The sequence below is a fragment of the Aeromonas sp. Y318-3 genome, from assembly GCF_027706185.1.
Taxonomy (GTDB): domain Bacteria; phylum Pseudomonadota; class Gammaproteobacteria; order Enterobacterales; family Aeromonadaceae; genus Aeromonas; species Aeromonas veronii.
Genome location: NZ_JAPDCN010000016.1, coordinates 56,393 through 105,998, shown reverse-complemented (window position 1 = coordinate 105,998; position 49,606 = coordinate 56,393). Strand labels below are relative to the sequence as shown.

General features: G+C 59.8%; 50 protein-coding genes (1 of these 50 only partly in view). 17 read left to right on the top strand and 33 right to left on the bottom strand.

From position 1 onward, the window contains the following. Positions 1-50: 50 nt before the first annotated feature. From OKB77_RS19330 to OKB77_RS19285, 10 genes are all read right to left on the bottom strand, one after another. On the bottom strand, positions 51-1,265 hold the full coding sequence (locus OKB77_RS19330) for a hypothetical protein (protein ID WP_270818170.1): 1,215 nt from the start codon (positions 1,263-1,265) through the stop codon (positions 51-53). Positions 1,266-1,859: 594 nt separating this feature from the next. After that, on the bottom strand, positions 1,860-3,497 hold the full coding sequence (locus OKB77_RS19325; RefSeq protein WP_123172372.1) for a methyl-accepting chemotaxis protein: 1,638 nt from the start codon (positions 3,495-3,497) through the stop codon (positions 1,860-1,862). A 275-nt stretch (positions 3,498-3,772) separates the two neighbouring features. Continuing rightward, positions 3,773-4,633 carry a TIGR03899 family protein gene (locus tag OKB77_RS19320; RefSeq protein WP_047439578.1) on the bottom strand — a complete coding sequence of 287 codons (861 nt, stop codon included), beginning with the start codon at positions 4,631-4,633 and terminating at the stop codon, positions 3,773-3,775. Positions 4,634-4,737: 104 nt separating this feature from the next. Further along, positions 4,738-5,211 (bottom strand): DUF3299 domain-containing protein, encoded by a 474-nt coding sequence (locus OKB77_RS19315; protein ID WP_026034852.1) that lies wholly within the window; start codon positions 5,209-5,211, stop codon positions 4,738-4,740. Positions 5,212-5,243: 32 nt separating this feature from the next. After that, entirely contained in the window at positions 5,244-6,491 is a 1,248-nt protein-coding gene (locus tag OKB77_RS19310) for an ABC transporter permease (RefSeq protein WP_123172373.1), read from the bottom strand. 76 nt (positions 6,492-6,567) lie between these two features. Next, positions 6,568-7,257: an ABC transporter ATP-binding protein gene (locus tag OKB77_RS19305; RefSeq protein WP_005335686.1), complete on the bottom strand. Its 690-nt coding sequence runs from the start codon at positions 7,255-7,257 to the stop codon at positions 6,568-6,570. A gap of 4 nt (positions 7,258-7,261) precedes the next feature. Then, positions 7,262-7,873 (bottom strand): DUF2796 domain-containing protein, encoded by a 612-nt coding sequence (locus tag OKB77_RS19300; RefSeq protein WP_270818166.1) that lies wholly within the window; start codon positions 7,871-7,873, stop codon positions 7,262-7,264. Positions 7,874-7,905: 32 nt separating this feature from the next. After that, positions 7,906-8,205: a DUF2607 family protein gene (locus tag OKB77_RS19295; RefSeq protein ID WP_123172375.1), complete on the bottom strand. Its 300-nt coding sequence runs from the start codon at positions 8,203-8,205 to the stop codon at positions 7,906-7,908. 44 nt (positions 8,206-8,249) lie between these two features. Then, entirely contained in the window at positions 8,250-8,792 is a 543-nt protein-coding gene (locus tag OKB77_RS19290) for a YtfJ family protein (protein WP_005335681.1), read from the bottom strand. Between the two features lie 220 nt (positions 8,793-9,012). Then, entirely contained in the window at positions 9,013-9,903 is an 891-nt protein-coding gene (locus OKB77_RS19285; RefSeq protein ID WP_123172376.1) for a hypothetical protein, read from the bottom strand. A 139-nt stretch (positions 9,904-10,042) separates the two neighbouring features. Here OKB77_RS19285 and OKB77_RS19280 point away from each other — a divergent pair, with 139 nt between their 5' ends. Beyond that, positions 10,043-10,390 (top strand): hypothetical protein, encoded by a 348-nt coding sequence (locus OKB77_RS19280; RefSeq protein WP_106844390.1) that lies wholly within the window; start codon positions 10,043-10,045, stop codon positions 10,388-10,390. Positions 10,391-10,418: 28 nt separating this feature from the next. Here the strand turns inward: OKB77_RS19280 and ppa are convergent, their stop codons facing one another. The 3 genes from ppa to OKB77_RS19265 all read right to left on the bottom strand — a co-directional run bounded on the left by ppa (position 10,419) and on the right by OKB77_RS19265 (position 13,737). Further along, on the bottom strand, positions 10,419-10,949 hold the full coding sequence (gene ppa, locus OKB77_RS19275; RefSeq protein ID WP_123172377.1) for an inorganic diphosphatase: 531 nt from the start codon (positions 10,947-10,949) through the stop codon (positions 10,419-10,421). Positions 10,950-11,165: 216 nt separating this feature from the next. Next, complete coding sequence (locus tag OKB77_RS19270) at positions 11,166-12,746, bottom strand: DUF3369 domain-containing protein (RefSeq protein WP_064335474.1); 1,581 nt, start codon at positions 12,744-12,746, stop codon at positions 11,166-11,168. 109 nt (positions 12,747-12,855) lie between these two features. After that, entirely contained in the window at positions 12,856-13,737 is an 882-nt protein-coding gene (locus tag OKB77_RS19265; RefSeq protein WP_021229560.1) for a LysR family transcriptional regulator, read from the bottom strand. Between the two features lie 158 nt (positions 13,738-13,895). On the opposite strand from OKB77_RS19265, the gene OKB77_RS19260 reads away from it, so the two are divergent. Next, the gene (locus tag OKB77_RS19260; protein WP_005335660.1) at positions 13,896-14,282 is read left to right on the top strand and encodes a DMT family transporter; all 387 of its coding nucleotides are present in this window, start codon (positions 13,896-13,898) and stop codon (positions 14,280-14,282) included. Beyond that, positions 14,279-14,599: an SMR family transporter gene (locus OKB77_RS19255; RefSeq protein ID WP_005335659.1), complete on the top strand. Its 321-nt coding sequence runs from the start codon at positions 14,279-14,281 to the stop codon at positions 14,597-14,599. Before OKB77_RS19260 ends, OKB77_RS19255 begins: the two co-directional genes overlap by 4 nt. 78 nt (positions 14,600-14,677) lie before the next feature. On the opposite strand, the gene gloA2 is transcribed toward OKB77_RS19255, so the two are convergent. The 3 genes from gloA2 to hrpB all read right to left on the bottom strand — a co-directional run bounded on the left by gloA2 (position 14,678) and on the right by hrpB (position 19,977). Further along, entirely contained in the window at positions 14,678-15,079 is a 402-nt protein-coding gene (gene gloA2 / locus OKB77_RS19250; protein ID WP_005362902.1) for an SMU1112c/YaeR family gloxylase I-like metalloprotein, read from the bottom strand. A 58-nt stretch (positions 15,080-15,137) separates the two neighbouring features. After that, positions 15,138-17,456 carry a penicillin-binding protein 1B gene (gene mrcB, locus OKB77_RS19245; RefSeq protein ID WP_100652841.1) on the bottom strand — a complete coding sequence of 773 codons (2,319 nt, stop codon included), beginning with the start codon at positions 17,454-17,456 and terminating at the stop codon, positions 15,138-15,140. 73 nt (positions 17,457-17,529) lie between these two features. After that, the gene (gene hrpB, locus OKB77_RS19240) at positions 17,530-19,977 is read right to left on the bottom strand and encodes an ATP-dependent helicase HrpB (protein ID WP_199427622.1); all 2,448 of its coding nucleotides are present in this window, start codon (positions 19,975-19,977) and stop codon (positions 17,530-17,532) included. A gap of 178 nt (positions 19,978-20,155) precedes the next feature. Here hrpB and thpR point away from each other — a divergent pair, with 178 nt between their 5' ends. From thpR to OKB77_RS19190, 10 genes are all read left to right on the top strand, one after another. Further along, positions 20,156-20,698 carry an RNA 2',3'-cyclic phosphodiesterase gene (thpR, locus tag OKB77_RS19235; protein WP_123172379.1) on the top strand — a complete coding sequence of 181 codons (543 nt, stop codon included), beginning with the start codon at positions 20,156-20,158 and terminating at the stop codon, positions 20,696-20,698. Continuing rightward, positions 20,695-21,438 carry a DNA/RNA nuclease SfsA gene (gene sfsA / locus OKB77_RS19230; RefSeq protein ID WP_123172380.1) on the top strand — a complete coding sequence of 248 codons (744 nt, stop codon included), beginning with the start codon at positions 20,695-20,697 and terminating at the stop codon, positions 21,436-21,438. The genes thpR and sfsA overlap by 4 nt, the downstream gene beginning before the upstream one ends. Before the next feature lie 119 nt (positions 21,439-21,557). Then, on the top strand, positions 21,558-22,007 hold the full coding sequence (gene dksA, locus OKB77_RS19225) for an RNA polymerase-binding protein DksA (protein WP_005335644.1): 450 nt from the start codon (positions 21,558-21,560) through the stop codon (positions 22,005-22,007). Positions 22,008-22,118: 111 nt separating this feature from the next. Then, on the top strand, positions 22,119-23,027 hold the full coding sequence (gene gluQRS / locus OKB77_RS19220) for a tRNA glutamyl-Q(34) synthetase GluQRS (RefSeq protein WP_123172381.1): 909 nt from the start codon (positions 22,119-22,121) through the stop codon (positions 23,025-23,027). 168 nt (positions 23,028-23,195) lie between these two features. Then, the gene (pcnB, locus tag OKB77_RS19215; RefSeq protein WP_005335642.1) at positions 23,196-24,662 is read left to right on the top strand and encodes a polynucleotide adenylyltransferase PcnB; all 1,467 of its coding nucleotides are present in this window, start codon (positions 23,196-23,198) and stop codon (positions 24,660-24,662) included. A gap of 11 nt (positions 24,663-24,673) precedes the next feature. After that, positions 24,674-25,183 carry a 2-amino-4-hydroxy-6-hydroxymethyldihydropteridine diphosphokinase gene (gene folK / locus OKB77_RS19210; RefSeq protein WP_123172382.1) on the top strand — a complete coding sequence of 170 codons (510 nt, stop codon included), beginning with the start codon at positions 24,674-24,676 and terminating at the stop codon, positions 25,181-25,183. Further along, positions 25,180-25,974, top strand: coding sequence for a 3-methyl-2-oxobutanoate hydroxymethyltransferase (gene panB, locus OKB77_RS19205; protein ID WP_042063124.1), 795 nt, complete (start codon positions 25,180-25,182; stop codon positions 25,972-25,974). The genes folK and panB overlap by 4 nt, the downstream gene beginning before the upstream one ends. Before the next feature lie 201 nt (positions 25,975-26,175). Then, positions 26,176-27,033, top strand: a complete 858-nt coding sequence (panC, locus tag OKB77_RS19200) for a pantoate--beta-alanine ligase (protein WP_270818157.1) — start codon at positions 26,176-26,178, stop codon at positions 27,031-27,033. A gap of 24 nt (positions 27,034-27,057) precedes the next feature. Beyond that, on the top strand, positions 27,058-27,408 hold the full coding sequence (locus OKB77_RS19195; RefSeq protein WP_005354654.1) for a putative quinol monooxygenase: 351 nt from the start codon (positions 27,058-27,060) through the stop codon (positions 27,406-27,408). A 149-nt stretch (positions 27,409-27,557) separates the two neighbouring features. Then, a complete protein-coding gene (locus OKB77_RS19190; protein WP_270818155.1) occupies positions 27,558-28,925 on the top strand; it encodes a cation:dicarboxylate symporter family transporter in 1,368 nt (455 codons plus the stop codon). A gap of 83 nt (positions 28,926-29,008) precedes the next feature. Here OKB77_RS19190 and OKB77_RS19185 read toward each other — a convergent pair whose 3' ends face one another. The 8 genes from OKB77_RS19185 to hpt all read right to left on the bottom strand — a co-directional run bounded on the left by OKB77_RS19185 (position 29,009) and on the right by hpt (position 34,779). Continuing rightward, positions 29,009-29,536, bottom strand: coding sequence for a rhodanese-like domain-containing protein (locus tag OKB77_RS19185; RefSeq protein ID WP_270818154.1), 528 nt, complete (start codon positions 29,534-29,536; stop codon positions 29,009-29,011). 4 nt (positions 29,537-29,540) lie between these two features. Further along, positions 29,541-29,960, bottom strand: a complete 420-nt coding sequence (locus tag OKB77_RS19180) for a MauE/DoxX family redox-associated membrane protein (protein WP_064341707.1) — start codon at positions 29,958-29,960, stop codon at positions 29,541-29,543. 14 nt (positions 29,961-29,974) lie between these two features. Then, positions 29,975-30,283, bottom strand: coding sequence for a DUF3343 domain-containing protein (locus tag OKB77_RS19175; RefSeq protein WP_064341708.1), 309 nt, complete (start codon positions 30,281-30,283; stop codon positions 29,975-29,977). Then, positions 30,280-31,062: an acyl-CoA dehydratase activase gene (locus OKB77_RS19170; RefSeq protein ID WP_064341709.1), complete on the bottom strand. Its 783-nt coding sequence runs from the start codon at positions 31,060-31,062 to the stop codon at positions 30,280-30,282. The genes OKB77_RS19175 and OKB77_RS19170 overlap by 4 nt, the downstream gene beginning before the upstream one ends. A 9-nt stretch (positions 31,063-31,071) precedes the next feature. Then, positions 31,072-32,223 (bottom strand): double-cubane-cluster-containing anaerobic reductase, encoded by a 1,152-nt coding sequence (locus tag OKB77_RS19165; RefSeq protein ID WP_123172385.1) that lies wholly within the window; start codon positions 32,221-32,223, stop codon positions 31,072-31,074. Positions 32,224-32,449: 226 nt separating this feature from the next. Further along, positions 32,450-33,223, bottom strand: a complete 774-nt coding sequence (locus OKB77_RS19160) for an ABC transporter permease (protein ID WP_123172386.1) — start codon at positions 33,221-33,223, stop codon at positions 32,450-32,452. Continuing rightward, entirely contained in the window at positions 33,220-34,137 is a 918-nt protein-coding gene (locus OKB77_RS19155; protein WP_123172387.1) for an ABC transporter ATP-binding protein, read from the bottom strand. The genes OKB77_RS19160 and OKB77_RS19155 overlap by 4 nt, the downstream gene beginning before the upstream one ends. A 111-nt stretch (positions 34,138-34,248) precedes the next feature. Next, the gene (gene hpt / locus OKB77_RS19150; protein ID WP_005335618.1) at positions 34,249-34,779 is read right to left on the bottom strand and encodes a hypoxanthine phosphoribosyltransferase; all 531 of its coding nucleotides are present in this window, start codon (positions 34,777-34,779) and stop codon (positions 34,249-34,251) included. A 201-nt stretch (positions 34,780-34,980) separates the two neighbouring features. On the opposite strand from hpt, the gene OKB77_RS19145 reads away from it, so the two are divergent. Further along, entirely contained in the window at positions 34,981-35,595 is a 615-nt protein-coding gene (locus tag OKB77_RS19145; protein WP_064341712.1) for a TetR/AcrR family transcriptional regulator, read from the top strand. Positions 35,596-35,667: 72 nt separating this feature from the next. Here the strand turns inward: OKB77_RS19145 and OKB77_RS19140 are convergent, their stop codons facing one another. Both OKB77_RS19140 and mpl read right to left on the bottom strand, forming a co-directional pair. After that, positions 35,668-36,279: a flavin prenyltransferase UbiX gene (locus OKB77_RS19140; protein WP_069529846.1), complete on the bottom strand. Its 612-nt coding sequence runs from the start codon at positions 36,277-36,279 to the stop codon at positions 35,668-35,670. After that, positions 36,276-37,646: a UDP-N-acetylmuramate:L-alanyl-gamma-D-glutamyl-meso-diaminopimelate ligase gene (gene mpl, locus OKB77_RS19135; RefSeq protein ID WP_270818153.1), complete on the bottom strand. Its 1,371-nt coding sequence runs from the start codon at positions 37,644-37,646 to the stop codon at positions 36,276-36,278. The genes OKB77_RS19140 and mpl overlap by 4 nt, the downstream gene beginning before the upstream one ends. A gap of 258 nt (positions 37,647-37,904) precedes the next feature. Between mpl and OKB77_RS19130 the strand changes: the two genes are divergently transcribed. After that, entirely contained in the window at positions 37,905-38,606 is a 702-nt protein-coding gene (locus tag OKB77_RS19130; protein WP_123172389.1) for a phosphatase PAP2 family protein, read from the top strand. Between the two features lie 69 nt (positions 38,607-38,675). Here the strand turns inward: OKB77_RS19130 and galE are convergent, their stop codons facing one another. From galE to barA, 7 genes are all read right to left on the bottom strand, one after another. Next, positions 38,676-39,689 (bottom strand): UDP-glucose 4-epimerase GalE, encoded by a 1,014-nt coding sequence (gene galE, locus OKB77_RS19125; protein WP_005335608.1) that lies wholly within the window; start codon positions 39,687-39,689, stop codon positions 38,676-38,678. Between the two features lie 116 nt (positions 39,690-39,805). Continuing rightward, positions 39,806-40,795 carry a hybrid-cluster NAD(P)-dependent oxidoreductase gene (locus OKB77_RS19120; RefSeq protein WP_123172390.1) on the bottom strand — a complete coding sequence of 330 codons (990 nt, stop codon included), beginning with the start codon at positions 40,793-40,795 and terminating at the stop codon, positions 39,806-39,808. A gap of 111 nt (positions 40,796-40,906) precedes the next feature. Beyond that, a complete protein-coding gene (hcp, locus tag OKB77_RS19115) occupies positions 40,907-42,556 on the bottom strand; it encodes a hydroxylamine reductase (protein ID WP_123172391.1) in 1,650 nt (549 codons plus the stop codon). A 289-nt stretch (positions 42,557-42,845) separates the two neighbouring features. Further along, positions 42,846-43,313, bottom strand: a complete 468-nt coding sequence (locus OKB77_RS19110; RefSeq protein ID WP_005362843.1) for a Dps family protein — start codon at positions 43,311-43,313, stop codon at positions 42,846-42,848. A gap of 155 nt (positions 43,314-43,468) precedes the next feature. Then, the gene (locus OKB77_RS19105) at positions 43,469-44,356 is read right to left on the bottom strand and encodes an N-acetylmuramoyl-L-alanine amidase (RefSeq protein WP_123172392.1); all 888 of its coding nucleotides are present in this window, start codon (positions 44,354-44,356) and stop codon (positions 43,469-43,471) included. A gap of 34 nt (positions 44,357-44,390) precedes the next feature. Continuing rightward, a complete protein-coding gene (locus OKB77_RS19100) occupies positions 44,391-44,870 on the bottom strand; it encodes a DUF1456 family protein (protein ID WP_005335594.1) in 480 nt (159 codons plus the stop codon). An 89-nt stretch (positions 44,871-44,959) separates the two neighbouring features. Then, complete coding sequence (gene barA, locus OKB77_RS19095) at positions 44,960-47,677, bottom strand: two-component sensor histidine kinase BarA (protein WP_123172393.1); 2,718 nt, start codon at positions 47,675-47,677, stop codon at positions 44,960-44,962. A 153-nt stretch (positions 47,678-47,830) separates the two neighbouring features. Here barA and rlmD point away from each other — a divergent pair, with 153 nt between their 5' ends. Then, positions 47,831-49,153 carry a 23S rRNA (uracil(1939)-C(5))-methyltransferase RlmD gene (gene rlmD / locus OKB77_RS19090; protein WP_123172394.1) on the top strand — a complete coding sequence of 441 codons (1,323 nt, stop codon included), beginning with the start codon at positions 47,831-47,833 and terminating at the stop codon, positions 49,151-49,153. A 231-nt stretch (positions 49,154-49,384) separates the two neighbouring features. Continuing rightward, positions 49,385-49,606: the start of a GTP diphosphokinase gene (relA, locus tag OKB77_RS19085; RefSeq protein WP_005335588.1), read on the top strand. The gene runs 1,992 nt beyond the window's last position; only the first 222 of its 2,214 coding nucleotides appear in the window; it begins with the start codon at positions 49,385-49,387; its stop codon lies beyond the right edge, outside the window.

Genomic DNA, 49,606 nt, shown 5'->3' with positions numbered 1-49,606 from the left:
ATTCATGCTGAACCTTATCCCTGATGCCAAGTGGGGCTCATGATCTCACATCAGGGACTTGTTCGCACCTTCCCTAAACCTCTGTATATTATAGAGGAGATATTTGGTTGATTGTTTTTTTCTGAGATCATGAGATTTAGTTTAACTAGGCGAGCAAGCTCTTCTTGATAAAGAAAAAATGTACGCAGATGTGTATCAATTACTTCAGCATCACCTGATTTACTTACCGATAAAATTTCATCAACTAATCTATTCAATCTGGAGCGAGAGTTGATAGTCTCATTCATAACATCTAACCAACTATCATGCGAACCTGAAAGCAAGTTCAAAAAATATAATGTTCTACTCTTGTTGTAATTAATGAAGCTAGGCCACATTATATCTTCCTTTGATATATCAAGGGCTCTATCAAACTGTTTGCATGCGGAGGTTAAATACATGACTACCTCTTCCAAAATTTGTGGTGAGAGAGTATTTGTTTTTGATTGAATACTGTTCAGACCGTCAATTGAAAGAATGTCTTTCGATCCTATAGCAAGGGATTGTCTAAGTAAGTGCATACCTTTCTTATTGTAATATAAGCCAAGGTAGTTGTGATAGATAGTTTTAGTGACTGGGTTACGAAGAATAGGTCCACGAACATGAAGAAGATCAGCGTGAATATTAAAATTGCCATCTGCAACTAAATTTTGATAAGAAACTACAGCTTTAAACAGTTTTATGGATTCAGTGATTTGAATGGAGTTTCCTTTACTAATGGAATACAGAATCTCACGCCGCTCATCTATGCTTTTTAGGATTCTGTTCATACGCTGCTTGTAACTTCCCCTGTCAGTTTCGGAAGCGTTAAAGACAGCAGGGAATATAACTATTAGATCGATCATATACTGTAATGTGTCAGCAAAGAGTACTGCTGTATGAGATTCTTTTTTTAACTTGTACTCGATAGAGTCAAATATGGTTCTATCTAAATCTTTTTCACCTTGAGACTTAAACTGACTAATTATCTCTGGCAGTGATGTGACATAGTTTTCATTATCTAGGATGTTACCATCCATCTTGCTTATATTATTTACACTGTCTATTGATGTATAGGTGCGGACAGCAATAAACAAGGCTAACAATGCAATGCAAAATCCTACAATTGATATTGTAAAATTTAGTAAATCTTTGCCTTCATTTAGATAATGAATCCATATGGCAAAACAGAAAGACAATAAAACAAGTATAAAGACCGTCGCATAAAAAATATTTGTTCTTTTCATTTACTTTCCTAACATACGGGGTTTGAGTGTATTGAATAGTTAATTTTTAAAATGAAAGCTATTTTTATGGAGTGTAAATTATTGAGTGCCATTTCGTATGTTAGGCTAAAAATCGTAGGTGGTGCTGAACGAATTGAAGCCCAACGTTTACCGCGAAATGTATCTGAAAATGTGCTTTACCGATCGGCCCGCTCCATGTTTATCCCGCTCTGCTTGGTCTGACCGTCTTCGTCTATTGGGCTTGTCTCCTGCCTGCAAAAACCACGCTACCGCCCCTGAATCCCAGCCTCCAGTTTGCTGCTTTTAACCGGCGATTTGGAACTGGCTTGGCTCATGGCTGACTCCGACAAGGGTTGCCAAGCGGATATGTTACCGAACGGGACTTAGTAGGGAATAGGGAGGTGGTAACTTTCTGAGCAGGATCAATAAATTAATAAACATCGGATGGTGATGGTGGCGCTCAACAGCAGCGGTCAATCAGCGCAGGGGGAAATCGGAAGGGGAAAGCGGGAGTGTCGCCAGCTTGTCGACAGACATTAAAAAACCACATGGGCCCAAGGGCCCATGTGGTTTTTCTGCGGTGATTGCTTGTCTTTATCTGGCTTGGCGAACCGGCACGGCGCGGGTGGTGGCCACTTCGTAGCGGCTCTGGCTTGTCGGAGCCCCCTTCTGGAACTGGCGTACCAGCCGGTCGAGATCGCTCAACTGGTTGACCAGCTGGGTGATGCCGTGCACGGCGTGCTGGCTGCCAACGCTGGAGTCATCGGCCAGGGTCTTGATGCTGAGCACGTTGCGGTTGATCTCGGCGGTGACGTGGAACTGCTCCTGCACCGCCTGGGCAATCTGGCCGCTGCCGGAGGCCACCTGCTGCAGCATATCGTTGATCTGCTGGAGAATGGTGCCGGTCGCCGAGGCTTTTTGCTGGCAGCTTTCGGAGAGTTGGCAGCCCTTCTCCATCGCCTGCTCTGCATCCCCGGCGCTGGTTTGCAGCTCGGTGATCATCTTCTGGATCTCGCTGGTCGAGGATTGGGTCTTGATGGCGAGGGTGCGGATCTCGTCTGCGACCACTGAGAAGCCGCGGCCCGCTTCGCCAGCCCGGGCCGCTTCAATGGCGGCGTTGAGGGCCAGCAGGTTGGTCTGGTTGGCGATGTTGTTGATCACATCGAGGATGCCGTCGATATCGCGGCAGTGGCCGACCAGCGCACTGATCACGCTCTTGGAGGTGGTCAGCTCGCTGTTCATGCCTGCCACGGCAGCCACGGTTTCGGCCACGCTACTGTTGCCGCTCTTGAACAGCACGGCCGTTTCATCCAGCAGGCTGGAGGAGTCAGTCGAGCTTTGTGACACCTCGCGAATGGATTCCGACATCTCGGTCACGGCAGTCGCTACCTGATTGGTTTCGGCCTGCTGCTGTTGCAGGTTGTCGGTGATGGATTCGGCGTTGCGCAGATCCCCTTCGGCGGCCTGCAGGATCTTGCTGCAGGTCTGTTGGGTGCGGGCCAGCACGGCGTTGAACTCGGCCTGATTCATTACCATCGAGAGTTCGATGGCGGCGATGTTGTCCACCTTGTTGGTGTAGAGCAGTTGCATCAGCGGGTTGTCAAAGCGGCTGCGGGCCATCTTGTTGAGCTTGCCGAGGCGGCGGGAGAGGGCATTCAGGGTGATGGCCGCTATCGCCAGCGGCAGGGCGACCAGCGCCAGTTGCCAGTTCATGTCGTGGCTGTAGCCCAGGGCAAACATGGCGAGCAGGCTCAGCAGCAGACAGAGGTTGATGGTCAGGGTATGGGAGAAGGTGGGCAGCTTGAGCGCCAGCGGCAGCTTGTTGTTGCGAAGGTCGGCATAGACCTTCTCGGCCCGCTGTTTGATCTCCTCGCTCGGGGCGGTGCGCACTGACTGATACTCCACCACCCGGCCGCTGGCATCCTTGATGGGGGTGACAAAGGCGCTGACCCAGTAGTGATCGCCACTCTTGCAGCGGTTCTTCACCGGCCCCATCCAGCTCTTGCCTTCGCGGATATGGTTCCACAGATCGGCAAAGGCCTGTTTCGGCATGTCAGGATGACGTACCAGATTGTGGTGTTCCCCCACTAGCTCGTCGAGCTGGAAGCCTGCTATCTCGCAGAACTCATCGTTGGCGTAGGTGATGCGGCTCTCCAGATCCGTGGTGGAGATGAGGCTCTGGTGGTCTGGATAGAGACGTTCTCTTTGGGTAACCGGTTGATTGATTCTCATGGCCTTGCTCCCGAGCTGTGATGGTTAGATTTTGATCTACATCAAGACATCTGCAAGGGGTGGGCCAGATGGCAAAAGCTAATGATTGATATGTTATTAGTGCCGTTTTGGCAGGAAAAGAACGTTGCTGTTTGCAATATGCAATGGAGCAGACGGGTGTGCCTCTGCGGCATCTGCAATTTGCAACCTATTCTGGTCAAGCCCATAAGCTTGGAGCCAGCAGCTGGATGCGAAGGAACCACGAACCGACGGGGCATCCGCTGCCCCGCCAGAGATCAGGGGAGAGGGTCGGGAGCGGGTGAGGAGGGGGCGCTGACGAGCTGCATCACTTCAATCTGGATCCCCTGCACCAGCACGGTTTTCAGATCCTGCAGGTACTCCTCCAGCGGTGACTCTTGCAGCAGCTGGGCAAGCTCGTTGCCCACCGGGGTGAGGCGGTAGTAGAGCAGGGTGATGTTGTTCTGCTTGCATTGCAGCCGCCAGCGCTGGTTGCCGAACTCCAGCTCGACCCCATCGGCGGGCAGAGGGCCGGATTCCAGCTCGGCGCGATGCAGCAGCCCGAGCTCAAACAGTTGCAGCAGGGCGTTGTAGGGGAGGCGATATTTGCCAAGGCCAAGGCGGGTTGCCTTGGCGCGACTCAGCAGGGTGGCCCCCTTGTGCAGCCCCAGCAGCAGTCGCTGCTCGTCGCTGCCGGTGTAGTGGCAGGTCAGTGAACAGATGCGCTGGAACAGCTGGGCCTCGCGCTGGGTCATCTCTTTGAGGGTGGCGAGCGCCCGAATGGAGAAGCGGCCCGGCGTGGCGACTTCCAGCGCGAAGATCCGCCCCCACAGCTGCTGCATCGGCACCATGCTGATATCTTCCGCCAGTTGCAGGAAGCGGGTCAGCCAGTCGCTGTCCATCTCGCCGCCGGCCGCGGTCTCTTCGCAGTGGCGGGAGGCCATCACCATGATGGCTTCCAGATTGCGCTGGCGGGCGGCCTGATCCGCCAGATGGCGAAAGGTGGCGCGCTGTTCGAAGGTGCTGTCTGTGTTGCGGGTGAGCATGCCGTCGATGCCGCGACTGCGGGCCAGACGCAGGGTCTGCTCCTGGCTGCTCAGGATCGAACTCTCTTTTTTCGGGGGGGGGAGGTCTGCCATGCTGACTCCATTCGCACAGGTTCTGGAGCTGAATGTTACTCCAACCGGGATGCCAAGATAACAAAGCGGCCTCCGTGGAGGCCGCTTTTTTTGCAACGGGAGGATTACTCCTCGTAGACGCTCACCTCGACCGCTTCCATCGAATAGGAGGCGGTGGCCATCTCGTGGCTGGAGCTGACCGTGCGCATCTTGCCTTTCACCCAGATGGCATCCCACAGGTCATCCACCGGCGCACCCTTGGGGTAGCTCACATAGATCACCTGATTGGTGGGGGGCGGCGGCACATGGATGCAGGCGCCGAAGTAGGGCACCAGCAGGAAGGCGGTGATCTTCTTGGCATCCCCTTCCAGCGGCACCACGAAGCCCGGAATGCGCACATCCTGGTTGTCCAGCTTCTTGTTTACCCCGCCCACCGGTTGCGGAACCGACATGGGATCTTCGTGATTGACCTGGGGCGGTGGCAGCAGTTTCTCCCCTTCCGGGATGAGTACATCCCAGTCGATGGTCTTGTAATCGGCGGCCAGGGCGGGCAGCACCAGCAGGCTGGCGAGCAGCGCCACAATTTTCCACTTCATCATCTGTCCTTCTGTTTCGATTTTTGGGCGTCTCGCTAGACGCGAATGCTCATACCATCGCTCAGGCTGTAGCGGTAAGCGCGTGCAGCAGGGAGCAGGCCGATCACCATGCCTGCCAGCCACACGACCCCCAGCAACAGCCACTCGTAGGTGCTCGGCAGCCCCAGACTCAGTTGCAGGCCATAGTGGCTGAGCAGCCAGGGCGAGGCAAGCCCCTGCCCCAGATAGAGCACGGCGACACCGAGGGCGATGCCGACCGTGGTCAGCGCCATGGCCTCCAGCGCCAGCAGCAGGAACAGGTGGGCAGGGCCTGCACCGAGGGATCGCAAGATGGCGAGCTCCCGGCGCCGCTCGTTAAGCCCTGCCAGCAGGGTAGTCAGCATGCCGATCAGGCCCGCGACTACCACAAAACCGGCGATGACCGACAGGGCGGTTTCCGCCACGCTCATCAGGCTCCACAGCTCCTGCAGGGCGGCTCCCGGCAGGATCGCCATCAGCGGCTCCTTGGGATAGGTGTTGACGCTGCGCTGCAGCTGGAACGCCAGGATCCGGTTGCTCAGCCCCACCATAAAGGCGGTGATGGTTTTCGGGGTGAGATCCTGCGCCAGTGCCTGCTCCGGTGTCACGTTCTTGCTGTGGCGACCGGTATCCCAACCGAGATGGATCGCCTCGATCCCCGCCAGCGGCACATGGATGGTGCGATCGATGGGCGTGCCGGTCGGTGCCAGAATACCCACCACCTTGAATGGCAGATTGTCGTGCTGGCTGAACGAGGTGTTGCCAGCACCGTGGGCGATAACGATGGATTGGTCAAGGTGATAGCCGAGCTTCTCGGCTACCTGGGCGCCGAGCACTGCTTCAAACGGCGTGTCGAATGGCCGCCCCTCGCGCAGTTGCAGCGACTGTTGCTGACCGTACTTCAGGTGAGTGAAGTAGTCGCCATTGGTGCCGAGCACCCGAAATCCCTTGTGGGAGTCACCAAGGGAAAGCGGGATGGTCCAGGCAACGCCCGGTTTCTGCTTGATGGCCTGATAGGAGTCCCACCCCACGTTGTTGGTGGGGTTGCCGATGCGAAACACCGAGTAGAGCAGCAGATTCACCTGACCAGAGCGGGCACCGACGATGAGATCGGTCCCCGAGACGGTGTTGGAGAAACTTTCACGGGCCTGGGTGCGCACCCGCTCCACCCCGAGCAGCAGGGTGACGCTGATGGCGACGGCCAGCAGGGTGAGCCCGGCGGTAAGGCGGCGGGCCCAGAGACTTTGCAGGGCGAGCTTTAGCACGTGACCCTCCGGTTTTGTTGTCGTACCGCGTGGGTACGCATGGCATTCATCAGGGAGACGCAGTGTTGAACGGTGCTCAGCATGATGCCCTCCGGTTGAGCTGTTGCAGGTTTTCGACCCGCGGGAACAGGGGTTCGAGATAAGGGTCGTGGCTGACGAAGATCAGGGTCGAGCCCTGCTTGTCGCACTCCTCGAACAACAGCTTGATAAAGGCCGCCCGGTTGTCGGTGTCGAGGGCCGAGGTGGGCTCGTCGGCGATCACCAGCGGTGGCGAGCCGATCAGCGCCCGTGCGGCGGCAACTCGTTGCTGCTGGCCGATGCTGAGGGCATGGACGGGGCGATGCAGCGCGTCATCCGGCAGTTGCAGCTCCGCCAGCAGACGGCGCGCCTCCTGCTCCGGACTCCCTTGCAGGCGAGCCCGTTTGGCGGGCGAAAAGGTGAGGGCAGCGGTCACGTTGTCCTGCACCGAGAGAAAGGGCAGCAGATTGAACTGCTGGAAGATATAACCCAGATTGGCCGCCCGGAAGTGGTCACGGGCACGGCCAGAGAGCCGGGCCAATGGTTGGCCCAGCACCTCCAGGGTGCCGTGGTTGGCGGTCTGGATCCCGGCCAGCAACCCGAGCAGGGTCGATTTGCCAGAGCCCGATGGACCCTTGATAAAGACCCGCTCACCCTCGCGGATGGTGAGGGCGGGCAGATCGAGTACAGCGTCGCCACCTGGCCAGGCAAAGGCCAGATCGCGGATCTCAACCACGGCTTTTTTCATGGCGTTACCAGCTCAGCTTGTTGGCGGACGGGGTCAGCTCGCCCGCGGTCTGGCCGGTAGGCAGAATGCCCTGCACGCTCAGCTTCTCAAGGCTCGGATAGACGCTGAACAGGGTCGCCTCAAGGCCGGTCAGTTTGGCCGGGGTGGCGCAGGTGTAGATGTACATGGCTCCGAGATCAGCGTGGCCGGTGTCGGCGTGACCCGCTTCGTCATGATCATGGTGGTCTTCATGTTTGTCGCTGGCAGCCTTGTCATGGTCATGGTCATGGTCATGGTCATGGTCGTGATCATGCTCTGCTTTGGTAGCTTGCAGCTCCTGCTGGGTCAGTTTGCAGCCAGCGGCCGGGTCGAAGCGGAACAGGGCGTCAGGTTGCTGGAGGCGGGCGACCGCTTTGGCATACTGCACCTTCTCTTCATCGCTCTTGGCGGCGTGCTCGAAGCCCACCAGATCGGCTGCGGGTGCCTGCAGCTCGATCATCAATTGGTCGCCATCGACCACCAGATTGAGGTGGCCGTGGCCATGCTCGTGGGCGCCGTGGCTGTGGCTCTCGTGTTCGTCGTGATTTGCGTGTGCGCCAAAGGCCGCTGCGGCCAGCAACAGAGTAACTGCTTTCATCTTTAATCCTTTTTTCAAAACAAATAGCGAAATTAAACAAAGGGATAGAGAAAAACAGAGGCGGGCGGCGCACGGATGGCATAGCTGTGAAGCGTGGCGGTATCCGCCGAGCGTTGCATGATTGCAACTGCGGGCAGAACAGAGGTCGAACCGGGGAAACAATAGGGGGTGGCGGTGATGACCTGCTTGCCATCCAGATGGAGGGCGCAAACCAGGCAGTGATGGTCGTCGTGGCCGGGCAGGGCAGATTCAAACTGGTGCTGGGCAAGGGCAGGCTGCAGCCATAACCAGCCCAGCAGCAAGATCCAGATTTTCAGCTTGATACGACCCATAGACCCTTATGGAAAGGGCGCCATCAGCGCCCTTTCTCTCTGACTTAGAGATGGGACTTGATGAGCCCCATCACGGTAGCAATGTTGTTGGCATCGAGCTGGCCATCTTTGGCAAACAGCACCTTGCCCTCTTTATCCAGCAGGATGATCGCCGAGCTTTCCGGCGTCAGATCCCAGGCGTTGCGCGCCATGCCCTTGGCATCCAGCACCATGGCGGACCAGGGGAACTCTTTCTTGCTGTCCTCGGCACTGCTCTTTACGAAGCCGGAGGTGCCCCAGATAGCGTCATTGCTGTTGATGACGGTAACGGTCTGGTACTTGTCTTGCGGCAGCTTGGCGGCCTTTATCGCCTCGATCATCGGGGCGTTCAGCTCCTTGGCACTGGAGCGACCGGCAATATGCTGGATCAGGAACACCTTGCCGGTGAGCGAGGTGCTCTGCCACGGCTGGTAGCCGATCTCCTTGCCGTTCAGTACCAGCTCACCCTTGTCACTGACATTGACCAGCGGCACCGGGTTGCCATCCTTGAAGTTGTGAGCAAAGACCAGAGATGGCAGCAGCGCCAAAGTAAGTACGAGATGTTTCATCCTGATGACACTCCATTTGTTATGTTATAACGAGTTTCGGATTGAGGGAATGGGCGAGCTTCATCCTAAACTGATCGGATCTGTTTAAAAAGTGTTAAATAAGATCGCAATTCAGAAGCGTCGGCGCCCCGCCAGTCAGGTGGTTGGCTGGCAAGGGCGGCTAGGATGGCATGACATCGATAAAAATCAATGAATTGGCAGCTGGTCTGAGCTGTCTGCGTCAGTAGAGCGACTCGCTGATGAGGGGGATCTTGGCCATGGTCATCTGCTGGGCCAGCAGGGACGAGCCGGTCAACAGCACATGGCGCTGATTGTTGATCACCACCACATCACCGGGTACGCCACTGTCTGCCGTAATGGCCAGCCAGGCAGGGGAGACGCTGCCGATGCTGATATCCGGATAGATGATGCTGAGCACATATTGCGGCGCCAGCTCCGCCAGCAGACTGGCCATCAGCAGCGCCTTCTCGTCGCTGTCGGCCTTGTTATCCTGCAACGCTTGCAGCGGCGGCGCGAAGTGATCCAGCTGCTCCGGCTGGGTCGGGATGGCGTTTAGCCACTCTTGCATCAGGCTGACGCTGGTGGCGAGATCCTTGGCGGCAAACTGCTGCGCCAGTGGCTTGAGGTGCCCTTTGAAGTGGTAGAAGAGCTGGGAGTAATCGGGGCGTACGCAAGGCAGTTTGCGATTGGCAGGATGGACGCAGGGGATCACCCTCATCTGGTAGAAGGCATCCTCCTGATACTGTTGGTAGGCTTGCCAGAACAGCAGCGACTCCATGCTGTCGTCCCGCAGGGTGAAGGCCTGCTCCAGATTGCGAAATTTGGTAGCGGTCTCCGGGCTGCTCTGGTTGATCAGGTTGATGCTGTTGTAGAGCCGTGGGCTGATATAGGCGTAAAGGGTCTCCAGCGGATTGGTGAGAGAGGCCTTCAGCAGGCTCATCTCGTGGCGACTGGCGGCCATCACCTGATCGTCGGTGGTCAGCTGGAAGTACTTGCGCTGGCCATCGGTGGATTGCCACTGCCAGCTCATGTTGATTTCGCTAGCGTTGCTTGTAGCACCAAGAGTGGTGCAGAGAGTGAGGCTGAGCAACAGCGCGGGGGTCAGCTTCATGGTGGTGCTTCCTGCCGTGGACGATAATTAACAACTAGGTGAGCCGGAACCACTTTGGTGATGTTTCGTTTTGTGATCTGGATAACAGATTGATGTGACTTTTAATTTAATTGTGAAATTAAGTCACTCTGGAGGGGTTATGAAGCCTTGGATCATAGTGCTGTTTGGGCTGCTCAGCCTGCCAGCCATGGCGGGTCAGGTGATCGTCAACAAGGGGATGTCCGTTGCTGATACCTTTGCCCTGCGTGACCAGCTGGCGCGCGAACACGAATGGCAGGAGTGGTTGCGCTACCAGCAGGCCATCAAGTGGCTGGAGGTGTTGCCGGTCAACTGCGAGCTGATGAGCCAGCCGGGCGGTGGCTATCGCTGTGGCGGTGATTACTATCGTCCCTACCAGAAAGATGGTCGTGAAATATACATTCAGGGCAATCCTGCCGAAGATGCGGCCGGTCAGCTGCCGCACACACCGACAAAAAAGGCGCCATAAGGCGCCTTTTTTACAAGCGAAGTGACGCTTACTTGGTAGCGTAACGCTCGGCAGAGGTTTTGATCTCGGCTTCGGCAGCGGCCTTGTCGCCCCAACCTTCCACCTTGACCCATTTGCCCGCTTCCAGCTCTTTGTAGCGCTCGAAGAAGTGCTGGATCTGGGCTTTCAGCAGTTCCGGCAGATCGTTCACATCCTGGATGTGGTCGTACTGTTTGGTCAGCTTGGAGTGCGGTACAGCAACGATCTTGGCATCTTCGCCAGATTCGTCGGTCATCTTCAGCACGCCAACCGGGCGGCAGCGAATGACGGAACCGGCCAGCAGCGGGTAGGGGGTCGGAACCAGTACGTCGACGGGGTCACCATCCAGAGAGAGGGTCGCGTTCACGTAGCCGTAGTTGCACGGATAGAACATCGGGGTAGACATGAAGCGATCGACGAAAATAGCACCGCTGTCCTTGTCGACTTCGTATTTGATCGGGTCGGCATTCTGCGGGATTTCGATGATGACATAGATATCGTCGGGCAGGCTTTTGCCAGCCGGTACCAGGTTCAGGCTCATGATTATTCCTTCGTTGTTAGTATCAGGTTTGCAGGCCGATATTATAGCGATGTGATGTTAAATGACCATATTTCAGCGGCTATCGCTAACAAAGAAGGGGGATGTTTCCGCTTTGCGGCGCGTTGATGTGTACGGGATGCAACAAAATGGCTGTTTTGATGCCCTGCCGGTGAGCAAGGTCACCGGCAGGGCATGTGGAGTTGCGAGCAAAGGGGGTCAGAGCGAGTAGGGGAGTCTCGACTCATTGACCAGTCGCGACAGGGCTGTCACTACATGAGGGTCAAACTGGGTGCCGGAGCGGGACTGGATATACTCCATGGTCTGCGTCAGCGTCCAGGGTTCTTTGTAGGGGCGCTTGCTGAGCAGGGCATCGAATACATCGACCACCGCCACAATCCTCGCCGACAGCGGGATCTGCTGGCCTGCCAGCTGCTGCGGGTAGCCTTTACCATCGAAGTGCTCGTGGTGGCCCCGGGCGATTTCGGCGCCGAGAGAGAGGTAGCTGGTTCCCTCCACCATTTCGCCCGCCTTGTGCAGGATATTGGCGCCGATACCGGCGTGCTGCTCCATGATGGCCCGCTCTTCCGGGTCGAAACGTCCGGGCTTGTGCAGGATATGGTCCGGGGTGCCCACCTTGCCCACATCGTGCAGGATGGAGGCCATGCCGATCATCTCGACAAACTCCGGGGTCAACTGCTCGGGATAGGCCGCCATCTGCTTCAATTCGGCCACGATGGCATCCGAGAGCTTCTGCACCCGCAAGACATGCTCGCCGGTATCGGAGTCGCGAAACTCCGCCAGCGCTGCCAGCGCCACCACGGTGGCCTCCTGGGCGCGCAGCAACTGGTTGTAGAGATAGAGATTGTCATAGGCCGCCGAGATGCGCTGACAGAAGACATCCAGCAGATCGCACTCGAGGGGATCGAGAGGCTGGGTCGGGGTAAAACTCAACACGAACTCGCGACCATTCTGGGCGGCGATATAGAGGGAATCCTGAGGGTGTTCAAAGCGGTTGCAGCGCGCCGCCAGTGCCTTCATGACCGAGTCATTGAGGGTGGGAAAGTCGGTGATCTTGCCATCATCCAGCAGAGTCTCGTAGTCGCCGGTAGCGGCGAGGATCTCCAGCCCCTGTTCGCCGGGACGGCGCTCGGCGCAGATAGCCCCTTCGGTGCCCACATCGAGAATGGCGCTGATCTGTTTCAGCACGCCGGAGGCAAACTCCTTGAGTGAATGAAGATGGTAGAGATCGCCCGCCCCTTCCAGAATTTTGCCGAGCCCCTGGCGGCTCTTGTCGATGGCACTGAGGGTTTCGTATGAACGCAGGGATGCGATGACGGTGGTGTAGAGCTTTTGTACCGTCAGTTCGGTCTTGGTCTTGTAGTCATTGATGTCGTAATCGAGGATCACCCGCTGCTCGGGGGCTTGGCCGGGTTGGCCGGTACGCAGCACGATCCGTACCAGCGAGTTGTGCATTTCGTTGCGGATCCGGTGCACCAGCCGCAGACCTGCGTCTTCTGTCTCCATCACCACATCGAGCAGGATCAGTGCAATCCTGGGATTGGCCTCCAGCATGCGGCCAGCTTCGGCGCCGCTGTAGGCATTGAGCAGCTCCAGCGGACGGGATTTGTAGTGAATGTTGGAGAGGGCCAGGCGGGTGGCATGATGGATATCCGGCTCATCATCCACGATCAGCACTTGCCATGGGTTGAGTGCCTTGGGGACCACGACCTCCTCATCATCGAGTTCGATGATGTCGTCGTCCAGCAAGATATCGTCCTTGTCTTGGGCACTGCTCATATCGGTTACGCCTCCGGCGCTCAATGAGTATGTGAACAGTATGCACGATCACATCTGCTCGGATCATCAGGATAAGCAGATATCGTGAGCTGGCTCCGCCTCTTTATCGCTACTCGAAAGGTTCCAGATACCCCTGGATCGACTTCTTCAACCAAGCCAACACCTTGCCGTGATAGGCGTTTTCCGCCAGATAGACCCCGTAATCCCGCCACTGCAGGCTGAACTTGTGTTTCAGAGTCAGCAGGGAGCCTTGTCGCAGCTGGCTCTGGATCAGTGGCGAGGGGAGCACCGCCCAGCCCAGTCCGTCCAGCACCGCATTGCGCATCAACTCGAAGCTGGAGAGGCCGATATGCTGGCCCCCTACTGGCAACAGGCTTTTTACCGAAAATTCATCTACATACGAGAGGGTAACCTGGGTGTGATCGGTCAGATCCTGCTGTTTGACCCGCTTCAGTCCGGCCAGCGGATGGCTGGGTGCCACCACCATCAGGGTGCGGATCGGGTTGAGCACGTCGATATTGAGGCCGCTGCGCTCCTGATCTTCTGTGATAAGGCCAAAAGCGGCATCGACGAATCCCTCTTCCACCAGCGCCGGCAGTTCGGGCGGAGAGGCGAGCACTAGCGAGATACTGGTGCCGGGAAACTGATTGTGCAGGCTGGCCAGCATCTCGCGCCACACCGGTTCGGGAATCGCGTCATCGCGGGCGACTCGCAGCGCCACTTCGGCCCCCGAGGCGTAATGTTTGCACTTCTGCTGCAGGCTGTTGGCTGCCTGCAGCAGGCGGGTGCAATCATCCAGCACCAGCTCACCGATCTCGGTCAGGCGACTCTGATTGGCACCTCGTTCAAAAAGTTCGACGCCAAGCTCAACTTCCAGCGCCGCGATGGAGGTGCTGACGGCGCTGCGGCTTTTGCCGAGGCGACGGGCGGTGTTGGCAATTGAGCCGCTATTAGCTGACTCTACAAAGAGTTCTATCTGATATAGCTTCATCTTTTACAGGCCATGACGGATTTTTTCACCATCACCTTAGCGTGCCGAACCAAGGCAAGGCAAATCTTTAGCGTCGGAATAGTCGACGCTGAGCGATTGTCGCGAGTTGCTTCTCCCCGTTTAACATCTCTCCCGTCGAAGCAACAAAGGCATCTTATATGTTATTAAGTCGTATGTTTCTGGCCCGACTGTTTTTGACCGGCGCCATCGTGACCGAGGTCGCCGGTACCTCCAGCATGGCCATGATCCCCGAGCAGGGGGCAGGCTGGATGAATTACATCCCGATGTGGCTGTTGATCGGTTTCTCGTACTGGTTGCTGGCGAAAGCCGCCAAAACAATCTCCATTGGTATTGCGTTTGCGCTCTGGGAGGGGCTCGGGATCACCTTGATCACCATAGTGTCGGTCATGTTCCTTGGTTACGATGTGACCGTTCAGGAGCTGATTGGCTTGGCTCTCGCGATAGTGGGGATTGTTATGGTGACCATGGGGGAGACCCATGATGAGCCTGCAGACAAGTCAGTAGAAGCGGAGGCCACAGCATGAGTCCGTTTGTGATTGTACTGGGTGCCGCACTGATCGATATCGGCGCCAACATGGCTATCAACCGCTCCAAGGGTTTTCGTTACAAGGGGTGGGGCTTCCTGGGGATCATGCTGGTACTCGGCGCCTTTACCCTGCTCTCGGAAGCGGTAAGTGGCGGCCAGATTGACCTGGCTGTTGCCTACGCCACCTGGGGGGCTATCGGCATCGTCGGTACGGCGCTGGGCGGTTTGCTCTTCTTCGGTGAGCGCCTCAAGCCTATCGGCTGGGCTGGCATGATGGTGATGGCGCTGGCTGTCGTTATGCTGACTACCGCCTGATAACCTGAAGCAATAAGAAAAGCCGCCCGGTTTCGCCGGGCGGCTTTTTGTTTGGCCGACGGTTTGACCGACTCAGCCTCAGCGCGGCGCTTCGTAGAGTTCCAGCGGCAGGCCGTCGGGGTCGGCGAAGAAGGTAAAGCGCTTGCCGGTCAGCTCGTCCACCCGTACCGGCTCTACCTCGACCCGATGGGCCAGCAGATGGGCGATGACCCGGTCAAGATCGCTGACCCGAAAGGCAAGATGGCGCAGGCCGCACGCCTCGGGGCGGGAGGGGCGCTCGGGAGGCGAGGGGAAGCTGAACAGCTCCAGCTGGCTGCCGTCCGGCAGGGCCAGATCCAGTTTCCACGACTGGCGCGCTTCGCGCAGGGTCTCGGCGATGATGGGCAGCCCCAGCACCTCGTGGTAGAAGTGGCGCGAGCGTGGGTAATCGCTGGCGATGATGGCCACATGGTGGATGGCGTCAAACAGCGGAAAGGTCATGGTGTTTCCTTGTCAGCAGCATAGTGAACGGGCAGCCTGCGCTGCCCGTGTCGTTGATCTAGTTGAAGAAACCGCCGAACCAGTCATCCAGCGCACTGCGCGGCGTCGCGCTGCTGGCGCAGCCGGCCGGGGAGCCCATGGTGGAGGCTTTGGCCGGCACCTGCAGGCTGCCCGGGCAGTCGCTGGCGACGCGGGTGCCGCTGGCGCGGGAGAAGTTGGCCCAGGTGACCCCTTCCGGCATCTTCAATCCCAGACTGTTGACGCCGCGCTGGCTCATGTAGCCGCTAAAGAGCTGCAGGGCACCGCTGGCACCGGTCAAACCCGCCGGGGTGTTGTCGTCGCGACCGACCCAGATACTGACCAGTTCGTTGTTGTCCATCCCGGCAAACCAGGAGTCGCGCAGCTCGTTGGTGGTGCCTGTCTTGGCCGCCATGGTGGCGCCCGGGAACTTGGCACTGAGGGCGCGGGCCGTACCCTGACTCACCGTCTTGGTCATGGCGAACAGGGTCAGCCAGCTTGCTTGCTGGTCGGTGACTCGCTTGGCGGTCTGATCATGCTGATAGAGCAGGCTGCCATCCCCGTTCACCACGGCGCGAATGGCCGATAGCGGCTGGGTCAGCCCCTGATTGGCGATGGGCAGATACATCTGGTTCACCTCCAGCGGGGAGAGGGCCACCGCCCCCAGCACCAGCGACGGATAGGGCTGGATCTCCTGCTGAACTCCCAGTTTGTGCAGGGTATCGACCACCTTCTCCAGCCCCACCTGCAGGCCCAGATTGACGGTCGGTACGTTGAGGGAGCTGGCCAATGCATCCATCAGCGGCACGCTCTGGCGGAACTTGCGATCGTAGTTTTGCGGCGTCCAGACCTGACCATCCTGACCGCGAATGCGGATCGGCTGATCTTTGAGCGGGGTCGCCAGCGTCAGGCCGTTGGAGAGACCGGTGAGGTAGACCGCCGGTTTCACCAGCGAGCCGATCTGGCGGCGGGCATCCAGCGCCCGGTTGAACCCGGCGTAACGGGGATCGCGGCCACCCACCAGCGCGACGACTTCGCCCTTGTGCCAGTCGGAGACCACCATGGCCGCCTCCAGCTTTTTCTTGCCGCGCAGTTTCTCGATATCGGCGAGGCCCGATTCGACCGCCCGCTCGGCCGCGTGCTGGGCGATGGGGTCGAGACTGGTGAAGATCTTCAGGCCAGACTGCTTGAGCAGATCGGCGCCGAAGCGGCTCTGAATCTCTCGCTTGAGCAGTCCCATAAAGGCCGGGGTGCGGCCATAGCTCATCTGGCCGCGGGCGATGATGCCGAGGGGCTGGCGGCTGGCCAGCTCATATTCGGCCTGGGTCAGGCTGCCGTGATCCATCAGCAGCTTCAGCACCAGATCACGGCGGGTCTTGGCCCGCTCCGGGAAGCGCCAAGGATCGTAATAGGAGGGGCCCTTCACCAGACCGACCAGCAGGGCGACCTGATCGATATCCAGCTCGTTGACCGGAATGCCGAAGTAAAAGTAGGAGGCGAGGCCAAAACCGTAGACCCCTTGCGAGAAGTTCTGCCCCAGATAGACCTCGTTGAGGTAGGACTCGAGGATCTCGTCCTTGCTGTAGCGATAGTCGATCAGCACCGCCATATAGGCTTCCTGCAGTTTTCGCCACAGGCTGCGTTCACGGGTTAGGAAGAAGTTTTTGGCCAGCTGCTGGGTCAGGGTACTGCCCCCCTGCACGGTACGACCTGCGATCAGGTTGGCGAACATGGCCCGCATGATGGCCACCGGCGAGACGCCGCCATGCTGGTAGAAGTCGCGATCTTCGGTGGTGAGCAGGGTCACCAGCAGGCTGTCGGGCACTTCGGCGATACGCACCAGCAGGCGATCTTCCCGATCTTCGGTATTGAGGCGATCGAGCAGCACCGGGTCCATCTGGGCGTAACCGAGCTGGCGCTGGTTCTCCAGCGACTGGATCCCCTCAAGGCGCGGGCCGTTGAAGGTGAGGCGCAGGCCGCGGGCTCCATCGGCGCCATCATAGAACTCGAACGGACGGCGAATCAGCTCGATGCGGTTGCCGTTGATGGTGTATTCACCCGGCGTGTGAGGCTGGCGCACCTGCTTGTAGCTCAGCATGTTGAGCTCGCGCAGCATCTGGTCCCGCGACAGGCGCTGGCTGGGGTAGAGCTCCAGCGGACGGCTGTAGACCATCACCGGCAGCTGCCACTTCTCGCCATCGAAGCGCTCGCGCACCTTGGTATCGAGGTAGATGCCAAACACCACCATAAAGGCCGCCACCACCAGGGAGAGCTTGAAGCCAAGCCAGAACAGCTTGCGCCAGATGGTGCGTTTGGGCGCTGCCTTCTTGGGGGCTCGCTTGCGTCGTTGGGTTGCCATAAATCCTCTTTGCTTTCCTTTCTACTTGTTATGTCGCATTCGCGAACGTCCGAGCGGGATTAACCCATCGAACCTAGATACCCATCTTCTTTTTGGTGACTTTGGTCGGCATCGCCTCCAGCGGATTATCCGGCCAGTAGTGGCGGGGATAGCGTCCCTTCATCTCTTTCTTCACCTGTTCGTAGGATCCTGCCCAGAAAGCGGCCAGATCGGCGGTGATCTGCAGCGGTCGCTGGGCGGGGGAGAGCAACTCCACCACCAGCGGTACTCGGCCATCGGCCACGCAGGGAGTCGAGCCTTGCCCGAACATCTCCTGAATGCGTACCGGGATCACCGGTGCCTGCCCCGGCTGATAGCGGATCCGCACCCGGCTGCCGGTGGGCGCAGCAAAGTGGCTCGGCAGTGCCTCGTCCAGCCGTTTGGGCAGTGGCCAGGGCAGGGATTGGCGCAGGATGTCGCTCATATTGAGCCTCTTCAGCTGCTCCAGCCGGGTCATACCGCTCACCACTGGCAGCAGCCACTGCTCCAGCGTGGCCAGCAGGCTGTCGTCATCCATCGCGGGCCACCCCTCATCAGGCAGCCAGTCGCGGGCACAGCGCAGACGAGCCAGCAGCCCTTCGCTACTCTCGTCCCACGGCAGCACATGCAGCCCTTTGCGGCGAATGCCTTGCAGCAGGCAGCGCCCTTTCTGCTCGTCAGAGAGTTCGGTCAGCGGTCGCTGGCTCAGCACCAGCTCGCCGATCACCTGCTGGCGTTCGGCGCGCACCCGCTCCTCCCGCTCGTCCCAGTCGAACCACTGGCGCTCGCTCACCAGCTCCGGCAGCAGACGCGCCAGCTCATCCAGCTCTATCGGTTCGGCGATAAAGATACGGCTGCCGCGATCGTTCTGCCCCATCTCGATGGCGATTATGGCCCCTTGTCCCTGACAGGGATGACCTTCTACCAGATCGCAGCTCACCCCACCACTGAGTTGATAGCGACTGCCGCTTCGCAGCTTGCCGATGCGATCCGGCCAGGCGAGGGCGCAGAGTAGCCCCAGCCACTGACCCTGCGCACTGGCAGGGCGTCCGCCAAGCCGTTCAAACCAGCGGGCAGCGCTCTGGCGCAGGGCACTTTGACGGCGGTGGAACAGCACAGAGAGGCGCTCCGATCCTCGCAGATCTTCTTCCTGCAACGCCAGCAGATAAGCGGCATCGGCGACAATCCCTGTCAGACCCTCGGACTCCAGCTCGCGGGCGCGCAGCAGCATGCGAGCGAGGCGAGGGTGGGTACCGAAAGCCGCCATGGCACGGCCAGCGGGAGTGAGTTGTTGCTCACCCTCCGGCTTCATGGCGCCAAGGGCCACCAGCAGCCGCTGGGCGCTGGCGACGGCCGCAGCCGGCGGCATGTCCAGCAGCGGCAGATCTTCTACCTTGGCGCCCCACTGGGCGGCATCTATCAGCAGGCCGGTCAACTCCTGAGTGAGGATGTCTGGCGGGCTCTGCTCGGCGAGCCGCTCCTGCACCTCGCTGCTCCAGAGCCGGTAGCAGACGCCGGGGCCGAGACGGCCAGCACGGCCTGCCCGCTGGGTGGCGGAGGATTTGGCTATCTGGCGTGTCTCCAGCCGGGTGACGCCGCTTTTCAGATCATAGGAGGCTCGTCGTTCCAGCCCGCTGTCGATAACGACAGAGACCCCCTCGATGGTGAGGGAGGTCTCCGCCACATTGGTGGTGAGCACCAGCTTACGGCGGCCGGCAGGCGCCGGTTCGATGGCTGCCTGCTGGGCCGCCATGTCGAGGCGGCCGTAGAGGGGGGCGAGGGTCACGTCGTCCGGCAGTTTGTCTGCCAACCACTGCGCCAACCGCTCGATCTCACCCTGTCCCGGCAGAAAGACCAGCAGGCTGCCATCTTGAGCGGCCAGCGCTTCGAGTACCACGGCGCCGACCTGCGGCTCCAGCCACTGCTGGCGATTGGCGGGGCGGTAGTGGTAGTCGATGGGAAAGCCGCGCCCCTCGGAGCGAACCACAGGGGCATCCGGCAGCAAGGTCTCGAGTGCCATGCCATCCAGGGTAGCGGACATCACCAGGAGCTTGAGGTCATCGCGCAATCCCTGCTGGCTCTCGATGGCGAAGGCCAGCGCGGTATCGGCGTGCAGACTGCGTTCGTGGAACTCGTCGAAGATCACCAGTGAGACGCCAGTCAGCTCAGGGTCTTGCTGCAACATCCGGGTCAGCACCCCTTCGGTGACGATCTCGAGCCGGGTCGCTGGGCTGGTGCGGCTCTCACCGCGTACCCGCAGGCCGATGCGCTCGCCCACCTTCTCCCCCAGCTGACGGGCCAGAAAAGTGGCGATATTGCGCGCAGCCAGGCGCCTTGGTTCCAGCATGATGATGCGGCCGGGAAGCCGGTTCTGGCGCACCAGCTCCAGCGGCAGCAGGGTCGATTTGCCCGCGCCGGGGGGCGCCTGCAGGATCACGCTGGTGTGGCTGTCGAGGGCGGCAAAGAGTTCGGGCAATACCGAAACGATGGGGAGCTGGGACAAAGCGATGAGCACCTTCTGTAGCAACCGGTAAAACGGCGCCTATTCTGCCACAGCCACCCACGCCACCGTGAGTGGATGTGCGGATATGGCCACTCGGGTAGGAGGGTGGCGAGACATGGCCGGATGGCTGCCATAGAATGGGCCCATCCAATGAGCGTGAAAAAGGCATTATCACCACATGGCCAAACTCTTCTTTGCCCTGCCCGTCAAGGAGCTCGCCCCCGAGCTCATCGCCTGGCGCGATCAGCAGCCCTGGCCCGGTCAGCCGGTGCCGCAAGCCAACCTCCACCTGACCCTGGCATTTCTGGGTGAGGCTGACGAGTTGACCACCCACCGCCTGATCGCCGCCGTAGAGCGTCAGCACTGTCCGCCGCTCTCCATCAGGCTGGATGAGACCGGCTGGTTCAGCCGGGCCAAGGCCGCCTGGATTGGCCCGAAGGAGTGGCCCAACGAGCTGACCGTGCTGGCGAAGGCGCTGCGCCGCCACGGCGAGAAGTTGCGCCTTGGCAATGGCGAGCAGGGTTATCGCCCCCATGTCACCCTGTCGCGCAAGGCGGATGAGGCTCCGGCCATCCTGCCTGCCCCAAATTTTCTGCTGCAGGCCGATGAGTTCTGCCTCTATCAATCCATCTCGACCCCGGACGGGGTGCGCTACGAGCCGCTTGCCTGCTGGCCGCTGCGCGCCCGGGTAAAAGAAGACGCGTGGAGGGCTAACCCGTGATTTTTGATCCCCCCCTGCAATCGGGCCAGCTGGTGGCCCGCTACAAGCGCTTTCTGACCGATGTGCAACTCGATAACGGCGAGGTCATTACTATCCACTGCGCCAATACCGGTGCCATGACCGGTTGTGCCGATCCGGGCACCCGGGTCTGGTACTCCACCTCCGATAACCCCAAGCGCAAGCTGTCCAACAGCTGGGAGATCGCCGAAAGCCCGGCTGGCCACTTTATCTGCGTCAACACGGCGCGCGCCAACCAGATCGCCCGGGAGTTGATCGAGCAGGAGGCCATCGCTCCGCTGGCGGGTTACAGCCGGTTGCGCACCGAGGTGAAGTATGGCGAAGAGAACAGTCGCATCGATCTGTTGCTGGAAGATGACGAGAAGGGCAATTGTTACATCGAGGTAAAATCGGTCACCCTGCTCGACGAGCGTAAGGAGGCTGGCATGGGCTACTTCCCCGATGCGGTCACCGCCCGTGGTGCCAAGCATTTACGCGAGTTGATGGCGATGAAAGCGGCGGGCCACAGGGCCGTGCTGCTCTTTATGGTGTTGCACTCCGGAATAAGCCGGATGCGCCCTGCAACCCATATAGATCCGCACTATAGTCTGCTAATTGAGCAGGCAATCGCGGCGGGGGTTGAAATTTTATGCTATCGGCCCCATGTTGGGGTGCAAGGCATGGTGGCTCAAGGGTTTATCCCGTTTGAATCTGGTCACCTGTTACCCGAGGGGAGTGCATAAATATTGGAGTGGGTAACATTATTGGTACGGCTCGTTTGCTTACCCGTTACCCTTCTGCTATAGATGTCGCCCTCAATTTATGGATGGCACGGGTAGCGTGCTGAATTAGGAGACAGGGCATGCCAACAGGCGAAAACAGGAAATCTCTGGGCCCCCTGGCCATTGCGGGTGTCGCGCCTTACCAGGAAAAGCCGGGTGAGGAGTACATGAATGACCAACAAAAGGCGCATTTTCGCAAGATCCTGGGTGCCTGGCGCAACCAACTGATGCAGGAAGTTGATCGTACCGTCGACCATATGAAAGACGAGGCTGCCAACTTCCCGGATCCCGTGGATCGTGCCGCGCAAGAAGAAGAGTTCGCTCTTGAACTGCGTACCCGCGACCGTGAACGCAAGCTGATCAAGAAGATCGAGAAGACCTTGCAGCTGCTTGAAGACGATGATTTCGGTTACTGCGAACATTGCGGTATCGAGATCGGTATCCGTCGTCTGGAAGCCCGTCCGACTGCAGACCTCTGTGTCGATTGCAAGACGCTGGCCGAGATCAAGGAAAAACAGATGGCCGGTTGATCCCGACCCTCTGGTATATGAAAAAGGGAGCTCGCGGGCTCCCTTTTTTATTGAGCTTTTGGCGGTCGCGCCCCAGAATGCAGCCTCAATGAATCGCTTACCCGAACAGTCATGCCAGTGAATCCCCCGTCCTCACCCCTTGCGCGCCCCTATGTCGGCCGCTTTGCTCCCTCACCCTCAGGCCCGCTTCATTTCGGTTCGCTGATCGCCGCCCTCGGCAGCTTTTTGCAGGCCAGAGCGCAGCAGGGACGCTGGCTGGTGCGCATCGAAGATATCGATCCGCCGCGGGAGATGGCGGGGGCGCCCGACCTTATTCTCAAAACCCTTGAGGCATATGGTCTCGAGTGGGATGGGGAGGTGATGTTCCAGAGTGCGCGCCACGGCCGTTATGACGAGATCATCGACCAGCTCTATCGGGCGGGGGATCTCTACTGGTGCCGCTGCACCCGGCGCGAAATCATGGCCGCGGGCGGTCTCTACAGCGGCCACTGCCGCACCCTCGGACTTGCGGCCGAAGGTTGCGCCGCCCGGCTGCGCCAGCACCATCCGGTCTACCACTTCGACGATCGCTTGCAGGGCCATATCGCGGTCCCTGCAGCGCTCGCCGAGGAGGATTTCATTATCCGTCGCCGCGACGGGCTCTACGCCTACAACCTGGCAGTAGTGGTGGATGATATGGACAGCGGCATCACCGAGATAGTGCGCGGCGCCGATCTGCTGGAGCCCACGGTGCGCCAGATTGCCCTCTACCAGACCCTGGGTGCACCGGTGCCCGACTGGGTGCATCTGCCGCTGGCGGTGCTGGCAGATGGCAACAAGCTTTCCAAGCAGAACCATGCGCCGGCGCTGGCGCTCGATGAGGTGCGACCGGCCCTGTGGCAGGCGCTGCACTTCCTCGGCCAGTGCCCGCCGCTCGAGCTGATGACGAGCGGGATCGACGAGATCATCGAATGGGGCATCGCTAACTGGCAGCTCGAACGGGTGCCCGCCAGCGAGAAGATCCCGCTCGCGGATTGCTGAGTCGACCAGGTGATTTTTGTTTGATTGAGCGTAAATTGCCGCTGTTGATTGTGATTTTACCGGGATGATCCGTTTCAAACGGGATCAATTGTCAGCACGGTTTTTCATTTGGTTAGGCGTGAGCTATGATAGGCCGCTATTTTTTGGCCTCCCGTCAATTTAGAAGTCATGAAGAGGTGTACCATTTTTTCCCAGATCGCAAACTTTTGCCGCAAGGTGCTCGGCAAGGAAGACGGCGAGCAGTCGGTGGAATCCCCCATTCCAGCCCGTGTCGCCGGTCAACGTCGTACCTTAAGCCGTGATCAGCACCCTATTTCGCGCAAAGAGATCAGCGAGAATGCACTCAAGGTGCTCTATCGCCTGAACAAGGGCGGCTACGAAGCCTACCTGGTCGGCGGCGGAGTCCGGGATCTGCTGCTCGGGAAGACGCCCAAGGATTTCGACATCGCAACCGATGCGACGCCGGAGCAGATCAAGGCGCTGTTCAGCAACTGCCGCCTGATTGGCCGTCGTTTCCGCCTGGCCCACATTGTCTTTGGTCGTGACGTGATCGAAGTGGCCACCTTCCGGGGTCACCACCATCAGGTCAATACCAGCAAACATGTGTCGGCCCAGTCTGATGAAGGCATGCTGCTGCGCGACAACGTCTACGGCACCATCGAAGAGGATGCCGAGCGCCGCGACTTTACCGTCAACGCCCTCTACTACAGCGCCAAAGATTTCACCCTGCACGATTTCGAAGGGGGTCTGGAAGATCTGGCCGAGCGCAAGCTTGAGCTGATCGGCGATCCCGAGACCCGTTATCGTGAAGATCCGGTGCGGATGCTGCGCGCTGTGCGCTTTGCCGCCAAGCTGGATATGACCATCAGCCCGCGTACTGCCGCCCCCATCAAGGAGCTGGCGCCACTGCTGCAAGACATCCCGGCTGCCCGCCTGTTTGAGGAGACCCTCAAGCTGTTCCTGGCTGGCGACGGTCTGGCGACCTACAAGCTGCTGCGCGAGTATGGCCTGTTCCAACAGCTCTTCCCGCAAGTGGCTGCGCTGTTTACCCCGCACGGCAACTCGCCCTACGAACAGTTTATCGAGCAGGCACTGATCGATACCGATACCCGCGTTCGTGAAGATAAACGCGTCACCCCGGCCTTCCTCTACGCCACCCTGCTGTGGGGCTGCGTCGAGGCCCGTGGTCGGGTGCTGGAGAACGAGAGCGGCCTGCCCTGGTATGACGCCTTCATGCTGGCGATCAACGAGGTGCTGGACAATCAGGTGCGGATCATCGCCGTTCCCCGCCGTTTCACCACCGATGTCCGCGACATCTGGGCACTGCAACAGCGGTTAACCCGTCGTCAGGGCAAGCACCCCGAGCGCGCCATGGAGCATCCCAAGTTCCGCGCGGCGTTCGACTTCCTGTTGCTGCGCAACCGGGTCGAGCGCGGTCTCGGCGAGTTGGCCAGCTGGTGGGAGCGCTATGTTGCCTCCAATCCGGATGTGCGCCCGCAACTGCAGCGTGAAGCGACCCGTCGCCCGGCCAGCGGTGAGCGCGGTGAGGCCCGTAGCCACGATGGCGAGAAGCGCAGCAGCAACAGCCGCAACCGTCGTCGCCCCCGTCGCCGCAAACCGAAAGTGGCCGAGTGACAACAGACGTGATGACCGAGGTCTTCATCGCCATTGGTTCCAACCTGTCTGACCCGCTGGGTCAGGCTCGTCGCGCCGTTGCCACCTTGGCAAGGTTGCCGGAATCTGTGCTGGTGGAGGCCTCGTCGTTTTACAGCAGCCGCCCCATGGGGCCTGCTGACCAGCCGGACTACGTCAATGCCGTGGCCCGGCTCAATACCCGGCTCGCGCCCCTTGCGCTGCTGGATCAATTACAAAAAATCGAGCTGGAACAGGGACGTGTGCGCAAAGATGAGCGGTGGGGGCCGAGAACTCTGGATCTCGATCTGCTGCTCTATGGGGATCAGGTGATCAACCATGAGCGCCTGATCGTACCCCACTACGGCATGAAGGAGCGGGAGTTCGTGCTGCTGCCCCTTGCCGAAATTGCGCCTGCTCTGGTGCTGCCCTGCGGCACCCCGCTCGCCCGACTGGTTGCCCGCTGCCCGCACAATGATTTGGCCATCATTGCTCCGCGTGCAGACGTACAGGAGCCTCTATGAGCAAGATCACCACCGCCAGCCTGCTGAAGATGAAGCAGGACGGTCAAAAGTTCACCGCCATCACCGCCTATGATGCCACCTTTGCCAAGCTGTTCGACGACGAGGGGGCCCACGTGCTGCTCATCGGCGATTCGCTGGGCATGGTGCTGCAAGGGGGTCAGGATACCCTGGCGGTCAACATGGATGAGATGGTCTATCACACCCGCTGTGTGGCACGCGGTGCCAGCAAGGCACTGGTGGTCGCCGACATGCCGTTCATGAGCTACGCCACCCCCGAGCAGACTTACCAGAACGCTGCCCGCCTGATGGCGGCCGGTGCCCGCATGGTGAAGATGGAAGGGGGCGACTGGCTCTGTGACTCCATCCGCCACCTTACCCGCAACGGGGTGCCGGTGTGTGGTCACCTCGGTCTCACCCCGCAATCTGTTCATGTCTTTGGCGGCTTCAAGGTGCAGGGGCGTGACGAGTTTCAGGCGCAGGAGATTTACCGCCAGGCCCTCGAACTGCAAGCGGCCGGTATCCAGCTGCTGGTGCTCGAGTGTGTGCCCACTGCGCTGGCCGAGCGCATCACCAAGGCACTGCGCATCCCGGTGATCGGCATTGGTGCCGGCCCCGCGACCGACGGTCAGATTTTGGTTATGCACGATGCCTTTGGCGTCACCTCCGGCTATGTGCCCAAGTTCACCAAGAACTTCCTGGCCGAGACCGGCGATGTGCGTGCCGCCATCCGCCTCTATGTCCAGCAGGTGAGCGAGGGGAGCTTCCCCGGCCCGGAGCACTGCTTCAACTGATCCTGGCGGTTGCATGATGGGGGCTGCGGCCCCCGTCTCTGCTTGTCAGCCTCGCACAGTTAATCCGTATAGCTAATCCGTATCTTATTGATTCATCTAAAGGTGAACTGCTGATAGCCATGTTCGTGCCCCATCCCGCCCGAGCGCTATCTGTGGATGCAACCCGTCTCTCTTTTTGATTTATCGGAAGGTGAACTGCTGATGTTGGTCGTAAATAATCCCGTCGTTCTGCGTGAGCAGATCAGCCAATGGCGCCGTGAAGGGCGTGCCATCGCATTCGTGCCCACCATGGGCAATCTGCATCAGGGCCACCTGACGCTGGTGAAAGAGGCGCACAGCCACGCCGAGAAGGTGGTGGTCAGCATCTTCGTCAACCCGATGCAGTTCGACAAGGCCGAGGATCTTGCCAACTATCCGCGCACTCTGGAGCAAGATTGCGCCGCGCTGGAAGCGGCCGGTGTCGATATGGTGTTCACCCCGACCCCGGAGATCATGTATCCGCAGGGGCTGGCCAGCCAGACCTTCGTCGAGGTGCCGGGTCTCTCCAATCTGCTGGAGGGGGCACTGCGCCCGGGTCACTTCCGCGGGGTCAGCACTGTCGTTACCAAGCTGTTCAATCTGGTACAGCCGGATGTGGCCTGTTTTGGCCAGAAGGATTACCAGCAGCTGGCGCTCATTCGCAAGATGGTGGTCGACATGGCGATGCCCATCGAGATCGTCGGCGTGCCCACCGTGCGGGCCGAAGACGGGCTGGCACTCTCTTCCCGCAACGGCTACCTGACTGCCGCCGAGCGGGCCATCGCCCCCGAGCTGGCGCGCACCATGAACTGGATCGCCGAGCAGATCGAAGCGGGTGACCACCACCTGCCATCCTTGGTGGCGCAGGCCAGCCAACGCCTCGACAATGCCGGTTTTCGTACCGATGCCATCGACATCGTCGATGCTGCCACCCTCGAATCCGCCACTGACGAGAGCGCGCAGCTGGTGATCCTGATGGCCGCTTATCTTGGCAAGGCCCGCCTTATCGACAATCAAGTGGTCACGCTGCAGCAAGCCTGAGCCCGCCACAACCAGGAGGACTCCATGTCCAAGAAGGTTTACTGCATTGCCCAATTCCTGCCCAAACCCGGTCAGGAGCAAGCCCTGTTTCAGGTGCTGCAGGCACTCGAGCCCAACACCCTGCGTGAGGATGGCTGCCTGCAATATCGGGTGACCCGCCACATCGCCAGCCCCTTTGCCGAGGGGGAGAGCTTCCCCATCGTGTTCAACGAGATTTGGCAAGATATGGCGGCTTTCGAAGCCCACTGCCAGCGCGCGGAGATCAAGGCTTTCTTCGAGCGTTACTGTCTGGCGGAAGATGGTTTGGCCGCGAAGTGGAATGTCTGCGTCTATAGCGACGAACCTGAACAGTACGACGCCCCCGTAAAGAAGTAATACCCCCGATTGCCAGCGGACGCCCTCTTGGGCGTCCGCTGCTTTTTCACGCCTGCACTCTCCTGCATCCCGGCGTTTTGTTCTGCGGCCCAGCCCGCATCTCCCTTCGTTTCTATCCACTTTCGGCCTGATGGCCGCTACAGGTACTCATGATGTTTGTCCTGATTGCATCGCTTGTTTTCTGTCTGCTCTGTTTTGCTCTCACCCGGTTGCCTACCGGTTTGCCGCTCTCGCGCAAGGTGCTTGCGGGTCTGCTGCTTGGCGCCCTGTTCGGGCTGGCGCTGCAATTGGGGTGGGGCGCCGATGATGCCGGCGTCCGGCAGACCCTGGAGTGGGTCAATATCGTCGGCGGCGGCTATGTCAGTCTGCTCAAGGTGGTGATGATGCCGCTGGTGTTCACCTCCATCCTCTCCGCCATCAACAAGCTGGAGCAGGCCCAGTCCCTCGGCAAGATCAGCGCCGTGCTGATCGGCTCCATGCTGACCCTGGTGATGATCGCCGGTGTGGTGGGGATGACGGTGACCCATCTGAGTGGTCTCACTGCCGAGGGGCTGCTGAGCCACGGCAGCGACAGCGCTGCGCTGCAACAGAGCATGAGCACCATCGACAGTGCCCAGACTCTGCCGGCCCTGCTGCTTTCGCTGGTGCCCACCAACTTTGCCGCCGATATGGCGGGTAGCCGCGGTCTCTTGGTGATCGGGGTGGTGATCTTTACCGTGCTGGCGGGGGTTGCCCTGCTGCAGTTGAAGGCGGAGCATCCGCAGGCGGGTACTCGCGCCGCCGTGGCCATCGACACCCTGCAACTGTGGGTAATGAAGATGGTGCGGGTGGTGATTGCCCTCACCCCCTATGGCGTGATGGCGCTGATCGCCCGGGTGGTGGCCCACTATCCCCTGAGCGAGATCCTCAGCCTGCTCGGCTTTATTCTGGTCTGCTACGTCGCCATTCTGGCGATGTTTGCGGTGCACATGGTGATCCTGCTGCTGATCGGCCAGAACCCGCTGCACTATTTGCGGGAAGTGTGGTGCGTGCTCACCTTCGCTTTTGTCTCCCGCAGCAGCGCGGCTTCCATCCCGCTCAGCATCGAGACCCAGCAGCGTCTTGGCGTGCCCGCCAGCATCGCCAACTTTGCCGCCTCGTTCGGTGCCAACCTCGGCCAGAACGGCTGCGCCGGTATCTATCCGGCCATGATGGTGGCGATGATTGCCCCCATGCTCGGCATCAACCCGTTTGACCCGCTGTTCCTGCTCACCCTGCTGCCGGTGATTGCGCTGGGCTCCATCGGGGTGGCCGGCGTCGGCGGTGGTGGGACGTTCGCCGCGCTGATCGTGCTCTCCACCCTCAACTTCCCCATCGCGCTGGTGGGGGTGATGATCGCCATCGAGCCACTGGTGGATATGGGCCGCACAGCTCTCAACGTCAATGGCTCCATCATGGCGGCGATGATCACCAAGCGGTTGCTGGGCAAGCAACAGCTGGCCCAAGCGGAGCAGCCGCAGGAACAGGCCGCCAGCTAACCCTGAGTGCCACGTAATATGAAAGAAGCCCGCAGTTGCGGGCTTCTTTCATATCGGCTGTGTTGCCTTGTGGGCAGACGCAGTTACTCGGCAGAGACGGGGTAACCGGCGCCTTTCCAGGCAAAGATGCCGCCCGGCACCCGATAGACCTGCTGATAGCCCTGAGTCACTGCCCAGGCGGCAGCGTTGTGGCTGCGGCCGCACTTGACGAAGCCGCAGTAGATCACCACCGGGCGGGACTTGTCTTCACCCTGCAGCGCCTGGAACTGCTCCGCCGTGCCGCTTCCCTCGACGATCTCGCTCCAGTTGTCACCGGCCTTGGCCTCCTTCACGAAGACAAAGTTCTTGGCGCCCGGGATGTGCTCTTTCTTGTAGGAGTCCTCATAGGGCATGGTGTCGATGATCACCAGCTCCTCGCCCTTGTCCATCCGGGTCTTCAGCTCGGCCACGGTCAGCAGCTGATAGCCCCCTTGCTGTGTCTCTTGCGCCAGCTGCACCGCCGACTGCTCCAGCTTCACCTCCTGCTCGAACTGGTTGTCGCCACAGCCCGTGAGGGCAAAGCTGGCGGCGATCAGCGAGGCCAGCAGGGTGCGGGATCGCAATGTCATCATGTCACTACTCCTTTGGAACGGGAAAAACGGGGCGGGAAGTTCGCAGCAGGGCGCCCGCAAGCGTCAGTAGCAGCAGATCCCGCACAATAGCCTCCGGCAATGAGCTGAGGTCAGCCCTGCCTAGACAGCCGCAAGAGATGTCGAGCCCGATGGCAACGCCATAGCCCAACACCGGAATAAACAGGGCGAGCAGCCCGATCACCAGCCACAGTCCCCAGCGCCGGTTGGCGATGACTGCAAGCCCGGCGCAGAGCTCCAGCGCGATCAGCCCCCAGGCCACTGGCGGGATCAGTGACGGCCAGATCAGCCCGAAGGCCGCGATCTGTTCGACAAACAGGGCGGGGGAGACCAGCTTGAACCCGGCGGAGGCGAGGAAGAATCCTCCCAGAGCCAGATTGGCCAGCATGCGCAGATAAACAACCATGGGATAGCTCTTTATCATCCATGACTCCGACTGCCAGCCACAGGCGTTTGCTTCGCCATGTCCGGGCTATCGGCCGGATAGCGGGCCAGCTCCTGATAGTCGCCGTCCGCTTCGCAGCGAAAGACGGCGGCGGTTTCACCGCTTTGGCACCACTGTGACCACTCGTCTGGCGGGCAGTGGAGGCGAATGGCGAGGCCACAGCCAGCACTGAGCAGGCGCGGCACGTCGCAGACCCGAAACGACTGGTCGTGCTGCTCCAGCCGCTTGCGTAGTCTGACCGTGCCGAGGGTAGAGTGGAACAGGTAGAGAAACTCCTGATTCATGATTTGCCTCCCGTGCTGGCGCGCGCGCCGAACAGGGCGGCACCCAGCGCACCGGCAAACTGGGCATCCGGGTGGGTGGCCACTTCGCAGCCCAACCCTTCGGCCAGATAGTGGCGGAAGGTGGCGCAGTGGCTGACACCGCCGGTAAAGAGTACGCTCGGTCGGGCGCCGAGGCGGTCGATAAAGTTGGCGCTGCGCCGGGCCATGGAGCGGACGATACCGGCCAGGATTGACTCGGCCGGAATGCCCGCCGAGCGCAGGCTGATAGCCTCCGATTCGGCAAACACGGTACACATGCTGCTGATGTCGTGGGGCTCGGCCTCTTGCAGCAGTTCGTCAAGCTGCTCGACCCGAGCTCCCAGAGTGCGGGTGATCACCTCGAGAAAGCGACCGGTGCCGGCGGCGCACTTGTCGTTCATCAGAAAATCGGTGAGGTTGCCGTCGCTATCGAGCTGGATCACCTTGCTGTCCTGCCCGCCGATGTCGATGACGGTGTGTACCGACGAGCAGAGCAGGCGAGCCCCCAGCCCATGGCAGGAGATCTCGGTAACCCGGCGATCGGCGAACGACGCCAGATCCCGGCCATAGCCGGTCAGGGTCAGGTGGGGGCGCTCTGGCAAATCGGCCGAGAGCTCCTCCCAGCCTTGCTCGATGGCAGCCAGCGGACGAAAGGGGGTCGGCACCAGAAAACGGCGGACGATACGTCCGCCATCCCGGCTGTCGAACAGGATCCCCTTGGTCGCGGTGGAGCCCGAGTCAATCCCGATGGAGAGTGACACGGCGCCTCCTTACAGCATCTCGATAAAGGCGGCCAGCCGGGTGGCCAGCTGTCCCTTGTCGGCGCTGGAGTAGTCGGTCTCCACCGCCATGTAGGGGATGCCGTGGCGATCGCGCACATGGCGCTTGATGGCGAGCGACTCCACCGCATAGGTGTGACAGGCCTGCAGGATCACGTCGATCACCCCGTCTGCCTGATACTCCTCCACCATCTGGCTCAGCAGATTCATGCGCTGGTGATTGGGGGAGATGCAGGAGCAGCCGATGGCCAGATACTTGTCGGTCAGCGCATCGAACAGGTCACCCTCCTCGCTGACGCACTGCTCGGTCGCCTTGGCGCCGGTGCAATTCTCGTAACCCACCACCCAGCCACCGTGCTCCTCGATGAGGCGCACCACCTTGTCAGCTGCGCCGCCGATGGGGCAGCCGGTGATGAGGATGCGCGGACGGGCATCGAGCCGCTTGCCGTCGGCATACTCGGCCTTGATGCGGCGGGTCATCTCCTGCAGCTCGCTGATGAGCTGCTCCTTATCGAAGCGGAAGGGGGCGCCATAGACCACCTTGAGGATGTCGGTGCCGCTCAGCGCTGGCGGGTTGAGCTGACCCAGCCGGTAGAAGTCAGCCAGTGCGCGGCGCTCGCGGTTCTTCAGCGCGATGGCGTCGCGCAGCGCCTGCTCGCTGATGGGCTTACCAAACTGCTGCTCCAGCAGCTCCTTGAAGCGGACAATCTCGCTGCGCCACAGGGTGCGGGAGGCCTCGTCATCGGCGCGGTTGGGCAGCTGCATCACGTGCACCGGTTTGAACTCGGCCATGTACTCGTACATCTTCTTCTTGCCGTCGCAGGTGGTTTCCCCCACCACCAGATCGGAGAAGTAGAAGTAGGGGCACTTGTCGGTCTTGCCGAACCCGTAGCTGCTCTTGATGAGCGGGCAGAGGTTGCGGGGCAGATCTTTCTCGGCCTCTTCGATGGTCTCGTCGCTGGTGGAGCAGAGCGATACCACCACTGCGCCGGCAGCCATCGCCACCTCCTGCGGCATAAAGGTGCAGTAGGTGCCGACCAGGGGGATCTGTCGCTCCTTGAGTGCCATCACAGCCAGAAAGCCCTGACGACGGGCATCTGAAAAACTATCGAAAATGGCTGGCAACTCGGTGATAAGTGACATAGGCGATCCTGCCCTGATGAGAGAAATGAAGAGACAGATGCTCCATCAATGACGGCACATCCAACCGCGAGAATTATACCTTTGGGGGTAATTCGAAAATTGCGGTGGATCACAAGGTGTCAGGTAAAGCCTTAATAACAGGCAGGTTATTGCGAAGGGGGCTGGCAGGTTTAAGGGGCTACAGGGGGAATAAAAAAAGGGCACCGCGAGGTGCCCGTTCTGGTCATCAGTGGCGCAGACCGGTGCCGCGCGAGATAAGCCACCAGGCCAGACCGTAGAGAGCCACGATGAAGCCGATGATGATGAGGTAGGCGGTGCCGAGCGGCACGTCGGAGATACCGAGGAAACCGTAACGGAACGCGTTCACCATGTAGATGATGGGGTTCACCTGGGAGACCCCCTGCCAGAAGGGGGGCAGCAGGCTGATGGAGTAGAACACTCCACCCAGATAGGTGAGCGGGGTCAGCACGAAGGTGGGGATGATGCTGATGTCGTCGAAGGTCTTGGCAAACACCGCGTTGATAAGGCCACCCAGCGAGAAGAGGATCGCGGTGAGCAGCACGGTCACGCAGACGCTGAACAGATGGTGGATCTGCAGCGGCACGAAGAACAGCGATACCAGGGTGACGATGAGGCCTACACAGAGGCCGCGTGCCACGCCTCCGCCCACGTAACCGGCGATGATGACGTAGTTGGGCACCGGCGCCACCAGCATCTCCTCGATATTGCGCTGGAACTTGGCGCTGAAGAAGGAGGAGGCGACGTTGGAGTAGGAGTTGGTGATCACCGACATCATGATGAGGCCGGGCACGATGAACTCCATGTAGGTGAAGCCACCCATGTCACCGATGCGCGAACCGATCAGGTTGCCGAAGATGACGAAGTAGAGGCTCATGGTGATGGCCGGTGGCACCAGGGTCTGGATCCAGATCCGGGTAAAGCGGCTCACCTCCTTGGCCAGAATGCTCTTGAAGGCGATGTAATAGATGGCCAGATTCATGCTTTTCTCCCCTCTTCGACCAGATTGACGAACAGCTCTTCCAGCCGGTTGGCTTTGTTTCGCATGCTCACGACCTGCACCTGCTGGTTCGACAACTGCTCGAACAGGCTGTTGAGTGACTGGCTCTTGTCGAGATCCACCTCAAGGGTGCGTTCATCCGACATGCGGCCGTTGAACTCCGGCACCTCGGGTACGGCAGAACCTGGCGCAAGGTCGAGCAGGAAGGTCTCGCGACCCAGCTTGCCCAGCAGGTTTTTCATGCTGGTGTTCTCGATCAGACGACCCTTGTCGATGATGCCGATGTTGCGGCAGAGCATCTCCGCCTCTTCCAGATAGTGGGTAGTGAGAATGATGGTGACACCCTGCTCGTTGAGATCCTTGAGGAAGGTCCACATGGAGCGGCGGATCTCGATATCGACCCCGGCGGTCGGTTCATCGAGGATCAGCAGCTTGGGCTCGTGCATCAGGGCGCGGGCGATCATCAGGCGACGCTTCATGCCGCCTGAGAGAGTGCGGGCAGGCATGTCGCGCTTCTCCCACAGATCGAGCTGGCGCAGGTACTTCTCGGCGCGGATCTTGGCTTCCGCCTTGGGCACGCCGTAGAAACCGGCCTGATGGGTGACAATCTGGATCACCTTCTCGAACTGGCTGAAGTTGAACTCCTGCGGCACCAGCCCGAGCTGAGCCTTGGCCTGTTCCAGATCGCTGTCGATGTCGTAGCCAAACACCTTCACCTTGCCGGCGCTCTTGTTCACCAGCGAGCTGATGACGCCGATGGTGGTGGACTTGCCCGCGCCGTTTGGGCCGAGCAGGGCGAAGAAATCCCCCTGCCTGACGGTAAGATCGATGCCTTTAAGGGCTTCGACGCCCCCCTGATAGGTCTTTTTCAGGCCGCTGATTTCCAGTGCGTTCATTGCAACCTCTGTGATGGTTGAATCCGGCTCGATACAGAAAAGGCGGCCAAGGCCGCCTGCACAGAGTAAAGGGCGCAAGGCCGCTTCACCCGTGATATTCCTGAACCTGGCTTACTCCTGGGGTACCACTTTGCCGATAAACGGCAGGTTGCGGTACTTCTGGGCGTAGTCGATGCCACAGCCGACCACGAATTCGTCCGGAATGGCGAAGCCAATCCAGTCGACCGGCACCTGCACTTCGCGGCGGGAGGGTTTGTCCAGCAGGGTGCAGATGGCCAGGGATTTCGGCTCGCGCAGGGAGAGGATCTCGCGCACCTTGTTGAGGGTGTAACCGGTGTCGATGATGTCTTCCACGATCACCACATCCTTGCCCTTGATGTCATCGTCCAGGTCTTTGAGGATGCGGACGTCACGGGTGCTGTGCATGCCGGAGCCGTAGCTGGAGGCGGTCATGAAGTCCAGGGTGATGGGCAGCTGGCACTGGCGGCAGAGATCGGCCAGGAAGATGCAGGAACCGCGCAGCAGCGCAATCATCACGACTTCGTCAGAACCCTGATAGCGGGCGGTGATCTCTTCACCCAATTTGGCGATCCGGGCGGCTACTTCAGCCTCGGAGATCATCACCTCGACGGTGTGTTTCATCACTTACTCCCATAAGGCCAAAGGGGATTTGGCCGTTCATGAATATCAAAACCGATGATTCTACCACTCATGTTGAAGGGTGCTAGAGATACGTGGTGCTTTTATCGGCTTATTTTAATTGATAGAGTTAGCAGGCACTCAGGCATGATTAGTTAAAATACTATAAACACCATAATCAATAACTATTAGATGATAAAAACTATGGAACCACGCGCAGAAATAAGACGTCGTACCCGGCTGTCGCCGGAAGCTCGTCGCTCCCAATTGATGGAATGTGCCATCGAGGTGTTCTCCCGTCGCGGCATTGGCCGTGCAGGTCACGCCGAGATAGCCGAACAGGCCAAGGTCTCTGTGGCTACCGTCTTCAACTATTTCAACACCCGTGAGGAGTTGGTAGATGAGGTGCTGGCCGAGATCGAACGCTTTGTGAACCAAATGCTGTCGCAGGCATACGGTGACCAGGGCTCCATTTTCGACAAGATCCAGCGTCATGTACGCCTCTCTGTCGATGCCGCCTACGATCAACCGGATTATGCCGGTATCTGGCTGGAGTGGAGCTCATCGGTTCGGGAAGAGGTATGGCCCCGCTATACCCGGCTGCTCGATCACTGCCTTGAGCTGATCGCCAGCGAGCTGCAAACCGCCATGGATGCAGGGGAGATCACCAGCGTGCTGTCAGCACAGGATCTGGCCCGCTCTTTGACCGGTTTTGGCTATGTGATGATGCAGATGATCAATCAACCTCAGCGCCCGGCGCGGCAAGAGGTGGCTGATTTCCTGTTCAAGTACGTGACTGCACCGATTCAGGCTCGCTAACACGGCTTAACGAAAAAACGGCGTCACTCATTGAGTGGCGCCGTTTTTTTATGGCCGAATGTGGCGGTCAGCTCAATGGTGGCCATAGCCCCAGCGGTGGGTCAACTCATGCTCGACACCTAGATGATCGAGGATGCGGGCGACCATAAAGTCCACCAGATCGGCGATGCTTTTCGGCTCATGATAGAAACCGGGCGCGGCAGGCATGATGGTCACCCCGAGCCGCGCCAGTTTCAGCATGTTCTCCAGATGGATCGCCGAGAAGGGGGTTTCGCGGGGCACCAGGATCAGCTGGCCACGCTCCTTGATCACCACATCCGCTGCCCGCTCCAGCAGGTTGTCGGAGGTGCCGTTGGCAATGGCCGAGACGGTGCCCATGGAGCAGGGGCAGACCACCATCTGTTTGGGCGCGGCCGAACCGGAGGCCACCGGCGAGAACCACTCCTCCTTGCCGCAGGCGACAATCTGCCCCTCCTTGGCGCCATATTGGCGACAAAGATAGGCAGAGAGCTCTTTCGGCGAGCCGGGCCAATCCTGTTGCTGTTCGGTCTTGAGTACCACACGAGCCGCCGATGAGGCGAGCAGGTAGACCCGATAGTCGGCCTGCACCAGACACTGGAGCAGGCGCAGGGCGTAGGGGGCGCCGGAGGCGCCGGTCAGCGCCAGGGTGATCGCTTTGTTCATAGTTCGCCGTGGTAATCCTTGAGTCGGGCGATCAGCTTGTCATGAATACCGCCGAAGCCGCCGTTGCTCATGATCAGAATATGGTCGCCATCGCGGCTCTCGGCCACCAGCCGGTTGATCAGGGTCTCCAGATCGTTGAATACCTTGGCGGGTCGGGTCATATGGGCCGTCACCTCGCCGAGATCCCAGCCGATGTTGGGGGGCTGGAAGAAGAACACCTCGTCGGCGCCATCGAAGCAGCCAGCCAGCTCCTCCTTGTGAACCCCCAGCTTCATGGTGTTGGAGCGAGGCTCCAGCACCGCCAGAATACGTGAGCTGCCTACCTTGGCGCGCAGGCCGCCGAGGGTGGTCTCGATGGCGGTGGGGTGGTGGGCGAAGTCGTCATAGACGCTGATGCCCGCTACCTCACCCTTGAGCTCCATCCGCCGTTTGGGGGATTTGAACTGGCAGAGGGCGGCGATGCCATGCTCTACCATGACACCGGCGTGGCGGGCGGCAGCGATGGCCATCAGACCGTTGTTGACGTTGTGCTCGCCGATGCACTCCCAGTGCACCTCACCCTGCTTTTCGCCATCCAGCCACACCTCGAAGGCGGAGCCGTCGTCGGCTAGTTTGAGCGCTTTCCACTTGGCGTTGTCCTGACCCACCAGCTCCACCTCGCTCCAGCAGCCCATCTTGCGCACGGCGGTGAGGTTGTCATCCGCTTGCGGGAACAGCACCCGGCCGTTACTCGGCACGGTGCGCATCAGGTGGTGGAACTGGCGCTGGATGGCGGCGAGATCCGGGAAGATGTCCGCATGGTCAAACTCCAGATTGTTCATCACCAGGGTGCGCGGATGGTAGTGGACGAACTTGGAGCGTTTGTCGAAGAAGGCGCAGTCATACTCGTCCGCTTCGATGACAAAGAAGGGGGCGGAGCCGAGACGGGCGGAGACCGGGAAGTTGCCCGGCACGCCTCCAATAAGGAAACCGGGTTCCAGTTTGGCGTACTCTAGCACCCAGGCCAACATGCTGGCGGTGGTGGTCTTGCCATGGGTGCCGGCAACGGCCAGCACCCAGCGATCTTGCAGCACGTGCTCCAGCAGCCACTGGGGACCGGAGATGTAGGGCAGATTGCGGTCCAGCACATATTCAACACAGGGGTTGCCGCGGCTCATGGCGTTGCCGATCACCACCAGATCCGGCGCCGGATCGAGTTGGGAGGGGTCATAGCCTTCGGTCAGTTCGATGCCCTGTTGCTCGAGCTGGGTACTCATGGGGGGATAGACGTTGGCATCCGAACCGGTCACCCGGTAACCAAGCTGTTTTGCCAACACCGCCAGACCACCCATAAAGGTGCCGCAGATCCCGAGAATGTGAATATGCATACCGCTTCCTTTCGCAGTAAAGGGAAGTGCGCATTCTAGGGGGTGTTGCGGTGGTGGCACAAGCCGCACTCATGGTGAGAGGCCCACAGATGCAGCACCGGAGGCAGAAATCTTGGCGCTGTTGGGATATGCGAGATTGGAATGGGCTGATGGGTTTTATTTGAGGCTTGATATTGTGTCGCACTTTCTTACAATTCTTCGGTTTTGTGACGCACTCTACAGTTTTACGATATCGCCCTTTTCCAAAGGAGAGTCCCCATGGGCAAGTTCCTGCTTTGCTATCTGGTCGGTGGTCTGGTGGCCATCAGTTGGGCTGCGCTGCCCGCTCACGGTCCCTGGGATCAGTGGGACCTCGCGATTTTTCATACCGTCAACGGCTGGCTCGGCCAGTCGGCTCTGTGGGCCGATCTGGTGGCCATCACCAATAACCGGCTGTTCGATCTGGCGGTGCTGGCCTGTATGGGGCTGATCCTAGCCCGCTGCTTCTTCGCCCGGGATTTGGCGGGTCGTCGCCAGCTGGTGGCAATGGGCATAGTGATGTTGCTGAGCGCACTGGTGATCAACCAGCTTGGTCACCGATTGCCGGTGGAGCGACCCAGCCCGACCCTGATGGTGGCCGATGCGCTGCGGGTGACCCAGATCAGTGCTATTCCGACCAAGGACTCTTCTGGCGATAGTTTCCCCGGCGATCACGCCCTGTTCCTGATGGTCTTCGCGGGCTACGCCTTGCGCTATCTGCCGCGCTGGGCGGGTATTACCGCATTGCTGATGGTGCCGATCTTTTCCGCACCGCGCATTCTGGCGGGCGCCCACTGGTTTACCGATGTCTATGTCGGTGCGCTGGGGCTGGCGACCCTCTGCCTGCCCTGGCTGCTGCTGACCCCGCTGGCGGATCGGTTGATAGACCGCATCGCCCCCCGATTGGCCCGTGTGCCGCTGCTGCGCAGTCAGACCCACTGATTGAACGTCGCAAAATAAAACGCCCCGACATGAAAATGTCGGGGCGTTTTGTTATCAACCCGCGAGAGATCAGCCTTGATAGCCGTTCGGGTTGTTGCTTTGCCAGCGCCAGGTATCGACCATCATCTGCTCCAGACCGCGTTCTGCCTGCCAGCCCAGCTCGGCACGGGCCAGCGTTGGCTCTGCCCAGCACTCGGCGATGTCGCCTGGGCGACGGGGTTTGATCTGGTAGGGAATGGGTCGGCCGCTGGCCGCTTCAAACGCCTTGACCATCTCCAGTACCGAGTAGCCCTGACCTGTGCCCAGGTTGTAGGTGAAGACGCCGGTGTCGCTCTTGATGCGTGCCAGTGCTTTCAGGTGACCGATGGCCAGATCCACCACATGGATGTAGTCGCGCACGCCGGTGCCATCCGGGGTCGGGTAGTCATTGCCAAATACCCCCAGCTCCTTGAGCTTGCCGACACCCACTTGGCTGATATAGGGCAGCAGGTTGTTGGGGATGCCGTTGGGATCTTCACCAATCAGGCCGCTCTCGTGGGCGCCGACCGGGTTGAAGTAACGCAGCAGTACGATGGCCCAGCGGGGATCGGATTTGGCGAGATCGCGCAGGATCTCCTCCACCATCAGCTTGGAGCGACCATAGGGGTTGGTGGCGCTGGTGGGAAAATCTTCCCGCAGCGGTACCGAGGCGGGATCGCCATAGACGGTGGCCGAGGAGCTGAATACCAGCCGGAAAACGCCAGCCTTGGCCATCTCTTCGCACAGCACCAGAGTGCCGCTGATGTTGTTCTGGTAGTAGGTGAGCGGGATCTGGCTCGACTCCCCGACCGCCTTGAGACCGGCGAAGTGGATGACCGATTCGATCTGGTGGTTGGCGAACAGCTGCTGCAGGCAGGCTCTGTCCAGCACATCCCCTTCGACGAAGGTGACCGGCTTGCCGGTGATCTGCTCGACCCGCTTGAGTGACTCCGGTGAGGAGTTGGATAGGTTGTCGAGTACCACGACCTGCTGCCCCGCGCCGAGCAGCTCAACCAGGGTGTGGGAGCCGATATAGCCGGCGCCCCCTGTGACCAGTATTGTCATTTTTTATCCCGTGTTCTGGTGAAACTGGGGCAGAGTCTAGCGCCCCTGTCTACTTGGGAAAAGGTTGGGATACCGATGACGCTTTCACCGCACCTCACAAAAGCCTTCACCACGCCTCAATAATCGAGACTGATATCCCCTTTCGCGGTGCAGGAGCAGGCCAGAGCAACGCCGCTCTCCAGATCCTGCGCACTCAAGGTCATCACGCTCTGGCGTTCGATGTCACCTGTGGTGGTGCAACGACAGCTGCCACATACCCCGGCGCGGCAAGCAGCCATCATGGTTTCGCCCGCCGCTTCCAGCGCCGCCAGCAGGGTCTGACCCGGCAGGATTTTCACTTTCTTGCCGCTCTTTTTCAGGGTTAGCCAGAAGTGGTCGCTGGCGGTAGCAGCGGGCTCTGCGGGAGGAAGACCGAAGGACTCCTGATGCAGCTGCTCTGGTGGCAGCCCGAGTTCTGCCAGCATGGTACTGACCGCCGCCATATAGGGGGCCGGGCCGCAGAGATAGACATGGCGTTCGCGCAGATCTGGGGCCAGTTCGGCCAGCATGGCGGGGGTGAGTCGGCCAATCCAGGGGTGATCTGCTGGGGCATTTTCCAGAATCAGGGTATGCCGTACACCGGCATGGGCTTCGGCCAATGCAGCCAAGTCATCTGCGAAGATCACATCTGCTGGCGAGCGGGCGCTATGGATAAAGCGGATATCGGCATCCGGCCGTTTGGCTAGCTCGTCCCGCAACATGGCCCACATGGGGGTGATGCCGGAACCAGCGCTCAAGAGCAGCGGCCGCTCGCAGGGCAGGGCGGTCAGGTTGAAATCGCCGAACGGGCCATCAGCCCGGATCTTGTCTCCCACTTGCAGGGTCTGGTGCAGATGGTGGGAGACTAGCCCCACATCCTTGATGGTGACCTGCCAGCACGCATCCTGCGGGCTGGAGGAGAGGGTATAGGCGCGGCACTCCGGCTGGCCGTCAATCTCGGTATGCAGGGTGATGCACTGGCCAGACAGTACGGGAGGGAGGCTGCCGGAAAGGGGCGCCAGCTGCCAGCTCACGACGTCGTGGGTGTTCTGTTGGCGGCCAATGCAGGTGAGCGTGAGAGAGGTCATCACAAGGCTCCTTAGGTTTGAAGCGGGTTGAAAAACGTCTGGTGAAAAAGCTGGGTCCAGCAAAAAGGCGAGCCGGGCGGCTCGCCAAACGCTTACAACATGAGGTGCCGATCAGGCCGCCAGGATCTCGGCCAAGTCAGCCTCGGCCGTGGTGGTCCCTTTCAGACCGAACTGCTCTTCCAGCACCTTGAGCAGAGCCGGGGTGAGGAAGGCGGGGGCGGTCGGGCCGGTACGAATGTCCTTCACCCCGAGGGAGAGCAGGGTGAGCAGAATAACGATGGCTTTTTGCTCGAACCAGGAGAGCACCAGCGTTAGCGGCAGATCGTTGACCCCGCACTCGAACGCCTCGGAGAGTGCCAGCGCCAACTGAATGGCGGAGTAGGCATCGTTGCACTGACCCACGTCCAGCAGACGCGGAATGCCGCCGATGTCGCCAAAGTCGAGCTTGTTGAACTTGTATTTGCCGCAGCCCAGGGTGAGCAGCAGGCTGTCGCGCGGCGCCGCCTTGGCAAACTCGGTGAAGTAGGCGCGCTCGGCCTTGTCGCCGTCACAGCCACCCACCAGGAAGAAGTGGCTGATCTCTCCGGCTTTGACCTTCTCGATCACCGCGGGTGCTGCCTGCATCAGGGCGTTGCGGGCAAAGCCGATGGTGATGAAGTGCTCGAGCTCGGTGTGCTTGAAGCCTTCCAGCGCTTGGGCCTTGGCAATCACGGCGGAGAAATCATCCCCCTCCAGATGGGTTACGCCCGGCCAGCCGACGATGGAGCGGGTGAAGATGCGATCCGAGTAGTTGCCCACGTTCGGGTCGATGATGCAGTTGGAGGTCATCACCACCGCGCCCGGGAAGTTGGCAAACTCTTTCTGCTGGTTTTGCCAGGCGGAGCCGTAGTTGCCCACCAGATGGGGGTACTGCTTGAAGAAGGGATAGGCCAGTGCGGGCAGCATCTCGCCGTGGGTGTAGACATGAATGCCGGTCCCTTTGGTCTGCTCCAGAATGAGCTTGAGATCCATCATGTCGTGGCCGGAGACCAGAATGCACTTGCCGGGAATTGGCGTGACCCTGACCCGGGTCGGCTCCGGATGGCCGAAGGCGCTGGTTTCCCCCAAATCCAGCATCTCCATGATTTTGAAGTTGAGCTGACCGATCTCCATGGCACAGTTGAACAGCCGACCCATTTCGCTCGGGTCTGTGCTGAGCCAGCTCATGATGCGGTGGAATTCGGCGGCCACCTCGTCACTCTGCTGATCCAGCACCCGGGCGTGCTCCATATAGGCAGCGGCGCCCTTGAGGCCGTAGAGGCAGAGCAGACGCAGCCCCATGATGTCCTCGTTTACCTCGTTCTTGCCCCGATTGGGGGCGGCTGGTGCGGCATGGGCAAGTTGTTCCAGCAGTTCGGCACCGGGTTCGAAGTAAGCGGACTGTGGCAAGTCGTTGACCTGCACCGCCATGGCGGTCAGACGATCGGTCAACTGCTGGCGATAGGCGAGGGCCTGATTGACGTAGGCCACGATGCGATTCGAGTCGAAGTTGACGTTGGTGAGGGTGGCGAAGAAGGCCTTGGGCACGAAAGCATCGATCTCGCGATTCATGATGCCCTGCTCGCGGGCGGCCAGCGCCCAGGCGCTGAGCCCCTGCAGGGTATAGATCAGCACATCCTGCAGATCCGAGGTTTCCGCGGTCTTGCCGCACATACCTTGTGCGTAGGCACAGCCGTTGCCTGCCGGGGTACGAATTGTCTGTTCACATTGCACACAAAACATCATGCCTCTCCTAATTGGACATTTCAGTTGTCTGTTTTGTGGCGATTCTATTCCTCTCGCGAAAAACTTAATAGGTATTCAATTTGCCAATTAAGGTTCCCTTGATGTAGATCAAAAACAAAAAAAGCCGCCCAAACAGGGCGGCAAGCGGGTGGATAAAAGGAGAGACAACTCAGGTTTGCAACAGAACATAACAATCAGACGGATTGGGCCGTGGTCTGGTCAGGAGCTGTCGGCCCGGTACTTACTCAAGCCAGCATACGTACGCTGTAGTCGGCTTGGTTCACTATCAGGCCAGATAAGCACGCAGCATCCAGACCAGTTTTTCCTGCTGCTGCACATAGTCGGAGAGGATGGAGGCTGTGCCCTCATCACCGGCTTCGGCGGCCTGACCCAGAATACGGCGCTGGGCGACCAGCAGTTCGCGGAAGCTATCCAGCAGGGATTCGACACAGGCGCGGCCATCGTGCAGCCCTTTTTGCTCCGGGATGGCAGAGACTTTCAGGTAGTCGCTGAAGCTGTGCATGGGCACGCCATCCAGGGTCAGGATCCGCTCGGCCAGCGCATCGACTTTCAGCAGCAGGTCGTTGTAAATCTCTTCAAATTTCAGGTGCAGTTCGAAGAACTGGTTGCCACGGATATTCCAGTGGAAGCCGCGCACGTTCATGTAGAGGATCTGGTAGCTGGCCAGCAATTTGTTCAACTCGGCTGCCAGGGCTTGTGATTGAGCAGTATCAAGACCAATCGGGCTTTTCATCATTCACCTCCAGATTTGGAAATCGGTTTTAAATTCTCTTTCGGAACGCAGTTAGAATAACGCCTTGCAAAATGCAGGGACAATTGCTTGTGCCTAACTGTTTGATAGCTAACGGCTATCAAACAGTACGCAGCAACGGGGGCAATGGATGAGGATTAGGGGAAGTATTTTTCCAGCAGCGCCATCAGGATGGCCTGACACTCGCGGTCCGGTTTGCTATCGACCTTGCTGGCGCAAAAGTGGAGCTGAAAGGCGCCCAAGACGGCGCGGCTCTGCTCATCCCACTGGCCGCTCTGGGGCAGGCCATAGCCATAGCGGGCCAACTGCTGCTGCCACATGGCCGCATCCCAGTCGGGCAAGGGGCTGGCCAGCAACTCAGCCACCCGACCTTCATCGGGCCAGGCGCCGACTCCGTACGTCAGATAGAGCTGGCGCCAGGGGAAGTGGGGGCCGGGATCCTGCTTGCGCTCGGGGGCGACATCGCTGTGGCCCAGCACCTGGGTCGGTGGAATCTGGTAGCGGGCGACCAGCTCCCGGCTGAGTGCGCCGACGGCAGCAATCTGCTGCGGGGTATAGGGTTGCCAGCGGCGGGCATGGGGTGCCAGCGGCTCATCTTCCGCTGGATAGCCGAGGTTGACGATCTCGATGCCAAGGGAGCTGGCATTGAGCCCGGCATATTGATGCCAGCGGCTGCGTCCCGCGTGCCAGGCGCGCGCGTTGTCCGGCACCAGCTGATAGACGGTGAACGGTGTCTCGTGGCTGTCGCGGGGGAGCAGGTAGTGGGCGCTCACCTTGTGCTCCGGCTCGGTCAGCAGGCGCAGGGAGTTGGCATCATCTTCGTCGGTGTAGTGGAGGATCAGAAAGGCGATCCGCTCGTTCTGGTTGGCGCTCTGATAGCGGGTTGAGAGCTGATATTCGGACGGAGTACAACCACCCAGCAGCAGAACCAGTGGCAGAAAGAAGAGGGGAAGAAGACAGCGCCAGCACCATCCCCCTGCCACAGTCAGTCTGCTGAGCGTGGGAGGAGTGAGTTGCTGGCACATGTCGAAGGCCCGGTCTGGTCAGTCGCGCGGCTGGTTAGCCGCGGTATTTGGCCGTGAGACCGATCAGGAAGTTGCGCAGGATCTGATCCCCGCAATCCTGATAGTGCTTGTGATCCTTGGAGCGGAACAGGGCACTGAGTTCGGACTTGGAGAGGTTGAAGTCGGCGAGCTTGAGGGTGCCGAGCATATCCTCTTCCTTGAAGTTGAGACCGATGCGCAGCTTGCGCAGGATCATGTTGTTGTTGATCCGGTTCGGGATCACCTGGGCCGGTGCATCTTCCCGCACGCCGCGGCGGGCGATGATGAAACCGTCGAGGAACTGGCTCAGGGCCGAGTCGGGACAGGCGACATAGCCTGCCTCTTGCTCTTCACCTTCCGCCGCCTCTTTCATCAACCAGCTGTGCAGCTGGGCGTGAGTGACCGTCAGGTTGCCCTTGGCAAACATCTCGACCATCTGGTCGTTGCTGATGGTGAGGGCGTAGCGCAGACGGCGCAGAATATCGTTGTTGGTCATGCTGACTCCTGTGTAAACGGCGCAACTTTACCATCTGGCAGCCCTCGCGTCAGAAAAAGCGGGGGCCGATACAGTTCAGGTCAAGCTCATCAAGCTTTGCCGAGATAGCGGGGCGCCTCCTGGCGCACCAGTTCCAGCGCATCTTGCAGCTCCAGCAGCTCGGGTTCCAGCTCGCTGACCGGCACGCCGTCACGCAGCTGTTGCTCCAGCTGGGAGAGCAACCGTTGCAGTCCCGGTACCCCGGAATAGGCACAGCCGCCGTTGAGGCGATGGAGCTGGGCCAGCACCTCGCTATCTTCAATTTCGCCCGCCAGTGCGCTATCCAGCACCGGCTCGACCTCGTCAAAACTGGCCAGCAGCATGGTCAGCATCTCTCTGGCGAGATGCTCTTTCCCTGCCGCTTGCCGCACCGCCAGTGCCCAGTCGATCTGTTGGGCACCATTATTCTGGTGGCGGCGATGGGCAAAGTCGGTGATGAGCTGGGCCAGCATGCTCTCGTCGATGGGTTTGGCCAGATAGTCGTCCATCCCCTGCCGGATCAGCCGCTCCCGCTCGCCGGGGATGGCGTGGGCGGTCACCGCCACGATCGGGGTGGTGGTGTTGAGGGACTGGTTGCGGATCGCCTGGGTGGCGCTGATGCCATCCATGATCGGCATCTGGATATCCATGAAGATGATGTCGAACGGTTGGCTCTGGGCCTGTTTGACCGCCTCCTTGCCGTTTTTGCACACCACCACCTGACTCACCATCTCCTTGAGCATGGCGGCGATCAGTTTGAGGTTGGCGGCGTTGTCGTCCACCGCCAGCACCTTGATCGGCTGCAACTGGCGCGGCGCAGGTTGCGCGGGCAGCTTCTGGCGGCTCGATTCCGGCGAGAGCAGGGCGTGCAGCAGCTTGCGGTGGTTGACCGGTTTGGAGAGACAGTGCTGGGCGCCATGGGCCAGCATAGCTTCATAGAGCGCCGGCTCGTGGCTGCTGAGCAGCACTATGGTGTTCTGCTGCTGGCCGTTCAGTCTGTCGAGACGGCCGAGCACCTGCTGCGGCGTATGCAGGGTGCTGCTGCCGATGATCACCATCTCCTGCTCGCTCATCTCGGGCCAGGGATCATCGCTGGTCAGTGGGTGCACATCGAGGTGCCACTCCGCCAGCAGGGCGAGCAGGGAGGCTTGGGCGAAGGGATCCGGCTCCAGCAGCCAGAGCCGTTTGCCACGGATCCGATCCAGCGGTAGTTGATCGGTCTGGGGCAGGGGGGAGACCTCCACATCCAGATTGAACGAGAAGATGGATCCCTTGCCGAGCTCCGATTCAAAGCGGATCTGGCCGCCCATCTGCTGCACCAGCTTCTGGGTGATGACGAGGCCAAGGCCCGTGCCGCCATAACGGCGGGAGATGGAGGAGTCGGCCTGATTGAAGGCCTGGAACAGCTGATGTTGCTGCTCTTGGGAGATGCCGATGCCGGTATCGCGGATCTGGACGTTGAGCCTCACCTTGTGGTTGCCACTGCCGGTCTGCTCGATATGGACATCCACGTTGCCTTGCTCGGTGAACTTGATGGCGTTGCCGGTGAGGTTGGTCAGCACCTGTTGCAGACGCATGGGGTCGCCGGTGAGGTAGTCCGGCACATCGGCATCCACCCGCAGGGAGAGCTCCAGCTGCTTGTCGTGGGCGCTGGGGCCGAGCAGGTGCATGGTCTCGTTGAGGGTGTCGCGCAGGCTGAACGGGATATGCTCCAGCTGCAGCTTGCCCGCTTCCAGCTTCGAGAAGTCGAGGATGTCGTTGATGATGCCAAGCAGGTTGCGCGCCGATTTCTCGATGGTCTGCATGTAGTCGGTCTGGCTCGGGGTCAGGCTGGTTTTCAGCAACTGGCGGGTAAAACCGATGACCCCGTTGAGCGGGGTACGCAATTCGTGGGACATGTTGGCCAGAAACTCCGATTTGACCCGCGCCGCCTCCTGCGCCCGCTTCTTGGCCATGTCGAGCTCGACGTTCTGGATCTCTATCTGCTCGAGGGTTTCGCGCAGGTCAGAGGTGGCCTGATCGATATTCTGCTGCATCTCTTCGTGATATTCGGAGAGCGCCTTGGCCATGGCGTTGATGCCGTTTTTCAGCATATCCAGCTCGCCGGTGAGCTGGCCGCTGACCCGGGTATCGAGCCGCCCCTCCCTGATCTTGTGCACCGCCTGCACCATGTTGGTGATGGGCTGGGTCACGCTCTTGACCAGACGGAAGCCAAACAGGGTACTGAAGGCGACCCCGATGAGCACCATGATCACCGCAAAGAAGGTGTCGCGGTACTGCAGCAGCATGGCCCTGTCGGTCGCCATCTGCATCGAGATGTAGCCGATCATCGGCGGCTCTACATCGCTGGGCAGCGGGAAGCCATCGAGGCTGGTTTCAGCCTGGATCGGGGTGCGCAAAATGATGTCGTCCCCCTGAAACGTCACGCTGGTCAAATCCGGAATGGGTTCGCCATCGGGCAGCCTGAGCCGGGTGAAATCCCGGTGGTAGTTCGAGGTGACGAACAGCTGGTTGTCCTGGGTGAAAACCGCGATGGACTTGATGAAGGGGGAGTTCTTGCGATGGGTCAGGCCAATCAGCCGCTTGAGGGATTCGCGACTGTGCTGGGTCATCCCGTATTCACTGGCGATCGCCAGCGGTTCGATGATGTTGATCCCCTGATCAATGAGGTTGTTTTCCAGCTGCTGGTAGCGGTGGAAGGTGAAGTAACCGGCCATCAGGCCACCGATGATCAGGGTCGGCAGGATGGTGAAGGCGAGAACGCGTGCTCTCAGGCCATATTTGGTCATACGAACAGGCCACCAGTGAACAGGGTTGGCGATAGGGTTGATGGCAATACACGGGCTCTGTGGCCGTATTTGGTCATACTATTATTCTTGTGGGACAATACCCGGCAGCAGATTCCACAATCATGACATAGCCACCTATAGGCACCAAGTTTTATGGCCCAGTTTTTCAAGCCCCAAAAGAAGTCCACCCAGCTCCAACGCATTGAATTTACGATAGACACCCTCGATCACCACTGCGTCGGTATCGGTCGCCATCAGGGCAAGGCGATCTTCGTCGAAGGGGCGCTGCCCGGCGAGACCGTCAAGGCACGCATCACCGAAGAAAAAAAACAGTATGGCCACGCCGCCTTGCAACAGGTGGTGACCCCGGCGGCTAATCGTATCGCCCCCTTTTGCAGCCACTATCGCGAGTGCGGCGGTTGCAGTGCCCAGCACATGTCGGTTGCCGATCAGCAAGCGGCCAAGGCGGCCGGACTGGTCAGCCTGTTCGAGCGGTTGGGCAACATCAAGGCGCCGGCGCTGGAGCCGGTACTGACCGGTGAGGATCGTGCCTACCGTCGGGTCTGTCGTCTGGCCATCAAATTTGACAAGAACGGTCGCTGCACCCGGGTCGGTTTCCGCCGTCGCAACAGCAACGATCTGGTGGAAATCGAAGGGTGCCCTGTGCTGGCCGAGCCGCTCTCTGCGCTGATTGCCCCGCTGCGTGAGTGCGTCAATCGCCTCAAGAGCCAGCGCGAGCTGGGCCATGCGGAGCTTATCCAGGCCGAGCAGGGGCTCATGATGCTGCTGCGTCACACCGGCCGCCCTAATGAGGCGGATCGCGCCCTGCTGGTGGAGTTTGCAAAAGCGCAGGGGATCGACCTCTATCTGCAAGCGGCCGATGATCGCATCGAAGCGCTGCAGCAACAATTTTCCCCATCCTATTCGCTGGATGGCCTGTCTCTTGCATTTGCTCCGGGTGACTTCATTCAGGTCAACGGCCCCATCAACCAGAGCATGGTTGAGCAGGCGCTGACATGGCTCGGGGCGAGCAAGGATGACAAGGTGCTCGATCTCTTCTGCGGTATCGGCAACTTCACCCTGCCGCTGGCCCGTCAGGCTCGCGAAGTGGTGGGTGTGGAAGGTGAACTGGCCATGGTGCAGCGGGCCGAAGAGAATGCCCGTCGCAACGGCATCACCAATGCCCGTTTCTACAAAGCTGACCTGAGCGATGACATTGTCGGCATGTCCTGGGCGCGGGAAGGGTTTGATCTGGTGCTACTGGATCCGGCTCGTCCCGGCGCGCTGGAAGTGATGGGACACGTCGTGAAACTTTCACCCAAGCGGGTGGTCTACGTCTCCTGTAACCCGGTCACCCTGGCGCGGGACAGTCAGGTACTGGTGAAAGGGGGTTATCGTCTGGTGCGCCTCGGCATGCTCGACATGTTCCCTCACACCGGTCATCTGGAGTCCATGGCGCTGTTTGAACGGGAGTAAATGACTCATCAGTTCGGCGATGCGGATATGTAATCTGGCGTGTCTGCGTCTGTTTGAGCTGATGTGATTGGGGTAATCTAGACCCTCGTCGTTCGGCAGGGCCTGTTGGCGCGCTCTATTGTCTTTCTGGACAATATGCCTTGAAAAGTGCGCTGGATATCCCCATTTGAGGCAATCTCATGAGGGGGGAAAGTGACAGCTTTCGGCCCGATAATTTAAAGGATTGATACCATGGTTGCGGTTCGCGATATTCATTTGAAAGACAACTTCACCCTGGAAGAGTGGGTCAGCTCGCTCTCCTTGAGTGACAGTGAAAAGGATCAGCTGCGAACCGTCTACCAGTATTGTCTGACGCTCGGTGACGAGGCGCTGACCAGCAAGCTGCTGGTACGCGGCATCGAAATGGTGGGCATCCTGCAGATGCTCAGCATGGATATCGGCACTCTCAAAGCG

Bases quoted from the DNA above. Each gene is read 5' to 3' on its own strand.
- ppa (WP_123172377.1), bottom strand. From the start codon at position 10,949: ATGAGCCTGAACCTGGTACCGGCTGGCAAAAGCCTGCCCGACGATATC.
- OKB77_RS19155 (WP_123172387.1), bottom strand. From the start codon at position 34,137: ATGAACGCACTGGAAATCAGCGGCCTGAAAAAGACCTATCAGGGGGGC.
- OKB77_RS19255 (WP_005335659.1), top strand. From the start codon at position 14,279: ATGAGTCCGTTTGTGATTGTACTGGGTGCCGCACTGATCGATATCGGC.
- dksA (WP_005335644.1), top strand. From the start codon at position 21,558: ATGCCAACAGGCGAAAACAGGAAATCTCTGGGCCCCCTGGCCATTGCG.
- OKB77_RS19305 (WP_005335686.1), bottom strand. From the start codon at position 7,257: ATGAAAAAAGCCGTGGTTGAGATCCGCGATCTGGCCTTTGCCTGGCCA.
- OKB77_RS19320 (WP_047439578.1), bottom strand. From the start codon at position 4,633: ATGGCAGACCTCCCCCCCCCGAAAAAAGAGAGTTCGATCCTGAGCAGC.
- OKB77_RS19185 (WP_270818154.1), bottom strand. From the start codon at position 29,536: ATGATGACATTGCGATCCCGCACCCTGCTGGCCTCGCTGATCGCCGCC.
- OKB77_RS19180 (WP_064341707.1), bottom strand. From the start codon at position 29,960: ATGGTTGTTTATCTGCGCATGCTGGCCAATCTGGCTCTGGGAGGATTC.
- OKB77_RS19165 (WP_123172385.1), bottom strand. From the start codon at position 32,223: ATGTCACTTATCACCGAGTTGCCAGCCATTTTCGATAGTTTTTCAGAT.
- rlmD (WP_123172394.1), top strand. From the start codon at position 47,831: ATGGCCCAGTTTTTCAAGCCCCAAAAGAAGTCCACCCAGCTCCAACGC.
- OKB77_RS19190 (WP_270818155.1), top strand. From the start codon at position 27,558: ATGATGTTTGTCCTGATTGCATCGCTTGTTTTCTGTCTGCTCTGTTTT.
- OKB77_RS19175 (WP_064341708.1), bottom strand. From the start codon at position 30,283: ATGAATCAGGAGTTTCTCTACCTGTTCCACTCTACCCTCGGCACGGTC.
- OKB77_RS19260 (WP_005335660.1), top strand. From the start codon at position 13,896: ATGTTATTAAGTCGTATGTTTCTGGCCCGACTGTTTTTGACCGGCGCC.
- OKB77_RS19120 (WP_123172390.1), bottom strand. From the start codon at position 40,795: ATGACCTCTCTCACGCTCACCTGCATTGGCCGCCAACAGAACACCCAC.
- OKB77_RS19280 (WP_106844390.1), top strand. From the start codon at position 10,043: ATGAAGCCTTGGATCATAGTGCTGTTTGGGCTGCTCAGCCTGCCAGCC.
- OKB77_RS19285 (WP_123172376.1), bottom strand. From the start codon at position 9,903: ATGAAGCTGACCCCCGCGCTGTTGCTCAGCCTCACTCTCTGCACCACT.
- OKB77_RS19105 (WP_123172392.1), bottom strand. From the start codon at position 44,356: ATGTGCCAGCAACTCACTCCTCCCACGCTCAGCAGACTGACTGTGGCA.
- OKB77_RS19295 (WP_123172375.1), bottom strand. From the start codon at position 8,205: ATGGGTCGTATCAAGCTGAAAATCTGGATCTTGCTGCTGGGCTGGTTA.
- OKB77_RS19330 (WP_270818170.1), bottom strand. From the start codon at position 1,265: ATGAAAAGAACAAATATTTTTTATGCGACGGTCTTTATACTTGTTTTA.
- barA (WP_123172393.1), bottom strand. From the start codon at position 47,677: ATGACCAAATATGGCCTGAGAGCACGCGTTCTCGCCTTCACCATCCTG.
- OKB77_RS19160 (WP_123172386.1), bottom strand. From the start codon at position 33,223: ATGAATCTGGCCATCTATTACATCGCCTTCAAGAGCATTCTGGCCAAG.
- OKB77_RS19315 (WP_026034852.1), bottom strand. From the start codon at position 5,211: ATGATGAAGTGGAAAATTGTGGCGCTGCTCGCCAGCCTGCTGGTGCTG.
- OKB77_RS19325 (WP_123172372.1), bottom strand. From the start codon at position 3,497: ATGAGAATCAATCAACCGGTTACCCAAAGAGAACGTCTCTATCCAGAC.
- OKB77_RS19130 (WP_123172389.1), top strand. From the start codon at position 37,905: ATGGGCAAGTTCCTGCTTTGCTATCTGGTCGGTGGTCTGGTGGCCATC.
- panB (WP_042063124.1), top strand. From the start codon at position 25,180: ATGAGCAAGATCACCACCGCCAGCCTGCTGAAGATGAAGCAGGACGGT.
- OKB77_RS19195 (WP_005354654.1), top strand. From the start codon at position 27,058: ATGTCCAAGAAGGTTTACTGCATTGCCCAATTCCTGCCCAAACCCGGT.
- thpR (WP_123172379.1), top strand. From the start codon at position 20,156: ATGGCCAAACTCTTCTTTGCCCTGCCCGTCAAGGAGCTCGCCCCCGAG.
- OKB77_RS19100 (WP_005335594.1), bottom strand. From the start codon at position 44,870: ATGACCAACAACGATATTCTGCGCCGTCTGCGCTACGCCCTCACCATC.
- panC (WP_270818157.1), top strand. From the start codon at position 26,176: ATGTTGGTCGTAAATAATCCCGTCGTTCTGCGTGAGCAGATCAGCCAA.
- gluQRS (WP_123172381.1), top strand. From the start codon at position 22,119: ATGCCAGTGAATCCCCCGTCCTCACCCCTTGCGCGCCCCTATGTCGGC.
- OKB77_RS19110 (WP_005362843.1), bottom strand. From the start codon at position 43,313: ATGAAAAGCCCGATTGGTCTTGATACTGCTCAATCACAAGCCCTGGCA.
- OKB77_RS19265 (WP_021229560.1), bottom strand. From the start codon at position 13,737: ATGAAGCTATATCAGATAGAACTCTTTGTAGAGTCAGCTAATAGCGGC.
- gloA2 (WP_005362902.1), bottom strand. From the start codon at position 15,079: ATGACCTTTCCGCTGTTTGACGCCATCCACCATGTGGCCATCATCGCC.
- galE (WP_005335608.1), bottom strand. From the start codon at position 39,689: ATGACAATACTGGTCACAGGGGGCGCCGGCTATATCGGCTCCCACACC.
- pcnB (WP_005335642.1), top strand. From the start codon at position 23,196: ATGAAGAGGTGTACCATTTTTTCCCAGATCGCAAACTTTTGCCGCAAG.
- mpl (WP_270818153.1), bottom strand. From the start codon at position 37,646: ATGCATATTCACATTCTCGGGATCTGCGGCACCTTTATGGGTGGTCTG.
- OKB77_RS19145 (WP_064341712.1), top strand. From the start codon at position 34,981: ATGGAACCACGCGCAGAAATAAGACGTCGTACCCGGCTGTCGCCGGAA.
- folK (WP_123172382.1), top strand. From the start codon at position 24,674: ATGACCGAGGTCTTCATCGCCATTGGTTCCAACCTGTCTGACCCGCTG.
- OKB77_RS19270 (WP_064335474.1), bottom strand. From the start codon at position 12,746: ATGAGCAGTGCCCAAGACAAGGACGATATCTTGCTGGACGACGACATC.
- OKB77_RS19300 (WP_270818166.1), bottom strand. From the start codon at position 7,873: ATGAAAGCAGTTACTCTGTTGCTGGCCGCAGCGGCCTTTGGCGCACAC.
- mrcB (WP_100652841.1), bottom strand. From the start codon at position 17,456: ATGGCAACCCAACGACGCAAGCGAGCCCCCAAGAAGGCAGCGCCCAAA.
- hcp (WP_123172391.1), bottom strand. From the start codon at position 42,556: ATGTTTTGTGTGCAATGTGAACAGACAATTCGTACCCCGGCAGGCAAC.
- OKB77_RS19140 (WP_069529846.1), bottom strand. From the start codon at position 36,279: ATGAACAAAGCGATCACCCTGGCGCTGACCGGCGCCTCCGGCGCCCCC.
- OKB77_RS19290 (WP_005335681.1), bottom strand. From the start codon at position 8,792: ATGAAACATCTCGTACTTACTTTGGCGCTGCTGCCATCTCTGGTCTTT.
- hpt (WP_005335618.1), bottom strand. From the start codon at position 34,779: ATGAAACACACCGTCGAGGTGATGATCTCCGAGGCTGAAGTAGCCGCC.